Origin of the sequence: Hallerella porci (genome assembly GCF_003148885.1) — a bacterium.
Taxonomy (GTDB): Bacteria; Fibrobacterota; Fibrobacteria; order Fibrobacterales; family Fibrobacteraceae; genus Hallerella; species Hallerella porci.
Map to the genome: position 1 here is coordinate 114,324 of NZ_QGHD01000002.1, position 57,671 is coordinate 171,994.

Below are 57,671 nucleotides of genomic sequence, written 5' to 3' on the forward strand. Positions count from 1 at the left end.
CGCCATCGACAAGTCGTTGCGCATCGCTTCGAGAAAGCGGTCGCGTCGTCCACACATAATAACTGCGCGGAATTTCAAATTTCGGATGCGTCAATTTATAAAGCAAATCCCCGTCGTCGGTAAAAAGCAAAAGTCCGCGACTTTGCAAATCCAAGCGCCCGATATATTTCATCGTGCGATATTCTGGCGGCAAATAATCGTAAACCGTTGAACGTCCTTGCGGATCATGCGCCGAGCAAACGCAGCCCGCGGGCTTGTGAAAAAGAATCACTTTCGTCTTTTTCGGCGGGCGCACTTTACGACCGTCCACGCGGACATCGTCGCCTTCGTTTACAACAAATCCGGGCTCTTCTAAAATTTTTCCGTTGACCGAAACGCGTCCTTGCTTAATGATATCGTCCGAAGCGCGGCGGCTCGCCACCCCGCACAAAGAAAGAAATTTGTTAATTCGCATTTTGCTTCTCCGGATACAAAAGTCCAAATCGCAGTCCCGCTGTGCTAATGCAGAAACTTTCTGCGTGCAATCTTAATAATAAACTGCGCAACCAAAAAAGCCCGCAGATAATCACATCGCTCCGTCCCTTTTCAAGTCCGGGCATGCTGCCGCGCAATTCTTTCGAAACATTGGAAATTTTTGTAATCACTTTTTCCAACTGTTCCAAATTCATTTCAACGCCTTCGATTGTTTTAAAATCAAATTCGGAAAGATTTAAGAAAACCATTGCGAGCGCAGTCGCTGTTCCGCCGACCAAGTAAACCGGCTTTTTCGCATAAGGGCGCAGCGGATTTCCTTTGAGTTCTTCCTTCTCCCATTTTTTGTATTCGGGTCCAGGAATCGCACCCATTTTTTTGAAAAGAAATAATGCGCCCACCGGAATAGAAATCGCTTTTTTCCCGTCCGAAATTTCGGTAGAACCACCGCCGATATCCACGGTGACAATGCCTTCGCCGTGCCATTCTTCGACCGCGCGGAATGTATAAGCGGCTTCTTCTTCGCCCGAAATAATTCTCGGTTTTACCCAAAGTGCTTTTTCGACCGCTGCAATAACTTCGTCACCATTTTCTGCGCGACGCGATGCTTCGGTCATCGCACACGCTTTGATTTCTGCGCCCAGTGCGTGCGCCGTAGAACGAAATTCATTCAAAATTTTCGAAAGCGCATCCAAGCGTTCTTCGGTAATGCGCCCGAAATTAAAAACGTCTTCGCCCAAACGGCAAATTTCCACTTTCTGAATTTTCGGCTGCAAAATTTCTTTGCCATTTTCATCTTTTTCAAAATCGGCGATGAGAAGAATCGTCGAATGACTGCCGATGTCCACCGAAGCGGGGAGAGTTTTTAACGCGTTAGCCATTTAAAAGTCCTTCGCGGATTCGCGTCGCAATTTTTTCTGGATTCATGAAAAATTGCTTTGCCAAAGGAATTGCTTGTTCCACCAATTCAGGCGAATATTTTTGCATCCACAGCGCAACCGTTTTTCCCGAATCGCTGCCGAGTTCTTTTCCCGATTGAATTTCTACCGCCATCTTCAACGCTAAACAAAGCCCGAGTTCAAAAGGCTTCGGCGATTCCTTGCCTTCGAGAAGTTTTTCCACACGAGCGAGCTGCGCCGCCGAACCTAAGGATTCTATTTCTTTTAAATCTTGTTCCGAAATCATAGTGCAAATTTAGTTTTTCGCTTTTTGCTTTTCGGATTTCTATCCACGAAAAAATCCCCAGAACTTGTCCGAGGATTTTTTCAAAGAGAGAAATGAAACTGAAAATTATTTCGCTTTTTTCACGGCTTTCTTCGGAGCAACTTTGCTTGCAACTTTCTTTGCAGCCGGTTTTGCAGCGACTTTTTTGGCCGGAGCTTTCACAGCCTTGACCGCTTTTTTCGGAGCAGCCTTGACAGCGACTTTCTTTGCTGCGGGCTTTGCGACTTTCTTCGCAGGAGCCTTCGCCGCTACAGCTTTCTTCGGAGCTGCTTTTGTAGCCTTTGCTTTCGGCGCAGACTTCGGAGCTGCTTTCACCGCAGATTTTTTAGCAGCCGGAGCTGCTTTTTTGACGGCAACCTTCTTCGGAGCGGCAGCTTTTTTAGCTACGGCTTTTTTTACAGGAGTTTTTGCCATATTTTTTTCCTTTATGTTGATTTGTTGATAACTATAAACATAAAATAACTAGATTTTCACAAAATATCAACAACTTTTTGAAAATAATTTTGATTTTCCCGAAAAATTTTCACAAAATTGCGCACGACTTTGCCGTGCGCTTTGCGTTACCAATCTTTTTCGGGGCGCGCTTTTCCGCGGGCGGGTTTCCACGGTTTTCGTTCGCCGTGCTCTTCGTCAAAATCTTTGAGCAACTGCGAAGCTTCTTGCGGGCTCATTTGTCCCGGTTCATTGGGCGGTTCTTCTCCGCCACGCGAATCGCTCGAATTTTCCGAGTTGCTAGAACCTTCTGCGTTATCCGACTGCGAATTGGAATTATTGGAATTACTGGAATTTCCATTCGACTGACTTGAATTTTCCGAAGAATTTTCGGAATTGTCATTTTGCGAATCGCTTGAGTTTTCCGAATTGCTAGAATTATTTTGATCCGAAGAACTGGAATTTCCCGAACCATTTTCGGAATTCTGCTGATTCTGATTTTGTTCTTGATTTTGGTTCTGATCTTGATTTTTATCTTGATTCTTTTCTCCGTTCGGATTATTTTCTTTATTTTGATTTTTCTGTTCGTTTTTGGATTCGTCAATGCGATCGGCGAGCATTTGCAATTTCGCATCATCCGGATAATACGAAAGTCCTTCTTTGCAAGTAATTTCCGCCGTCGGCAAACGATTTTCAATATATTGAAACGCCGCGTCCGAATAATATTCCGCAGCCGTTTTCGGCGCCTTTGCAGCAAAAGCTACCGCAACAGAAACCGTGAGAAACATCATAATTTTCGCAAGCATTAAATTACCCCCAAATCATTATCCGCATTGGATTGGTCAATTTTACTCTTGGGTTTTCTTCCTGCTTTGATATCGATGACATCTTCAATGCGCTGAATATAAGAATTCAAACTCGTCGCCGTTGAATCGTTCGTCATCGTATTTTCAAGCAAATTTTTCGCCGGCGTATATTGTCCTTCTTTGCACATTTGCATCGCACGCGCGAGCATTTTCTTGGCATTTTCCGAAAGTTCCGGCTGCTTCTGATCATTTTGATTATTCTGATTTTGATCTTTTTGCTTGTCGATTTCTTCTTTCAATTTACGTTGCACAATTTCCACATTGCGCTTTGCCTTTTCATAACTCGGATTCAAATCGATTGCTTTTTTCAAATAGCCAACCGATTCTCGCCATTTTGCAATGCGTTCCGAAGGCTCGCTCGATTTTTCACCGATACGGTAAAATGTATTCGCCAAATTGTATGCCGCTTTGGAAGCGAGCGAAGAATCGGGCATGCGCACAGCGCTTTCGAGTTCTTTCTGCGCCGTTGCGTAATCGCCTAATTGATACGCGCACGTTCCGATGTTATAAAACAAAAGCGGATTCGCGGGCTCATCTTGTCGCGCTTCTTCGTATTTTTTTAGCGCACCCGAATAATCGCCTTTTTGAAAGAGCGCATTGCCATCGTTAATCGGGCGTGCAAACGCTGCCACCGAAATGAAAAGCAAACAAATTAACCATTTCATTTGAAAAATCCTCAACTAAAACGCCCCGCGAGCTGTTTCCGTTTTTTGCCGCGTTCCGAAAGAAGCGCTTCGACCAAAAATAAAATCGCAGCCATCGCTAAGAAAATTTGATAGCGATCTTGATAATTTTCCATTTGATCCGAAGAAGTATCGCGCTTTTCTAAACTTTCAATTTCCGAAAGCACTTTTTGCAGTTGAAATTCGCCGGGACTTGCGTAAAAATATCGCGCGCCCGTGATGCTTGCCACATCTTGCAATGTGCGTTCTTCCAAATGCGTTGTCACGATATTTCCGAAGCGATCTTTGTGATACGAGACGTCGCCATTTTTCGTCGGCTCCGGAATAGGAACGCCTTCTTTCGATCCGATGCCAACGGTGTAAATGCGAATTCCCGCTTCCGCAGCTTCTTTCGCTTTTTCCACCGCTTTTGCATCTTGTTCTTCGCCATCGCTCATAAGCACCATCACCGCATACTTAGACGGTACTTTGGAACGACGAAACATTTGCATACCTTTGTCAATTGCCGCAGCCAAATCCGTTCCCGGCAAAAGCCAACCCGGTTCCAAATCCCGCAGAATTAACTGCACCGTTCCATAATCGAGAGTGAGCGGAACCAAAGTTTGCGCTTCGCCCGAAAACGCAACAAGCCCGACGCGATCTCCCGAAAGCGTATCCAAGAACGCCGAAATTTCATGCCGCGAACGCACCAAACGATTCGGCTTTACATCTTCCGCAAGCATCGAAAGCGACACATCTTGCAAAAGTAAAATGTCCAAACCTTTGCGTTCGATATGTTCCATTTGCCTTCCCCATTGCGGGCGTGCAAGCGCAACAATCAAAAACGCAATGCCCAAAAGAAGCAGTCCTGTTTTCGTCGCACGACGCCACGGCGAAAGCGAAGTCGCAATTTTCGGAAGCATTGAAATCGACGCAAATTTCGAAGCGAGTTTTTTTCGCCGACGATACGCGTAAACGAATAAAAGCAAAAATAGCGGTAGGGTAAAAAGAGCCCACAAAAAATTCGGTTCTGCAAATCTCATGGAATCCTCACAAATCGCGTATTCGCTAAAACGAGTTCAAGCAAAATGAAAAGTGCACCCGCGAGCAGCCACGGATAAAATTTTTCGGAATAACGAGCGTAAGCAATCGTTTGAATTTCTGTTTTTTCTAACTGATCGATTTCGCTGTAAATTTTTTCCAAATCTTCTTTGCTTTCGGCGCGGTAAAATCTCCCGCCAGTTGTAGCGGCGATTTGCCCGAGAGTTTTTTCGTCCAAACTATTTTCGGGCGGAATCGGTTGTTCGCCCCACGAAATTTCTCCGGTCCACGGATTTTGTTGGAATGCGAGGAAAGTTCCGCTGCGTTTTCCGACGCCGATTGTATAAACTTTGACGCCAAGCGCTTTCGCCACTTCTGCCGCATGCAGCGGAGGCACAATACTTGCGTTGTCAATTCCATCGGTTAATAAAATCACAATTTTCGATTTTGCATCGGATTTTTCAAGCCGCGCAAGCGAAGTCATTAAACCGTCACCAATTGCAGTTCCATTTCCCGAAGCCGTTGAATCATTCACCGACGCTAAAATTTCGAGCAGAGCGCCGTAATCCAACGTGAGAGGCACTAACGTATACGAATTGCCCGCAAAAGCCGAAAGTCCAATGCGATCGCTTTCTCGTTTTTGAATAAATTCCGCCATCACATTTTTCGCATAACCTAACCGCGAATAATCCCAAAACTTCCCGCTCTTCCAAACTTTTTCTGCATTCATGACGCCGAGTTTTGCTTGATCCATCCGCGTTAGCATATCGAGAATACTCATCGAGCCCGAAACGTCTAACGAAAGCATAATGTCTACGCCATCCGTCGAAGTGTATTCGACTTCCGTCGCATTTTGCGGTCGCGCAAGCGCCACAATAAAGCAGCAAAGAGCCAAAAGACGAAGAGCGGGGACAATGTAGCGCGCACGAGCCCGCGAACCTTTCGCCGCTTTTTTCGCAATCGCTAACGCCGGAAATTTAATCGTACTTTTCCGTTTTCGCGAATGCCACCACCAATCCGCAATCAAAAGCGGAACGAGCAGCAAAAGCAAAAATGCTTCGGGATTTTGAAAATGCAAATTAGCGAGATCCATTCGCATTCTCCTTCTTTTCTTCGGGCGAAGGCTTCGTGTCTTCGACTAAACGACTCGCCCAATCCATCCAAAATAATCCGCGGTCATCGCCGATTTTCATCTTGGCAAATTTCACCGGATACGTTTCTTTTTCAAGTTCCACAAGCGACTGCTTATACGCTTCTTCTAAATTCGGCATTTGCGAAACGCGCGATTTTAATTGCGAAAGAGTCGCATCCAAAATGCCTTCGGTCGGGTGCTCGCCCAAAAAACGCCGTTCGACATAACGCCGCACAATAAAACTGAGCGCTGTATAAAATTCCGCTTGATTTCCCGCTGCGAGTAATTGCTTATTCTGCAAATCTTTTAACGCGAGCACCGCTTCTTCGTAAGGCGGAAGCTGCGGCACTTCTTTTTCTTTGCGGAATTTTTTGTGCAAAATCCATCCGAGCGCAATTAAAATGATCGCCGCCAAAACGATGAGTAAAATCGAAAGCCATTTCGGAAGTCGCGGATCATTTAACGGCTCTTCTGCATCCAAAATATCTTCTTCGCTGCCATCGGTCCGCGTGACCACTTTCACCGCCACCGGATCCGTTTTGGTTTCAGCGGTATCTGCTTTGAGAACTGCGCGCACTTCTTGCGGCGCAATCAAAAAATCGCCCGCGACAAATGTATTGAGAGTCGCTTTCCAAATAAATTTTTTCTGCCCTTTTAATCCTTCGACCGGAACTTCTTCGTGCTGCATATCTTTCACTTCGAAGTTCCCTAAATTGCCGACGAAACTCGGCAAATCCACGCGGGCACTTTCGGGAGCAGTCACCGTGATTTCGTAATCAAAACGGTCGCCGACAAAAACCTGCGACGCAGTCGTCGTCGATTTCACCGAGATATTTAACGCAAACGCTGGAATTGTGAGCAGTAAAATTCCGCATACAAGCAAACTCGGCAACTTTCCGCGTCGCAAAAATTCAACCATTTTCATTTTAACTCCGACGTCTTTGCAGCATTCTAAAATATTCGACAAGTGGCGCCACCGTATCGCGAAATTCTTCGCGGACTTGACACTGCACATAATCCACATTCATTTTTTGAAATAAATTTTTCGTCGCTTTCTGCGCCTTTTTCGCTTCGTAGGCAAACGCTTCGCGGAAGGCGGCATCGCCCGTATCGACGAGCATCGTTTCGCCCGTTTCCGGATCTTCAAATTCGACAAGTCCGACTGGCGGAAGTTCCGATTCGCGCGGATCCGTTACCGAAACCGCAAGCATATCGTGACGCTTCCCGAGAATTTTAAAAGCGGTCTCAAATCCCGAATCCAAAAAATCCGACATCACGACGACCATCGCGCGCCGATTCAAAACGCCGCCTACATATTCGAGCGCACGCTGTAAATTCGTCCCATGATGTTCCGGTTTAAAATAAAGAATTTCGCGAATTAAACGCAGCGCATGTTTCTTTCCTTTCGCCGGCGGAATGAAAAGTTCCACTTGATCCGTAAAAATGAGAAGTCCCACTTTATCGTTATTGCGGACAGCGGCAAACGAAAGCAAAGCCGTAATCGCCGCCATCGCTTCGCCTTTCATTTCTTTTCCCGAACCGAATTCCGAACTCGAACTCGCATCGACCATGAGCATTAACGTAAGTTCACGTTCTTCGATGAACTTTTTAATATACGGCGTCCCCATGCGGGCGGAGACATTCCAATCGATGGAGCGCACATCGTCGCCGGGAACATATTCGCGGACTTCACTAAATTCCACGCCGTTCCCTTTGAACGAGCTGTGATACGCGCCCGCCATCATCGAATCGAGAGACCCCCGCACCGAAAGTTCAATGCGGTTCACCGTTTTAAGAATATCTTTCGAAAGCATATTATGGCACTTCGACCGAATCCAAAATTTTCTGCACCACAAGTTCTGCCGAAACTTCTTCGGCTTCTGCTTCGTAGCTCAAAATAATGCGGTGACGCAACACTTCCATCGCGACAGCTTTTACATCTTCGGGAGTCACATAACCGCGGCCTTCGATAAACGCATGCGCTTTCGCTGCTTTCGCAAGTCCAATAGACGCACGCGGAGAAGCTCCCGTCGAAATAAATCCGGCAAGTTCCGCTTTCTTAATTCCCGCAGGATCACGCGTCGCAAGAACCAAATTCACAATGTATTCGCGGATGCGTTCGTCCACGTAAATTTCTTTCACCAATTCCCGCGCATTCAAAATGTCTTGCTTATTCGCAACCGCTTGCGGCACCTTTAATCCCGAACCGCTCACCGCTTCGAGAATTTTCATTTCATCTTCTTTGCCGGGGTAACCCACTTTAACCTTTAACAAGAAACGATCGACTTGCGCTTCGGGCAAAGGATAAGTGCCTTCTTGTTCAATCGGGTTCTGCGTTGCGAGAACCAAAAACGGAGCGTCCAACGGATACGTTTCATCGCCGATGGTAATCATCCGTTCCTGCATCGCTTCGAGAAGTGCGCTCTGCACTTTCGACGGCGCACGGTTAATTTCGTCGGCCAAAACCAAATTGGTAAAAAGCGGGCCTTTCCGCGTTTCGAAGCGGGATTCTTTCGCATTGTAAATAGTCGTACCGAGTAAATCCGCCGGGAGAAGATCCGGAGTAAATTGAATCCGCTTAAAATCCAACGAAACTGCGCTTGCAAAAGCTTGCACCGCAGTCGTCTTCGCAAGTCCCGGAAGACCTTCCAACAAAATATGTCCATCGGCGAGAATTCCTGTGAGAATGCTCTTCACCATATCCTTTTGCCCGATGACCGTGCCTTCTACTTCGCGTAAAAGGTCCACGCAAAAATGGCTCTGATCTTTAATTTTTTCCGAAAGTTCTTGAACGTTTGTCATGTTGACCTCAATCGTCTTCTTGAATGTTTAAAAGTTTTGCAGCGATTTTCCAAAGTTCTTTGTTTTGGAAAGCATCGCGATCACCGCCACCGTAACGCGCCTGCGCAAATTCTTGCAAAAGCGCATCCCAGTTGACAAGTTTTCCGTTGGCGGCAAGTTCCTCTAAATTTTCACTGCCGAATTGTTTTTTCGCCCACTTTTTGCAAAGCGATTCCAAATCCAAAATCCAAGTGCGGCTGTCGGCTTTCGTCACCCGCTTCTTGAGCAAAATAAATTCTTCGGCAAATTCATCTTGTTCGCGCTTTTCTGTTTTCGCGTGCGCTGCAGCCATTTTCCGCTTTCGTTGAATTAGAACAAAGCCCGCGATTAAAATCGCAAGCAGAAACACGCTTAAAATCGTCCACGCAGCCGTATGCGACGGCGTATCCACGCGAAAATGCATTTCTTCTGCCGAAAATTCAAAAGGTCCATTCGCCGAAGGAATTTGAAATTTCAACGCAGGAATCGAAACATTCCCCGTATCGCTCGCGGTAAGCGTATAAACGAACTGCGTATTCGAAATCGAATTTTTCCCTTGCACCACCCGAGAATGTTCTTCGCGGACGCTTAACTGCGAAATTCCCTTCGCATTTGCCGAAGACACGGGCAAAATTAAAACCGAACTTTGCCCCGCTGGCGCTTGCCAGGCGACATTCACTTTATATTCAAAAGTGTCGCCTTGTAAAATCGGCAAAGAAAGGGAATCTGCATGAACCGAAATGTTAATCTGTAAAGGTTCTGCGGCAGCCGCCGAATCCACCGCCATTTGATTTTGCAAAGAATCCGTGATCATCAAAAAAGAATATAAAAATCTCCCCACTCAAAAGCGTCACGAAAAATTCATAAAAAGGTAAAATCAAAAACGCCCGCCAAAGGCGGGCGTTTTCAAACTTTTTTCAAAGCAAAGGATTAGAATCCGAGAGTCGCCGGCTTCACGTACTTACCATTCAGCAACTGACTCATCATCATCTGCAGAATATCACTAAAGTAGCTCGTTGTAGAAAGCGTCATCTGCTTTGCATTAAAGATATTGGTGCAGGCATCAACCCAAGCATCGGCGCCAGCCATACCGGTTAAGCACCAAGCCCCCCACCATTCCATCGGAACTTTAGACATTTCTTTGTCACTGCCCACAGCCAAATTCCAAGAATATTTCACCGCAGGAATCTGAGCCGGATCATTGTTCGAACGCGTTGCGATAAATGTATTCAAAGTATTCAAGATGGTAGCAGCGCGTTCATCTTGGAACCAGTAATAATCCCAAGCCAAACGCCACGGAATACGCACCGATTCCTTGTCAAAGCGCCAATAACTCGCTTGCGCTGAATTATTATTCGGATCCACAGCAACACCAGCGCCATTGCACCAATCAGGGAAAACGCCCGTGCCAGCGGCTTGCACTTGTTGCATAAAGGCATATTCGGCATCCAAAACACCCTTCCAATCATGTGTGGGATCTACAGCAGCAAACAAGCGAAGCGCCACCGGAGAGAAATAGCTCAAGTTGTAAGCCGGATCAGCCCCAGTCCACATCGGCGTATCTCCCGAATAGAGAAGCAAATTTGTCGGGTTGACTTCATAAGTCCAAAGCGCATTGATCAAAGTCAACGCATCTTCTAAATAGGCGGCATTTCCGGTTTGATAATACGCAATCACGAGCGAAGCAGCGATATCCAAGTCCGCATCCGTCGCACTCGCATCATCGCCAATATCCCAGCTAAAGGACGAAGTAAGCCAAGGCATCAAAGCGTGTCCGCTTGCATACGAAGTATTGCGATACGCTTTGCTATAAACCCAAAGACGGTTATATGCATCCATATCGCCTTGGAAAAGCGTAATTAACATACCATAACCGATTCCTTCCGAAACGGTACAGCCGCGCTTATACATATTGGTGCCTTGTGCTTCATCAATTTGGCAACCCGCATAGTTATAAGTTGACCAAATTACACGAGCTGCAGCCAATCCTTGAGCATTATAAGCACCAAAAATTTCCCCAAACTGAGCCCCTAATGTGGGATACTTTGTCGCTTCTTCTTCTTGAGTAGTATAATGGAAACCTTTCCAAGTCGGATACAGCGCATCGGTATACAAAGCATTCGCCGTCGCCGGAAGGCGTGATGTCTTCGCCACAGGAACATTTCCACTCGATCCGCCCGCAGAACTGGTCGGAATTATCACAGAACCCGAAGAGGTCGGATCCACGGGATCTGGGCTCGAAGAGCTGTCGCTCGAGCAAGCGTTCAAGCCGAACATCGCACACAAGGCGACAGTGCAAAGGGGAAGTTTTAACTGCATAAAATCTCCAAAAAGATTGCCGTATCTCAATACGGGAAAAGTCTTCTTAAATATATAATGGAAAATCCCAATTCCCACCCAAAGCAAGGAAAATTTCTGCTTACAAAAAAAGAATGGAATCTGCATCACACAGACTCCATTCTAAATTCCCAAAGAGAATTCTCAATTACTTGAGAACAATCTTCTGGCTGAGATTTGCTTGACCAGCAACACGAACCATGTAGATACCTGCGTCCATGTTAGCGAGGTTCAAAGAAGCGTTTGCCGAGTTGAGAACGCTCTTGAGCATCACTTGGCCTTGGAGGTTGATCACTTCGACCGTTGCACCAGCCTTCACGCCAGAGATAGCGAGAGTGCGACCAGCAACAGAAGCCTTCAATGCAGATGCAGACTTCACAGATTGGATTGCAGAGCCATCGCACTTGCCGAGTTCACCGATTTGAGCAACGTTGAAGTTCGTTGTCTTGCCGTCAGCAGCAGCCATTTTGAACTTGATTGCAGAAGCCTTGCTAAGAACAATAGACTGATCCACTTTATTGCCCCAGCCTGCTTCCTGCTTGAACTGAGCCCAAGGAAGGTCCACAACCGTCACGACCGCAGCAATCTTCAAAGAAGCCTTGTAGTTATTGTATTTGGTAAGAGTACCTTCATCTTCCGGTGCAATTTCAAGTGCCGGAGCAATTCCATCGGACTTGTAACCGAGGCAGATACCACCCCAAGAAGAAATATCAGCACCTTCTTGGTTTCCGCTCACCAAGTTGAAACCAACGCCAACGAACGGATACTTGTAAGGACCACCCATTGTAGCGGAACCGCAAATACCACCGCACATATCAATAATCGGATCCATTGCGTCGTCAGCGTATTGGTTACCTTTATCTGTAGGCCAAGTAATCTTCGAGGTTCCCGGACCATTATCAGCGGTTTCCTTGTTATCGTTGTAATCGTACCAATAACCATAGGTGTCGTCAGTAACATCACCCACACCGGTTTCAACGCGGTAGGAATCAGGTCCACCAACCCAAGTTTCCATACCGAAAGACATAGAAACTGCAGCGAGAATTGCAGAAGCTGCGAGGATTTTCTTGTTCATAGTTTTCTCTCTCTTGTTAATGTGAATGCCCTATGCGGGCGGTTTGCAACTTAATATATCTTTTTTTTGCAAAAAGAAAAGGGATTTTTTTTGGCAGCGGCATTTTTTTTCAAAAAAACGCTTTTTTGCGATAATTTGCACATTTGTTAATTTTATTTTTACAATTCATTTTTCCCAATTATCCCCCATTCTGTGATAAACAGAAACATTTTAAACAAATTTATACAATAAAAGTTTTTCAATTTGCCTTTTCGATGATTATTTTGTAGGCTATGAAACATTTTACCAAATCCCTTTTTATCGCCGGTCTTACCGCATTTTCTTTTTCCAATGCGGCACCGAGTTTTCCTTTTCCGCAAAATCAAGCCTATCCCTACGGCAATACATTTAAATCAGCGGTAACCGACTCCATTCAAAAGCACTTTGATGTTTGGAAAAAAGCGTGGTACACCGAAGCCGGGACTTTCTACGCCAAATACGACGGCGCCTCCGAAAGCGCAAACGCCCAAATGCCTGCGGGCACAGCACGCGTGATTAGTCCCGACGAACACGCCGAAAGCACCGTTTCCGAAGGCATCGCTTACGGTATGTTGTTAATGGTTTATATGTCGAGCACGGCGAGCGATCATCAAGCCGAATTCGATAAATTATGGAAATATTGGAAGTGCTACGGCAAAGGTTCCAACGGAAATGGCTGCAACAGTTGGAACGGCGAAGGGATGGATTGGAAAATCGACAATTACACAGGAAGTGTTGACGGTTCCGGTACGGCAAGCGACGCCGAATTCGATGCAGCCCTCGCCCTGGTCATGGCATCGAAACAGTGGAATAATCCCACTTATTTAGAAGAAGCGAAGAAATTGATTACTTGGACAAAGTCCAACGACTTTAATTCCGACGGCTCAATTCGTCCGGGCAGCAACTGGAATGATGCATTTAACCCAAGTTATTCTGCGGTAGCCGCCTTCCAACTTTTTTACGAAGTGACGAAAGACGCCTTCTGGCAAACCGCTGTCGAAAAAGCCACCGCCGAAGTGCAATTATGCCAAAATGCCGCGACCGGTTTAATGCCGGACTGGTGCGATTGGAGCTCTCACAAACCTACACATACAAGCGCAAATGTCACTAGCGGTTACCTCGGATTTTATAATGATGCGACTCGTACGCCGTGGCGTATGGCTTGGGGCTATTCTTGGTACGGAATCAAAGGCGCCAAAGCGAGCAACGATAAAATCATTTCTTGGTTAGATTCTATTTCTTACGGCTACGCAGGGATGCTTGCGCCGGGTTATAATGTAGACGGTTCTACAGAAACCGACGTCTTTGTTTCTTCGGATTTTACAGGCGGTCTCGGACTTTCGATGCTTTCGGCCGATAATCCGGGTGCTTACTTAGAAGGTTTATATTATACCCTCGCCAACACACAAGGAAAAGAATCGTTGACATCTAGCTCGGGAGAACAATATTTTGCGGCGACATTAAATGTGCTCTATATGCTCCTCCTCACGGGAAATATGCCGAACTTCTATAATATGACGGGTTATACCGCCTTTACGCCGAACCCGGCAGATGTGCAAACTCCGAAAATGCCCGAAGGCACTTTAATTGACACCGCAGAACATCCCGCGATTTCAGGATTCACGCATTGGGGAGTTTATTCCGATAAGCTCGGCCAAACTAAAATGTATCCGGATTCGGGCACTTCGGGAGTTTTCAAACAACTCGATGGCACCAATATGGTCGCAGCCGAAATGTTTATCGGTCCAGAACCGCTCTACACCGGCGCCGCTGATTTGAAATATCCTTTTGCGGGCATCGCTTGCTCTTTTGACGCTAGCCAAGCTTACTATGATTTAAGCGATTTAGCAAATGTGCACATTGTTTATAAGAGCAAAGGTGTTGTCCGATTCTCTCTCTTGGATCAAGAAACCTTAAACCAAGACAAAGAAGGCGGCGAACCGGGCTATTATCTGCCACCGACCGAAGATTGGCGAGTTCTCGATATTGATATTAGCTATAACACAAGCGGTTACTATAAGAATTTTAACACTCTCACTTATCCCGCGTGGACAGGTCTTCAAGGAAATATGGATGCGCCCGATGTTTTGAAAGCAGTTCGCGGTGTCAAATTTGATGCCAAGATGCAAAAATCCGGATTTGCTTCATTTGCTTTGAAAGAAATTGCTTTGCAAGATAAGGACGGCAATATTATCTCAAACTTGAAAGAAATCAATGCCATTCAAGCCCCGAAAAAAGCCGTCGGCAAAGCGCTCCTTAGCCAAAATGGAAAGAGCGTACACTTTGAACAAGTCGGAAACCAAGCAAAGCTCCGCATCTACGACTTGAAAGGCAATTTACTCGCGAGCAAGACTGTGAGCGGAACAGGCGACATCGCATTAGACGCTCTCGCTCCCGCTAGCGGACTTTATGTGTTGCGTCTTTCGACGGCAACTCATTCGCAATTCTTAAAAATTCAAAAATAAATACATCCTGGGTTGGGTAACTTTAGGAGATTCGAAATGAAAAAATTAACCAAGTTCCTTTGCGTCGGCCTCTTGGCATTAGCTTCTACCGCTTTTGCCGATGCGACAAGCGCAAAACCTCTGCGCGTGGGTCCTGTGCAAAATTACGGCGCACTCGGTACCGACGGCGGAAAAATCGTAAGCCTAGTCAACGGCAAAGAAGTAATGCTCCGCGGCGTAAGCCTTTTCTGGTCCGATGCATTAGGCATTCAATACTACAATTCCGAATCGATTTCTTGGGCAGTCAAGAATTTAGGGATTGATGTGTTCCGTTTTGCGATGGGCATTCAATACTACAATTCGCAAGGAAACGCCTCAGAACCGATGGATGCTAGCTATTCTTATGTTGGCGCCCCCGAATCTTATCTCTCTAAATTAGATCAGATGGTGCAAGTGGCAATTGAAAACGATGTTTACATTATCGTGGACTGGCACAGTCACCGCGCCGAAAATGAGCAAGCTTTAGCGGTTGATTTTTTCAATAAGATTGCGCAGAAGTATGCAAATATTCCGAATGTGATTTTTGAAATCTATAATGAACCGGTCAATACAGCGTGGAATACGATTGTCAGCTACGCCAATACCGTTTCTGCAGGAATTCGCAAGTACTCTAAAAACTTGATTTTAGTCGGCACTCCAAGTTGGTCACAGCTCGGCTCTTATGGTGGCGTCACCGCCAACAATGTGGCGTATGTTTTCCACTTTTACGCGGGCACTCATAAAGTCGGTTCCTTTGGTTCACGAATTACCGCCGCCAAAAATGCCGGCAATGCGGTCTTTATTTCGGAATGGGGCACAACGAACGCCGACGGTGATGGAGAACCCGATGCCAGCGCAACTCAAGATTGGTTCCAATTTATGGAAACAAATCATTTGAGCAACTGTAACTGGAGCTTCCGCAATTATACAAGCACTATCGACAACAAAAGCGAAAAATCCGCCATGTTTGACGGCAGCGAGATTTTGAATACTCAAGAAGCTTTGGCGAATGCAAAATACACCACTTCGGGCACGCTTGTCAAAAACTATTTGACATCGCACACTAGTTCTTGGGCAGATTCTTTACTCGCCGGGAAGACTGCAGGTTCTTGCCACTTTGATTCCAAAACAGTCAAGCAAACCGCAGGTTCTGTAACTTTACCAGCCGGTTGCACCTACACTTCGAGCAATGAATCGGCAGTCACCGTTTCGGGCGGAACCGCAACCATTCTCGATGCGGGCTATGCCATCCTCACCGGAAACGATGGTTCTCAATCCATCATCACGGTGGAAGCGGAACCGGAACAAAATTCGGGAATCGTCAGCTTCCTTTGCCGTTACGGCGGAAACTGCTCGCAAGGTCATTCTGTAAAAAATTATACCGGAACAAATCCATTAGAAACAATTCTTACAGTCAGTACAACAACAACCCAAAAAGGAACTTTATCTTTTAAAGCTTTAAATCCAGAAATCGTCAAAGTAAAAACGGGAACTTGCACTATCACCCAATGTTATAGTGCACAAAATAAAACCGTTACTTTTGCAGAATTTACAGGCGTCTATGGTGACGGAAAAATCGTCATTACTGCGCCCGCTGTTACCGGCTACCGCGCACTCAACGAGACCATTACAGTTTCCTATAAGAAAGGCCTCTACAAACTGAGTTCCTATTTCAAAAATTGGACTCTTGCTCTCGGAGCTCTTTCCAGAGAAAAAGTGCTTCCTGATGTTGTCAATCAAACAGTCCCTGTGACCTATACTTATAACGGTCAACCGTCTACTCCGTATTTGACGAAAGTCGGCACCGCAATTCAAGCCGGAACAGAAAATGCAATTGTGCTGATTAACGCCTCTGCCCCCGGCGATGACAATTACGAACCGTTAGATCAAACGATTACTGTCGTCGTCGGCGATAGCACTCTTGCGGTCAACAAAACCGAATTCGATAACGCTCCGATTCTTGCAAAAGCAAAAGTCGCTCCGTTCCGCACTCAAATTCAAGAAAACGGCCTTTTGCTGCAAGTTCCGCAAAGCGGTTTTGTTTCGTGGGCAATTTACACCCCCGCAGGCAAAGTCATCGCAAGCCAAAAGCAAAACCTCTCCGCCGGCTCGCACTTAATCTCGCTCGAAAACCTCCCCACCGGCTCTTATATGATGCGGGTCAAGCAAGGCAGCAACCAGTCTAATTTTCACTGGAATAAGCAATAAAAATTAGAACAGAAAATGAAGAACTGGCGCGGCTTTGCTGCGCCAGTTCTATTTACAACGAATAAAAAATTAGGAACGAAAAAGAACCGCTTTCGCGGTTCTTTTTTACAGTGCTTTAATTTCGTCAATTGTGAGGCCAGTCCGTTATGCGATCGCTTCTAATGGAAAGCCGTCATCGCAGAAGCCTTTGGCGAGGGAACGTGCTGCGCGCCAAAGGCGCGCCTAATTCTCAATTGTTAATTATGCATTGACTTACGCCCATTACGCTGCGGCTCGGTCATAAATGAGCAAGCTCATTTTTGCGACTCTCACCTTGCTATAATTGTTAATTGTGCATTGAAACTAGTGCTCCGCGCGGAAATGCAAGATCTTAGAACTTAGATTTTAGAGCTTAGAGTTCTAAGTTCAAAGCTCTCAGCTCAAAGTTCTTAAGACCCGTACGGCTTCGCCGCGCCAAACTCTACAAATTTCCACATAAAAAAATTCCCAGCTTTTGCTGGGAATTTTTTTCTTTTACTTTTTCTTCGGCTTGTAGTTCACATCGGGTCTCAGTTCTAGTCCGATGGTGACTAACAGCGAAACAATCGGTTCCGTGTGATCTTGCGAAAGGTCGTAAGCCGCAACGCCTGCGTAGCCTTCGTTTTTCACCGTTTCTGCGAGAGCTTTTACCGAAGGAATTCCCATAAAGACGATGGATTCCATATCGCTGACAGCAACTTCGGATTTCGAGGCTTCATCAAAGGTCACCTGATAATCCGGCGTATCAAACTTCGCCATCAATTCTTTATACGAAAGAATGCCTTCGTTACCGCTACCGATACCGGTTTGCGCTTCGCCCAAACCTTTGGCTCCTGTAAAGCTTTTACCATAGAAAAGCACAACCGGAACGAGTTTATCTTTTTCAACGCCCTTACTCGAAAGAGTATTCATCGCTTCTTCAAAAACGGTGACGCTCTGATTCGGCTTTAATTCCGAAGATTCTTCGGTCATTTGATCCGGCACAAAGACGGTAATGTAATCGGCACGGTTCAAGGCTTCGGCGCTATAAGCGTCTGCAGATGATTGCGGATAAGCGGTCACCGCAAGTTCTTTATCGCCCAAAGCTTCCTTCAAAGCATTGACCATTTTGCCAAAAGCTTCGGCATTTTCGGCGGTAAGATTTTGCCAATCCAATTCGGCACCCGCAGCACCATTTTCCGAAATCCAAGAAGCCGCATTGTTTGCAAAAGTCGAAAGCATTTCATCGGAGCCTGCAATTTCTGCTAAAGTTCCTTCTTGTTCCATGCCACCGATCGAAACAATCAGCTTTACCTTATTTTCATTCGAAAGTTTGGCGAGTTCCTTAAAGTTTTCCGCATCGTTTTCATCGGCAAAGGCGAGAGAACCATCCGAAGAAGGCGAAAGCGAAACATAGTGAATATGAGTCACCATATTGTAGCGGATATCTTTTGGCGCAAATTGCGAATATTGGCTCCAATACGGGAAATATCCCACGACTTTATCAGCTGCAGCATTCGCAAGTGCGGCGCAACCGAAGACCAAAGAAAGAGCGATCCATTTTAAGTTCATAAAAGACCTCATTCCGCAATTTCGCGGACAATGCCAGCGGCATCTACGCAATAAGTTTTCGTCGCCGGATAAACTTCTTCCGCTTGAATCGGATTCATCGATTCGGCATCCGAGCAAAGGCGATAAGCCCAGCCGTGCGTTCTACCATAAAATACATACTGCAAGCTAATCGCTTCCCAATCCACCGGAATCGCAGCTAACGCAGCCAAATCCTCAGTAGTCGTTTTGAAGTTGAATTTCAGCAGTTGTTTTTTCTTATCCGCCGGAATTCCGCCTAAAGTAACAGTTGTATCAATCGTAAACTTCTCAAGATTTTCTTGCGTCGTAGCCCCATGAAGTTTTACAACCGAATAAGCAGAATCGTCAATGTCATACGAAACAGGAATCATTTTCGTAGCATCTACGGAATCCTTGATTTCGCCAGAAACATTCGTGATTTTGCCTTCTGCGCTGTAAGTCAGTTTGACATTTAAGACTTCTATTGGCTTTTTGGCAATAAGGTCGGCAACTTTCAAAGCTAAAGTATCCAATTTGAAGGTTGTGTCCACGACAGTCATCGCGGTCCAATCATCTTGCCACAATTCTTCGGAATAACCGGCATATAGCGGATTCGCATAAATTTGATGCAATGTCGCGGTATCGCCAAAGAACATCGCTGTATCCACTGCAAAAGTCAACGAATCGACTGTTGCGGCATCATTCAGCGCCGAAACATAGTCTTGAATCTGCAAGCTGCGAAGTGCCGGATGCAAATTCATATAAGTTTCTGCTTGGAAGTCTTTCGGGTAATTGTCTTCATACGCTTCCGAAGAAGAAACATCCAACGAGGAGCAAGCGGTGAACGCAAAGGTTCCCAAAGCTACTAAAAGAGTTAAAGATTTATTCATCATAGTCGCACCTCTTAGAATGTTACCGTCACGTCGGCCATAATCACATTCTTATCGATCGAAAGTTCATCATGCACTTCTGTCGTTACCGCCGTAGCCGGGTCGGTGACAGAGCGGTTGAATTTCACTTTATCGGTCAAGAGTCCGTATTGAATGGAAAGGTAAGATGCCGGAGCAATTTTGACGCGCGGACCCACGCGGAGAAGCATTTCTTCGGTCTTGGTAATCATCGCCGAAGAACTGATTACGAGCGGGTTACCGTATTCCATCTTGAATTGTTCAAAGCCTGCGAGGAAGCCGATCGGGCCCCAAATTTCGGCAGAAACACCCGCCATAATGCGGTCGGATTTCCGCTTAAAGTAAGCATCTTCTTCGGAATGCGCAAAGGATCCTTGCACGAAGACGCGATTAAAATCGGTGTCAAATTGTTTGAGCACTTGATCCACGCGAACGCCGAGACCCACAGCGTATTGCGTGTACTTGTTATCAATCGCATCTTGATTGTATTGCGAGAAGCGCACATTCACATTCACCGCAGCATTCCAATCGCCATCAAAGGCAACATCAAAGCCTTTGCGGTCAGGGGTTGCAATGCCATACGGAAGAGCCATATCCAAAGAGCCATCCATCAAGAAGAGCGCTTCATTCAAATCCAAACGCTTAATGGTGTTGGCGTTGTAGCCATTGCGATAGGTATGCACATTCTTGTAGTTGTTATACAAGCGGGAATACATATAATCCGATTCACCATTATTGGAAGACAATACATTCGCCTTCGACGAAGATTGAATGTTGCTTGCGTTATACGGATTGGAGTTATAAACTTGGAAGTAGAGATTTTCAAGGCTAGACATGCCAAAGGTCGAAACCAAGCCCGAATAAACCGAATCCGCATAGAGAGCGTTTGCGTTCAAAATCACAGCATTTCCGCGATAAGCCGGAGCCGCTGCCATTTCAGACCAGAACTTTTCATCGTTCTGCAAATAGCGTGCGCGCAATTCCAAGTTGAAGTTTTCGATACTCGTCTTCACATAAGGCGCGATATAGAAGCTCTTGCCGTCGTCATCCGCAAAATCTTCCGAAACGGTCACATTTTCATCTGAAGCGATTTTCTTGACATAAGCAATGGAATCCATCGCTCCACTTGCATTTGGAATGCGTCCTCTTTGAATCACATATTCGTAATTCGTCTTGGTTGCCGAATGATACAAATCCGCATTCCACCAAGACATGGCAAATTCACCCGTTAAACCGAAGGTTACCGGCAAATCGGGGAGAAGTTTCTTGGAATCAAAGCCAAATTCTCCCGAGAAGACTTGGTTTTCGTCCAAGACGACAGAATCCGCAAGATCGACGTCATGGGCTAAGAAGCTCAATTCGCGGTCAAAGACGTAAACATAGTTTGCGCCCACATGAGCACCGTAAGCGTCAACGCCTAAGCGAGCACCGACAAAATAACGATCCGCCCAGTCAAAGTCAAAGAAGGATTCGTCATTTTTCTTCGAGATATTGCGCAAGCGAGCGCCCGTTGCTTGGAACATCACATTGTCCACAGCACCGAGATTTCCGCTGTTATAGACGACATTCAAGCCTTGTAAAAGGCGATTGTTTGTCGTATCCAAGTTGCGCTTTTCCATCGCTTCTGCACGGGCAGCAGCAAAAATTTCTGGTTCTTGCAAAAAGTTCGGCTGCGGCGTGTATAAGGTGTACGGAGAATAACCGACACGCATGTAACCCAAGTTGAAGGAAACGTGCTTATTGAGAATTAAACCATCGTAAGAGAACCAATGTCCGATAATCGGGTTATTGTTCTCTTCGTATGCGCTCTGCCAATCTTTGTGCAAACGAAGTTCAACGCGAGCTTGCGTTTCGGAACTCGGACGTGCGGTAAAGACCAAGTTTGCGGTTGTATAAGCCTGCGTTTCTTGTTCCGGTGAATTCGAGCTAAATTGATCCGACTTTGCCATCGAAGTCAAAACGCCCGCTTTGACGGATCCGTTCACGCGCAAACCGAGAACAGCATCATTCAAAGAATCCAGTTTTTCAAACAAAGACTTTTGTTGTTCTGCAATAGGCTGTTGTGCCGAAGATTCCACTTCGGGCTGCGCAAATGCGGTAGCCGCCGAAAGGAAGAGCACCGAAGAGAAGCCGAGCAAGTTTTTCATATTCAAGTTCTTCATTCTTTAGTCCCTCCCACTAAAATTCCACGTTGATGGAGGCTTCGACAATCGCTTGGCTAAATTCATGTTTGAATTTACCCGATGCATCGGTTGTCACATCGTAGTAAGAAGGCAGGTTGTAAGGCTGTTCAAAATTGCCACTCGCATTATCAGCCACCAAAGCTGCGGTATTGTATTCGTTCTTTACAGAAACTCTTCCGTAATTGATCGAAAGCCAAGCGTCCTTTGCCAAGGTATAATCGAGACCGACCATCCACTGCATTTGCTTGCCGCTCATCAACGGAGCCTTCAAGCCAGTCGAAAGTCCTTCATAGGTATTGTAATCGGTCTTGATGTATTGGAAGCCTGCGGTAAAGCCGAGACGCGGCAAGTATTGCACATACAAACCCGCATTGATAAAGTCACTCTTGAGTTCTGCGGTTCCATCGGTAAGACCTAAATCACCCCAACCATCGGTATCGATTTTACGTTCGGAATGCTTATAGGAGCCCGAAATTTCGAGCGGTTTCTGGAAGCCGAGCATCTTGAACACATCGACCTTTGCGCCACCGCCAAATTCCAAATACTTCGCTTCTTTGTAACCGCTCAACGCAGAAACCTGCATAAAGTAGCTACCCATCGCTTGAACTTCGGCGTAATCTTTCCAGTTGAACTTTAAGTTGCCGCGTCCACCTTGACGGTTCGAAGTCGCAAGACCATTCGGGAGAGAAAGTTGTAGCGCCGGATCGCTCATCTGTTCAATTAAAGCGAGCTGAGCGCGGGTATAAACATTCGACTTCCAAGAGCTCTTGTTGAACGGAGCAATGTTATAGCTCTTGCTCTGTCCGCTGCTCAAAGCGCCGTCGTCCGTTCCCAAGGTGCGAGCGACCGGGGAGAACTTCGGCGAATAGTTATAAAGAGCGTCAAAAGAAGAGTAGAGCGGCGAATTGACGCCATACTTAATCGTTTCGCCATCGATATCGGAATTCAAAATGCGGCGAGCGAAGAATTTCGGCGATTGAGCGAGGTTGTTAAACCAGTTGCTGTCGTTTCGGACGATGTCCATACCGAGAACAACTCCCCAATCCGATTCCATCTTGTAACCCACATTCATGTTGACCAAGAGAGCGGAACCATTCAGAGTTTTCTTTTTTGCGACATCTTGAGAAATGGCATTGCCTTCTTCGTCGACAGCAGGAAGTCCCGTTGTCATATCGATGACCGGAACGCCTTCGTGCTTGTAAGTTTCGTCCGAAGAATAAGCGTATTCTGCCACGAGATCCAAGACTAAGTTCTTATTGCCGAGAATGCCTGCGACATCACCGCCCACGCGACCGCTCACGATTGTCGTCTTTTGCGGATCGATTTCGAACGGGTTAATGTCTTGCATTTCATAAGGATCGCCGACAAAGAGACCTTGGTGACGGTAAGTATAAGAACGGGAATCTTTGTTATCGAAGATATACATCGGAGTCACGCCGACATATAAATTCTTGTCCATCGGAAGGAGTTCCAAGTTACCCGCAATCACCCACTTGTCCATATTCGACGCTTGCGAAGCACCCGCAACCGAATCATTCGGAAGGATGTTGCCTTCTGCAGCGGAAAGGTCGAGGACCGATGTGCGATTTAAGCGAGCGGCCAACGCTTCGACGCGAAGTTCACCCACCGCACTCCCGAAGTAGTGACGGAATTGAACATTCGCACCTTGTAAATTGCGCTGATTGCCGTCCAAAAGTTCCTGCGATTCCGCCATATGACGCTTGCGCGCAAAAATGAGCGGTTCATACAGAATTTCGACATCCGGAGAGAAGAGGGTTAACGGCGTATATTGCTGACGGAAATCACCGACGACCCAGTAGAAGTCTTTGCCGATATTCCCTTCGACATTTAACCAGCCAACCGAAAGAGTCTTCGACGCCGAAGAGAAGTATTCTTGCATGCCAGCGCCCATCCGGAGCATCACATTGGCACGCACATTTTCGAACGGACGGAAATGAAAATCAATATCGGCATTTGCCATTTCATTGCGTTCCGTTTCCGGCATATCACTTGTGCCATTCGGATCTTGATCCGTATCAAAATACGAAGTCTGCGCAATCGCACGAATCTTTCCGCCGATTTCCACCCCGCGTTTGGCGTTGATGGAATCTACTTTGGCGTTTAACTTTTCTTGAGTTTGCCATTCTGTAGCCGCAGGAGCGGTCACAGCAGCAGCCAGGAAAGCGATCAGAAACTTATTCATATTCTTTTTCATTGTTTACGCCCTCCTTAGAACCAGACCTTGGTTTCTGCAGCGACATAATGCGAATGCCAATCGTTGACAGAAATCACTTCGTCGCTATGAGTCATCCACTTGTAGCGCACATGCAAACCGGCGCGGTCTGCAAAGTCCCAGTCAAACCCGATACCGATTGCGGTTTCGAGATAATTGATCGGTGCATAAGCGAAATAAGAAGTGGAAACTTCACTATACATAGAGGAGGTCTTAGAAAGGTTATTGCTTACGCTATAGCTCGTATAAGCATTCTTCGAGCGGAACATTTCAATACCGAGAAGCCCCACCATATGGAAGGTCGGCGTTACCGCAATAGACGGTTCAAATTGGCCGTAGAAGCTCCAGAGAAGCATGTCTTTTTGATCTTCGCTGTAAGCAATCGGAGCAATCGTCGTCGAAATTCCCGAAAGGGCTGCGTAGCCGGTCATCATCACAGTGCGTTCGGTATTGAACCAGTGACCGATATCGTAACCGCCCATCACAGAAACATAAGAGGACCATTTTGCGTGGCTCGGGACTTCACCCTTCGCAATCTGTTCGCCGTTTTCGTAAGCGGTGAAAGATTCCCACATTTCCCAAGTTCCACCGTAGAGGCCGCCGCGTTGACGGCGAAGCTTGATGCCGGTACCCGGTTCGAGAACACCAGTACGAGCGACATAGCCCGAAGCCTTCGGATCCGCATTACCCGAGTCTGCCCAGAAAATCGGTTTGTGCTTTGTCCAAGAATTGGTGCTTTCCCACATGTTACGACCATTCAAGCGGTAGTTGAAAACGATGACATCGTTTCCTTCTTCAACTTGACGATGTTGACCGTATTGGAAGTCGAAATAGCCACGGTTAAAGGTCGGTTCCAATTTGAAGTTCAAGCCCATCATATTCGGTGAATAGCGGAGAGAACCTGCATTCAAGTAAGTTTCATCTTTGCGCCAACCGGTAAAACGCGACGGGTTGCTGAGAGAATACGGAGAATAGAAATCCTTCGGAAGGTAAATTCCTTCGATAGTCATCGGCCAGCCTTCGATGTACTTGCTCTGCGCTTTAATGTAAACGCCGACCTGCGGATTCGCCACAGAAGAAGAATAATCATCACGCGTGTAATTTCCCGATTCCGACTTGTAGAAGTTAAGAGAATCGGTGATGCTCAACGCCACATCGGCCATGAAGTAGAGTTTCGGAGTGATGTTACCCTTAATATCAATAGAAGCAACATGCGTATTCAAAAGCATCGGTTCGTATCCCGCAGTCAACCATTGATCGCGGAATTCGCTTTCGTAAATAATGCCTTTGTCAAAGACGACGCCCATATAGTTCAAACCGAGGGTCATCGTTTCCATCAGTTTGTCTTTGGCGATACGAGCGTGGTAAATGGAACCGCGCATATCGTGCAAACCGTAAGTTTCGAGTTCGCCCGGCTGACCTGCAAAAAGACGCAAACCATCGCGCGTACCCATGTCGGCGTCCATCGGCTGCGACACCATGAACTGCGCCTTCATATTATACGGCAACTGGTAAACGTTTGCAAAGATACCGCCAAAAGAACGGTTCGTCCAGAATGCACGACCGCCTTCTTTCACCGGCTTAAAGACTTTTTCTTTATAGTAAGTACTGACAGTCTTTTCGTCCTCGAAGAGTTCGTACTGCCAAGCAAAACGCGGAGCGGTTTCGCGTTCCCACATGGTGAGAGGCGAAGAATTTGCCCAAATCACACCGCCTGCGGTAATGTAAGCACCAAAGACACCTGCGCGAATATCGGCACCCACATTAAATTCTTCGTCGATTGTCGAAGAATAATAGTCGGTCGAATGATCGTAAAGAACGCGTTCATCGTAAGTCGGCACTGCGGTCGGCTGCGTTGCATACTTGTTGCCGAAAGTTCCCGAAAGATCAAATGGGAATGCGAAGTTCGTCCACAATGTCATGTACGAGTTCGGCATCGCAACGATGTTCGCTTTGAAAATAGCGTCGATCGCTGTGCGCGCTTTATCGCTTCCAAATGCGGGCGCAGTATTGGAATAATGGAAATTCTTGCCGCGGAATGCCATAAAGCCCGAGACCGCCACCGGCAGATCGTCCTTGCCGAGAAGCGTTGATTCCATATTGCTAGAAAGCGTATCCAAAGAGGCGTGAATCGAATCCAACTGCAGCTGGGTCGGGAGAGCCCAAACCGAGGCTGCGCAAGAAGCGATTAAAAAAGAAGAAACTAGTTTACGCATAAAACCCTCTTAAATCGCATTGCGGAAAGGATAGTGAGCCGGACCTTCGTAAGGTTTGCCGTGCTTCTTAATCACGATATCGTCAATCCACACTTTGAAGGATTCGTTTTCATCCTTGCGGACTTCCAAGCGGAATCCTTTGAAGTTTGCCCAACCAAACGGGAGCATGACTTCGCGAGTATTCTTGGCATCCCAATACACACCGGTCATCCCGAAGAGTTTGAGAGGAATGCTGAAGTGTTTCCATTCGGTGGTGATTTCGCCGAGACTCTTGGAGCGGAGCTTTACCTGCATCGATTCGCCGCCGGTCTTCACCCCGTCGTCCACGAGCACGAACAGAGCGTTTTCGCCGCCCTTTTCACCTTTAATCCAAAATTCCAAGACGCCTTCTTCGAGATACGGAGTCAGGTCCACCGAGCCCGCAATACAAATTGCCACACCCGAATAATCGCTCGCGATGAGTTCGATTTCCATCGAGAGAGCGCCTTCCATCGCGTACTTATCCGTGAGGATAGGTTCGGGGTTTTCACGCGGATATTGATAAGTATATCCACCGCCACGAGGAATGGCTTCGCGCATAACGACCGTCACCACATCTTTATCCGGGCGGAACGGCTTTGCCGGTTTCATGATAAAGCGAGATTCATCGCGGTTGCGGTAATCACCGAAACCAGCCGACGCGAAAGACACCAGAAGAAGAGTCGCAAACAGACACTTCAAAATGGGTTTTTGTATTGCATTCATAATTTTTAAAATTCTCCAAAAATCCAGTGAGCTACAATATAAATAGATTTTCGCCATTTCACATTCGGCGTTATGCAAAAAAAGAATTGCATTCTACGATTTTTCGGCGGGAAAGCCCAACTTTTGTGCGGAGATTTTCTTTTGTTAAGAAGAATTTACAAGAATGAACTATTATTAAATTTTCGTTAAATTTCCGTTTTCTGTGATTTTCCTCGCTATTTTTAATTTTCGTTAACATTTTCCCGTTTTTTGACAAAAAATCTAATTTTAGCGCAAATTTGCTTTCACATTCCCAAGGAATGCCCGATGAAAAAACTTTTCCTCCCCGCTCTTTTTGCTGCAGCGTTTATCGCTTGTTCTAGCGATGGTGGCGCCACCCAAGCTTCGCTTTCTTCTGCTTCGACTTCGACGAGTTCAGGAACAGCTGAATTCGTCCCCGTTCCCGTGGATTATTCTGCAGGACGTGCGATGAATGCGCGCTTAGGCAGAGGCATAAACCTCGGCAACTCTTGGGATTCGGGCGATTCGACAGGCGCACCCGATTGGTTTAATTTTGGCTTTGGCGTCGACTTGGATGATGGTTGGGGCAATCCGATTGACGATGGCGATTTTAAACTTCTCAAAGATGCGGGATTTAATTCCATTCGCCTTCCGGTGCGCTGGCAGCAAAATTCGAATATTCTCACTCACGAAATTAACGCTGAACGCATGGCGGGCGTGATTCAAGATGTCAATTTAGCGATTGAAGCAGGACTTGCTGTGATTATGGATTTCCACTGGTATAAAGAAATCGAAGAAGCGGCGAAAATGTATCCGACCGATCCGAGCCTTTGGGCGATGCACAAGGAACATTTCCTCGCGTTGTGGGCGCAAGTCGCATCGGTTTTCAATAATTATCCGGACTCACTTCTCGCCTTTGATATTTACAATGAACCGGCGATGAAAGCGGAATTGATGAACGATTTACTCCTCAGCGCTTACCAAGTTATCCGTGCGGCTGCGCCGAATAAAACGATTATTTTCCAATCAAATCAAATGGCAAAATTCCATCAGATTGGCGAATTGCGCCTCCCGCAAGATGGAAACATCATCTTCTCGGGGCATTATTATGAGCCTTATACATTCTCACACGAAGGCCACGGTTATAAATGCGTCGGCGATAATTCATACGCCAATACCGCCAAGCAAGACTTTACAAAATACGTCGCCCTCGCGACGCAATACTATCCCGATGTCAACGGCGGACACATTCCGATGAATATGGGCGAATTTGGCATTGCCGCAGGAAGCCGTAGCAGCTGCGGTTCCGATGGTCCAAGTGATTTGAGATGGGCGTTGTGGAATAAAAAGACTGTCGCCGCTGCCGAAGAAGCGGGATTTAGTTGGCATTATTGGGGCTTTACGAAAGTCGGCGGCTTCGAAGCTTACGACCGCGAGAATGCAAAATGGTATCCGGGAGCGCGCGAAGCGTTCTTCCAAAATTAACGAATCATCGGAAAATTTTCGGCGGAAAAAAATTGGCGAATGGCGAAGTCTTCGGATTTCGCCATTTCTTGTGCGAGTTCTGCAAAGGGACGCCGCGAATGAAAAAGTTCGCGGTAAATTTTTTCGATTTGAATGATGCGCTCTTCGGGAAATTCTTGCGGGAAACGGCGCAGCGCGTGCAAATTGACCCCAGCAAAACGCAGCGGATTTCCGAGTGCTTTGACATACGGCGGCACATCGCGATCGACTTTGAGAGCTGCCCCGACGAAACTGTATGCGCCGATGCGGCAATTTTGCGAAACTCCCGCAGTCCCGCCGAGATTTGCGTAATCGCCGATTTGAACATGTCCCGCGAGCTGCACACCGTTTGAAATGACAACGCCTTTTCCGATTTGACAATCATGCGCCACATGCGAATAAGCCATGATGAGAGTATCGTCGCCGACGAGAGTTTTCCCGGTAGAAGCCGTGCCGCGGTGTAATGTTGCATATTCGCGGATAATGCAACGCTTCCCGATTTCGAGAACGGTTTCTTCGCCGTTAAATTTTAAATCTTGCGGAATTTGTCCTAAAATTGCGCCGTCAAAAATCTGCGATTCCGCTCCGATTTTTACATGAGAAAGCACGCGCACGCGGGATTCTAAAATCACATTTTCCCCGATTTCGGCAAAGTCTTCGACGATGCACCACGGGCCAATGCAGGCACTGGCTGCGACTTTGGCGTTCTGGCTCACATAAGCGGAAGGATGAATCATAAGTTTGCCAAATAATAAATATATTTTCCGCGTTATGCTCAGCATTTGTGTTATCGGAGTCCTTTCGGCGCTTTACGCTGCCCTCTTTTTGATTTTTTCTTTAGGGCTTATCCGCGCAAAAAAAGGCGAGAAAAATCCCGAGAAACTGTGGACTGTTTCGGTGATTGTCCCGCTACGCAACGAAGAAGAACATGCGAAGCGCACATTAGAAGCATTGAATGCGCAAGATTATACGGGCACATGGGAAGTCATCTGCGTCAACGATCGCTCTACCGATAATACCGCAAAAATTCTCGAAGAATTTGCCGCGACTCATCCGAAGTTTTCGGTGGTGCATGTTCCGATGGATGCGCCATTTTTAGAAAGTCCGAAGAAGCGCGCCCTTGAAACGGGATTTCATGCTGCGAAATATGAAATTTTGATGACGATGGACGCCGATTGTATTCCGCCCAAAGGTTGGATTCGTTCGATGGCGGGACGCTTCCGCGGAAACATCGCCATTGTGCAAGGGCCAAAGAAAAATTCAGGTTCGCCGGGAATTGTCCACGCTTTTCAGAAATTGGAAACTCTCGGTTATACATCGATTGAAGCAGCGGGTTTTAGCTTGGGAACGCCGATGGTCGCTAGCGCAGCGGCTCTCGCTTACAAGAAAGATTTATTCTTCCAAGTCGGCGGCTTCGGCGATTTGGTGCATCTTTCATCGGGCGATGATGATATGCTCGTGCACAAAATGATCCGCGAACCGAATGTCGGATTCTGCTATAACTTGGACAAAGACGCCGTCGTCGAAACCGCTCCGGTCGATACCTTCAAAGGTTTGCTCAATCAGCGGGCGCGTTGGTCGAGCAATGGCACAAGTTACACGAATCATTTTTACACTCTCTTTCTCACGCTGATTTATACGTTTTATGTTTGGCTTTTTGTGTCGCCGTGGTTAGCATTCCTTTTTGATTTTCCGTGGACATGGTTCGTAATTCCCTTTGCGATTAAAGTCGCTGTGGATACTCTCTTTTTAACAATCAGCGCCATTCGCCTTGGCGAAAAGAAATTATTGTGTGCGCTCCCGATGACAGAACTTTTGCAAATTCCCATTATCACGGTCGCCGTTCCTCTTGGCATTTTCAAATTATTTAAGTGGAAATGAAACAAGCCCGAAGGCGGAGCATCGCTTCGCGGTGCGTCTCATTTCTAATTCCTAACGATTTGTAGCGGCGACCAAAATATTTATTTTGCCCATCATTTCTAGCGGCATTAAAAAGGAGAAATGAAAAAAACGTGGACGTTTTATTTAATTCTTCGTTCCTATTTTTTTCACGGCAAATTCTTTCGCTTCTTCGGCGGTTTGGATTTTGCCTTGCAGTTGCAATTCAAATTCTTCTTTGATGATTTCGCCAAAAAGGCGGCCGGGTTTGAGACCCATTTGAATTAAATCGCTGCCGCGGAGAAGTGGCTCGGGCGCATTTTCGAAAACGCCGAGAGCGCGAGCGCGTTCTTCAAAAATTTGTGACGCTTCTTGCGATTTGACATCGCTTAAAAGCGGTGAAGATTGCAGATAAAGATGCGCGAGATTTAAGCCGCCGAGTTTGACGGAAGCGCGACGCAAAAATTCGGCGTTAAAATTTTCTTCGGGATTTTCGGCGCTAGAAATCATCTGCGGAATAAATGCAAAAAGAATCGGCGATTTCTTTAACAGTTGCACTTCATTTGTAATGCGCGAAAGGAATGCGGTCACCGCTTGACCATTTTCTGCGCCCGAAAGTAATGCGGTAAACGCCAAAATTTCTTGTTGCATTAAATCCGAAAGCCGCGGCAATTTTTCTGAAATGCGATCCAATAATTCGCCGAGTTTTTCGTCGGAATTTTCAGAACCGAGCCCGCGAATTTCGGGAAAGAAACGTTCTAAATTCATTTCACGGAATGCTTTGAGCCCAAGACTCGGACGTCCCGGTTTTAAAAGCCACTTTTTAAATTCTTCAAAAATGCGCTCCGAAGAAAGGTCGGCGAGTGAAAGCCCGCGGCAAAGTGCTGCGGTTTCGGGAGCAAGTGTAAGAGAAAATCGCGATGCAAATTGAACGCCCCGCAAAACCCGCAGAGAATCTTCGGCAAAGGCATCGGAAACATGGCGCAAAATTTTCTTTTCTAAATCTTCTTTGCCCGAATACGGATCCGAAAGTTCCAAATTCGGAAGCGAAAGTCCCATCGCATTCACCGTAAAATCGCGGCGACGCGCGGCTTCTTGAAAAGACAAATGCAAATGCGTTTGCACCAAAAATCCACGGTGGCCTTCGCCCACTTTGCTTTCGGTCCGCGGAAAAGAAAAATCGAGTTCGAGCCCGCGGGTCATTAAATGCACCACGCCGAAAGCTTTCCCGACTAAATTCGGTTTTCCAAAATCCCGCAAAATTTTTAGCAAAGTTTCTTGTTCAATGTCGTAAACTTCGACGTCGAAATCCCGAGAAGAACGCCCGAGAATGGCATCGCGCACAAATCCGCCGACGAGATAACAGCGACCGCCCGCAGCGCAAATCCGTTCTGCAATTTGCATGAGGCGTGCGGGAATATCTTTTTTAATTTGTTCAAAATTCATTCGGCAACCGGCTATTCTTCAACATTTTCTGCGGGAATTTTTTCGGTTTCCGTTGAATCATTTTGGAGAACGGGAGACGTCACCACAGAATCTTTCGCCGAATCTTTTGTAGCATTGATTTTTACCGAATCCGTTTTTGCGGAATCTTTTTTGGAATCCGCATACATTTCGTAAATGCTCTTTTTGAATTTATTCGTGAGCGAATCCGACTTTGCATATTCTTCTTGTTCCGCTTGGCATTGGCGCAATTCTTCGGCTGTCCACGCACGTTGATCGGGCGACATCGCCGTGTGATTTAGGCGATATTCAATTTCGGCGCAAACGGGTTTCTGACGCTGCGATGCGCAGCCCACAAAAAATAATGCGATGAGAAGAACAGAAAAAATTTTCATGTTAATGAATTACCAGCAATTTTCCTTTTTTGGTTTTGCTGCCTTTTTTAATGAGATAATGATAAACTCCCGGAGCGATGCGAACGCCGCGTTTATCTTCGCCATTCCAAACGAGACGACCGCCGTCAAGATCGTTCCCGGCGAATGAACGCACCAAATGCATTCCCGAATTGTAAACCGAAATGACCGCGGACTCGGCGACATTTTCAAACGTAATCATTTGTCCTAAATCCAAACGCACAGGATTCGGATAAACTTTTACCGCGGGGCCTTCGGATGTCATGAAACTTTCGGTTTCCCGCAAATCGGTGCGCGCATAACGGGTGAGGCCGTTGCGGTGCACAAACCAAACTTCGCCGCGTTTTCCATCGACGGTGACATCGTAAATGATATCGTTTAAAAGTCCATTCCGCGTCACGAATTTTGTCGCTTTCATCGTATCGGGACTTGTCGATTTTTTCTGAATTAAATAAGCGCCGCTGCCGATGGTTCCAATCCAAAGACGATCGTTTGCGTCAATTGCGAGAGAAGATAAACTGCCTTGTTCATACGAAGATGTGCGATGCGGAGCCTGCACCGAATCCATGCCCGCTTCCCAATAGGCAAAATCCGAATACGTAATTCCCCACAAGCGTCCCGACTTTTCTAATTCCAAATCGAGAAGCGCATAATGCCCCGGCGTCGGAATCGTTTCTTTCGAAAGAATTTCAATTTCGCCGCCATTTTTCGAAACCGGTTTTAAGGTGAACACATCTAAAGCGCCCAAACCTTCGACGCCTTCGGAACTTCCGGCGCCCGAGAAGAGCGTCCATTCGGTGCTATCGTCCGACCACGCCGCCCGTAAAGGCCCCGCAAAATTTCCGCTGCCGACTCCATTGGCGCAGCTCACATTTCCCGATTCATCGACGTAAGCGATGCCGTAGCCCGAACGTCCCCAATAATTCACAAGCCAGCCGATACTATCCGGCGATGCGGTAACGCCTCCGGGCACAATGTAATTCGGCAAATATTTTTCGACGCAGCTAGCCGTTTTCTTATTCACATCTTCTTCTAAACCGCCGCCGTTGCTATTGTAAAGTCGCCAGCCGTAACCCCAAATGGCGGCCAATGTTTTTTTGTCCGCTAAAGACGCGACATTTTTGAGAAGTCGATTCGTCGGTTCGCTAACGCCGTAATAGGGCAAATCCATCGGCGACGGACTTGCGGTCCAATTTTCACCATCGCTCCAACCAAATTCGCCCCATTCCGAATAAACGGTAACGCCGCCGTTTTCGTCCACATAAGGAATTACCGTGTAAGGATGCGTAAGCGGAAACTTGGACCATTCCGAAACATTTTCTAAATCACCGTCATAAATCCACGCGGAATCTTTCCCGACGAGATACGCAACGCTTTCGTCTTCGACGATTTGCTGAATTTTAGAAGAATCTTTTTGCCAAAGTTGCGGGAATTTTTTGTTCGAAAGAGTATCGCCCAAGGCGACGAGAATTTTTTGTGTTTCGGTAAATTCTGCGGATAATTTTTTCCCCGAGAAATGCAGCCGACGAATGGCTGTTTTCGAAGTGTCGCTGCTTTCAAAAGTCGCCGCTAATTTCCAAGAAGACGGATCTGCGAGAAGCACATCTTGATTCATCGCGTCCCATTTCATCTTCCGCACATAAACTTCGTTTCCGAGGGCGACAAAAAGAGAATCGCCGTGCACGAGAAGCGCCGACGGAGACTGCGATTTAAGAGAAACATTTCCAATCCGCGAAACCGTCATCAAAGAACGTCCGCGCGTATAATCGTAAAATGCGATTTTATCTTGAAAGCCCAAAATAAGATTCGGGTCAGAAGCCGCAAAAAGTCCGGGAACTAAAACGGAACCCGTCGAAACAAATGAACGATTTTGCACTTCGAATCGGCCATTTCCCGCATAGCGCGAAATAATTCCTTTAGAAGAAACCGCAAAAATTTCATGGCTTTCGGTTAGCGTAACGCCGTAAATTTCCGAAGATTCCAATCCATCTTCGGACGAATAAACCTCGGAACTGCCATTCGTATAAATAAAACGCACACCGCCATCGGTCGCCATGATAAGCGTCCGATTCGCGATAATCGCTTCGTAAAATTCAGTCGTTCGAGAAAAGGCATTCCACGGACTCACGGCGAATGCACTGGACAAAAATAAAATCAAAAAGGAAATGCAAATTTTCACACATTAAAATTACCAAAATAATTGAGCCGAAAACAAAAACAAAAACCTAGACACACAAAAATTAAATTGGTTACGGTAAATCAGCCCATCTATTTGACTTTAAGATGAATTGCCGCAGTTATTCTCAGGACTTTTTGACCAAATTTTCCGTTTTTCGTCGAATCATATCGACAGATAAAAGAAGTCTTTTGCTCACTGCGGCCCTCGTGCACCCCGAAATATCCGACAATTCTGCAATGGAAAAACCTTTGAGGTAATGCAATTCCACCAAAGTTCCATATTGTGGCGGAATTTTTTCCAGCAAGAAATTCAAGTGTTTCGCAGTTTGTTCCCGCTTCCGTTCGCGCTTGACCAACGAATGAAAATAATGATAAAAATGTTTGCAGCCTTCTTCGGCTCGCATCAAACGGCGGAGTTCGTCATTGCATTCATTTTCTGCAACTCGCATTAACCAAGCCCACGGATTTTCTAAAAGACAAACTTGATGAAAATGCGTATGCAAACGAATGTAAATATTTTGCATCACATCGTGTAGCAACTCTTTTTTTCGAATTTTACTAAAACACAATTTGTAAATTTGAAACTGATGTTTATTCCAAAGTCTAAGCACGTCGGTATTTTGAAGCGGTCTCTGAATATGGACCATGTTTGCTTCCCTTCCGTTTCGGTATCTACGACAAACGACTGGCGAAAAAATAATTTTCGGAAAGGAGTGCTTTTTTGATTTCTCGCAAAAAAAATAATTTACATACTTCTTGGATACTCTTCATTTTCTGCTTCTTCGTTTGTGCCGAAGCGTCGGATTTTGAATCGATAAATCTCAACGGCATGACGCCTCCGCAGGTAGAAATTATTTATCCCGAAGAAAGCACTCACGCGGGTTCTATCGTTTCGGTGCAAATTACAATTCCCGAAGGTTGGCATGTCAACGCAAACATCACCGCCGATCAATTTTTAAAGCCTTCGACTTTGCAGATACAAGCCCGCGGCATTGAATTTGCCGAGCCGATTTGGCCTGCGCCCATCAAAGAATACAGCGAAGCGCTCGATTTTGAAAATTTGGTTTTCAAAGGAAAATTCTCCGTCGAAATTCCCATCGAAAAAATTTCTCCCGATTACGATACGAGCACGACGAATGTCGATTTTGGTTATCAAGCTTGCAGCAACATTTGCTTAGCGCCGCAGAGCGTTCACGCTTCTCTCGAAATCAAATCGCTTCAAAGCAAACTTTCCGAATCTGCCCCGTTAAAAAAAAACTCTGAATCCGAAAATTCTTCCTCCGAAAATGCCGTAGCATTTTTGCTTGTGTTGGCTTTTCTCGGCGGGCTGATTTTGAATTTAATGCCCTGCGTTTTGCCAGTTCTCTTTTTAAAACTTTTCAGCTTGGTGAAAAATTCTGGAGAAACGCGTTCGCGGTTGTGGGCGCTCACCCTTGCGCTCGTCGCAGGAATTCTCGTTTCGTTCTGGACCCTAGCGGGAATCGTCGCCTTAATCAAAGCGGGCAGCGGAAACGCTGGCTGGGGATTTCAATTTCAAAATCCAGGATTTATCGCATTCATGGTCATTCTCCTTTCGGCATTTGCGATGAATCTTTTCGGTGCATTTGAAATTTTCCTTCCGGGAAAAACTCTCACCCAAATGGATTCTGCTACAAAGAAAGAAGGACTTGCCGGTGCATTTTTCAGCGGCGTTTTAATGGTGCTTTTGAGCACGCCGTGTTCTGCGCCATTTCTCGGGACTGCGATGGGATTTGCATTTTCGCAAAGCACGCCGATTCTCATTCTCTTTTTCACCGTGGCAGCGCTCGGACTTGCTTCGCCGTATTTAGCCGTCGCCATTTTTCCGAATGTACGAAAAATTTTTCCGAAGCCCGGAAATTGGATGGTGAAATTTCAAAAATTCCTCGGGCTCTTTTTACTCGGGACTGCGATTTGGCTCGTTTGGGTCGCCTTTAAAATGCTCGGCGGAACAGGCGCAATTATCCTCAGTCTTTTTGGAATTTGCTCGATGATTCTTTCGATTCTCTTCGGTAAATTCGCTCGGCCAGATAAACCGTTTCTCCGCGAACCGATTGCACTTTTGCTTATCGCTGCATTCTTTTTTGCTTCTTGGTTTGCCGCTGGGAAGCCCGCTGTCGATTCCGTCGTCGCCGAAAAATTGCGCGCTTCAGCAGAGAAAAATTTAGATGCCGATGGTTGGTACCGTTACTCGCCCGAAATATTCCAAGCATTAGCCGCCGAACAAAAACCGATTTTCATCGACGTCACCGCCGACTGGTGCCTCACTTGCAAAACCAATGAAGCCGTCGTTTTAAATAGTGATGAAGTGCAGAAAATTTTCGTCGAAACCAAAGCGATTCGCGTCCGCGCCGATTACACATTAGAATCGCCCGAAGTGACGCAACTTTTGCAAAAATTGCATCGCAGCGGCGTCCCCGCTTACGCAGTTTACAAACCGCAAACCGATTCGTGGACCGTCCTCTCGGAAATTCTTTCGGCAGATGCCATTCGCGAGGCGCTTACGAAATAAAATTTTTCGGTTTGGGTCAAATTAACATAGATTTATGACTATGAAAGTCGCACTTCTTACCAACGAATTTCCTCCCGACATCTATGGCGGTGCCGGCATCCATGTTCAATTTCTTTCCCGCGAACTCCGCGCCCATTGCGAAATCGAAGCCCGCGCATTCGGTTCGCAGAATGATTTTGAAAAGAATCTGCATGCGCTCGGTTTTGCGCCGAAGCTCGATTCCAAGCCGAAAGACGCCCGCATGGGAAAAATTTTAAACCCGCTGGACATCAATTTGCAATGGATGAGCAGCCTCGAAGGCATCGACATTGTGCATTGTCACACTTGGTACAGTCACTTTGGAGGCGTTCTCGCTAGCCGTTTATTTGAATGTCCGCTTGTGCTAACGACGCATTCGCTCGAACCGCATCGTCCGTGGAAAGCAGAACAGCTCGGCAATGGCGGTTACCAAATGAGTTCTTGGATTGAACGCACCGCTTACGAAGCTGCCGACGGCGTCATCGCTGTTTCGAATGAAATGAAGCGCGATGTGATGGAACTTTACAAAGTCCCCGCAGACCGCGTCCAAGTCATTTACAACGGAATCGATCCTGACTTTTACAAGCCGACTTTTGAGCCCGAAGTCTTGGACAAATACGGCATCGACAAAAATAAACCGTTTATTCTCTTCGTCGGGCGCATTACCCGCCAGAAAGGAATTTCGCAACTGATCAGCGCAATTCCGCATTTGAAAAAAGATGTGCAAGTTGTTCTCTGCGCTGGTGCCCCCGATACTCCGGAACTCGCCGCAGAATGCGAAGCAAAAATCAATGCGTTAAAGCAAACCCGCGACGGCATTTTCTGGATTCAAGAAATGATGCAGCACAAAGAATTGCGCGTGCTTTACACCTACGCAACCGCTTTCGTCACGCCTTCGCTCTATGAACCGTTTGGCATTATCAATTTGGAAGCGATGAGTTGCGGAACGCCAGTCGTCGGCAGCGCAGTCGGAGGCATCCCCGAAATCATCGTCGACGGGAAAACCGGATTCTTGGTTCCGCTCGAACCGACTTCGTCCACCAATTTTGAGCCGAAAAATCCGGACGAATTCCAGCACGCACTCGCCGACAAATTAAATGTTCTCTTGGACAATCCCGAGATGGCAAAGAAATTTGGCGAAGCGAGTCGTCAACGCGCAATTGACGTTTTCAGTTGGAAAAGCATCGCCAAGCAAACTTTCAATTTTTACGAATCCGTTATCGCTCGTTACAAAGCCGAAGGCGCTCGTAAATAATTTTCAAAATATCTGCGAAAAAGCCGCTGCATCCGCAGTGGCTTTTCTTTTGCACCCCGTTTATTTTAATTCACTCCCGGACCTTCAATGCGACTGTGACCGTTTCCAGTCGGGATAATTTCAAAGTGATTCGTGATTTCTTCTTGGACGCGGTTCACGTGCGAAATGACACCGATTAACTTTTCGTTGCTTTCGCCCAAATTCCGAAGCACTTCAATCGCACGCTGCAATTTGCGTTCGTCCAAAGAGCCGAAACCTTCGTCTAAGAAGAGCGTATCAATGCGGACACGCTGACTTGCAAGCGACGAAAGTCCAAGCGCAAGAGAAAGGCTCACGAGGAAAGTTTCTCCGCCCGAAAGATTTGCTGCAAAGCGACGCTCTCCACATTCCGAATCGTAAAGCAAAATGTTTAACGAATTGTTTTCGGTTTCAATCGTATAACGCGGATCTAAACTCTTCAAGTGTTTATTCGCCGCCTGCACCAAACGCGACAAAGTCAGCTGTTGCACATAAGCGACAAAAGTTTTTCCATCGGCGCTACCGATAAGCGAATTCATCGTATTCCAAAGGAATGTCACCTCTTCTTGCTTCGCTTTCTTTTCTGACAAATCCCTAGACTTTTTCTTTTCGCTTTGGTTCACCGCAAATTTCTGCGATTTTTCAGTATAATTTTTATTCAAATCATCCAATTCTTTTTGCAGCACTTCAATTTTTGAAGTTGCGGTTTGAAGAGTCGTGTGACCTGTATCGCGAGAACGTAATTCATTCAAATTCGTTTCTGCTTGATTCAACTGACCTTTTGCTGTCGCCAAATCCGCAGCCACTTTTTCATATTGCTGCACCATTTGCTGCTTTTCCAAATCCGGAATTAACGCATGACGCAAATCTTCTTCCGACGCAAAACTGTGTTTGCGGAGTTGTGCTGCAAGATCCGTTTCGGCGTGCGATTTATCGCGTTCCGTCAAATTCAACTGTTCCACAATCGTCTGCAACTGCGCCTGCGCTGCGGCAAGTGCATTTTCAGCTTCAGTGGATTGCGTATTCGCTTGCGTCCGATTTTTCTCCGCCGTATCAATTTTCGTTTGATATTCTTTGCGATCTTCCGCCACATCCCGCGAACCAAAAAGCTTTCCGCGTTCTGCCGATTTATCTTGCAAAGCATTTTTTAAGCCCAGCAAATCTTTGTTCAAAAGATCCAAATCTTGTTGCGCTTTTTCAATTTGTTCTTGCAATAATTTTTCTTGTTCGTCAAGAATTTGCAACTGATTTTCATCGCTAGCAATTCTATCCTTGCAAGATTTCCAATTGGACGCCCACTTTTTAATCCGTTCCAAAACAACTTGCGGGCTATTCAAATCCGACTCCGAAAAACCGTAAATTTTCAATTTTTCAAAAACGATATTCATCAATTCCGAAACGTCACCCGTTTTCGTTTGCACATCTTTTTCTGCATCTGCGACGAGATCTTTTGCACGTTTCAATTCGTAATCTGCCGTTTTCACGCTTTCTTGCGCTGCTTCAAAATCTTTCTGCAAATGATTCAAACGATTTGCGGTCGCAGAAATTTCAGTTGCCGAGGCAATCGCCCCTTCATGATTATCGTGATAAGTGCTGCCGCAGACTGGGCACGCTTCGCCTTCGTGCAAAGACGATTGAATTAACGATGCAATTTTGTTGATATCTTTTGAAAGATTTTTTTCGCGTTCCGCAGCAATTTGAGTAAATTTGAGCTCTTGTTGCTTCAAATCTTTTTCCGCATTCACGCAACGCGTTTTCATCTTCGCAAGCGAATCTTGTGATTTTCCCAAAGCAATTTTCGCATCGTCCAAACGATTTAACCGATCCGAAATAATCGATTGTTCGCTCTCCAATGTTGAATGCACCGAATTCGTTTTTTCATAATTGCGACAATCCGCTAATTTTTTTTCTAAAGTAGCGCGTTTCTCTTTATATGTTTCCCCAGTTTGGTACAAATTTTTGATGTCTTTTTCTTTTGAAGAAATCGCCGTTTTCTTTTCTTCAAAAGATGCTTTCAACTGGCGAATTTCCGCATCCAAAGACGAAACACTATCGCGAAGAGCATTCCGATTTTTATCTTCGCTGCGTAAATTTTCTTCTTCTTGAGTCCGCTTGTCTAAATCATTTTTTGCCGTTTCACAGGCTTGCTTTTTTTGCGGCATTTGCTCTTGCAATGCTTTTTTCTGCTTCATTTTTTCCGCAAAATCTTTCCGCAAATTTTCCACAACTTTTAACGGCGCGACTAGTGTCTGCGCTTCATCGCTCCGCTGAACGCGTCTCCGATCGCCGTCTAATTGGCGATTTTTTTCGCCTAAAAGCGCAGCCTCTTTCCGCAAATTTTGACAATTCTTTTCGGCTTTTTCAATGTCTTCCAATGTCCGCTTGTATTCTTCATTTTTCTTTAATTCCGCAGACTTGGTTACCTTTGTTTTTTCCGCTTCGCCGAGCCACGCTTCCAAATCGCGCGCCTCGTTGTCAGGCATCAACTGAATGCCATTCAAATTTTCTTGGATGCTATCTAATTTTCCTTGTTCTTCTTTATTGCGAGCAAAAACCGCCTTCGAAATTTTCCGATAAATTTCTTGTCCCGAAAGTTTTTCAAGAATCGCCGCTTTTTCTTCGCGCTTACTTTTGAGGAAATTATCAAAGCCGCCCTGCGGAAGCATTACCGCCCGCATAAATTGATCAAAATTTAAGCCGACAATTTCTTCAATTTTTTTCTGCACTTCTTTTGTTTTCGAAACTTCATCGTGGGCAATGTATTCGCCATCTTTTTCAAACAACAATTTGACTTCCGGCGATTGCATTTTTCCGTCAGGTTTATTTCCTGCGCGATGCACTTTCCAAATCGCTTTGTAACGATTCCCCGCCGATTCAAATTCCACTTCCGAAAAGGATTCTCCCGTTCCAAGCGTCATCACGAGTTCGGGTCCATTATCCAACTTCGTCTTGTCCGCAACGCTGTCTTGGCGCGGTGTCTTTCCATAAAGCGCAAGAGAAATCGCATCCAAAATTGAAGTTTTTCCCGAGCCCGTCGGGCCCGCAATGGCAAAAAGATGATTGCGCAAAAACGCGGGATCGTCAAATCGTAACGTCCATTCTCCCGCAAGAGAATTCACATTTTTAAAATGCAATGTTATAATTTTCATTCCTGAGCCCCTCCTTCTTGCACAAGTTTTAAAATTTCTTGGAACGCACCTTCCAAACGTGCTCTCATCTTGTCATCAAATTTTTTTGTTGATTTTTCTTCTTCGCGTAAACGGCGATCAAAAATTTCGGTCGGCGAATGTTCCGAAAGATCGCAGTCATCTGCGGCAATCGTCTGCGAACCGTCCACGCGATTTGCATATTCCGCTTTGACAAATTCCAAAGTCGTCTTTTCAAAATCGGAAGAAAGCATGTCACGCAAATTCCCCACCGAGCCTGTGCCCGTGAAACGCACGCGGACAAATGCCTTAGGCGTTTCCAAATTTGCCTTTGCAATTTTCGCACGAATTTCATTCAAATTTTCGCCCGAAATCGTCACCATTTTGCGGAATTGCGGAACGCTAATCGGACGAATTTTCGGCGGATTATTTTCTTCGAAATCGACGAGAAGCACAACGCTTTCGCGGTTCGCTTCATCAAATCCCATCGGCAGCGGAGAACCCGAATAACGGATGCGATCTTCGCCCGCTACTTTCTGCGCCCGATGAATATGGCCGAGTGCGACATAATCAAATGCCGGCGGGAAAATTTCGACATTGACATTTTCCAAATTGCCGACGACAGTGTATTCGGTATCCGCAGCATTTTCTGAAAGAATTGAACCCGCCGCATAAAGATGCGCCATCGCAATAATCGGAAGTGACTTTCCGACATTTTCTTGCAACTGTCGCGCCAGATTTTTCAATTTTTCAAAATGCGCTTTCGTGCCCGCGCGGACAAATTCTTCGTCCGTTGCCGCTTTGGCATTTTCCAAACTCGCCTGTAACGCTTTATCGCGCAAATACGGAGCCGCACAAAGAATCACTTGCGGATTTTCTGCATTCGGAAGCGCAAAAACTTCGTTCGCAAAATGATTTTCTACATCCGGCGAAGCGATGACGCGCACATGCAACAATTCCAAAACCGAGCGTGCGACATTTAAAGTTGATGGCGAATCGTGATTCCCTGCGGTAATCACGACATTTTTACAGCACGTGCCATTGAGCTGCGTCAAAAAAGAAAAGTAAAGTTCTTGCGCAGCATTACTCGGCGAACCTGTATCAAAGATATCGCCCGAAACGAGAAGTGCATCCACTTCGTTCGTAACAATTGTTTCTTTTAACCACGAAAGAAAGGCTCTGTATTCTTCTTGCCGCGAACGATCGTGCAAAGAATTCCCCAAATGCCAATCCGATGTATGCAAAATTCGAAAACCAGTATGACTCATACCACAAATTTAGATTGATTTATTTGTCAATTTTGACAAAAATCATTTTTTTTCTCGGAATTATTCCAACCGATTTTTCAAATAATGCGGCGCGGTTTTCTTGACAAAAAATACCGCAGAAACGAGAAGCAAAGCAGCGCAAAACAAGAACATCGTCGAATACGAAAACGCTTCGGCCAAAGGGCCGCCGACCAAAATGCCGATGCCAATTCCCAAATCCCAGCCCGTCAAATAAGTGCTCGTCGCCGTTCCGCGCTGATCGTGCCGCGCCAAATTCACGCACATCGTTTGGTATCCCGGAAACACGAGCCCAAGGCCTGCGCCGATTAAAAACGCCGCCGTTAAAAAGACGATTTGATTTGGAATGAGCGAAAAAAGAAAATACGCAGCCGTTACCGACGAAAGTCCAATGGCGACAAGACGCGTCAAATAACCGCGATCGATAAGCTTTCCCGTGAGAAGTCTAGAAGTAATGAGCCCGATGGCGATTAACGCATAAAAAAATCCCGAGCCCGAAAGATGATTTTGTTCTGCGTAAAGGGCGACATAATTTGTCAACGGTCCATACGCAAAGCCGATAAAAAGCATATTCACAAATTGCGGAATCGCCCGCGTTAAAAAGAAACGATCGAGAGAAATCGGCGCAGTATCTTTCTTAATCGGCTTCGCTTTCGTCCGAATCGGGAAAATTAAAATAAGTCCGATTACACATAAAATAACCGAAAGTGCAATAACCGGATTTGCGCCATACGCTTCGTATAAAAACATTCCCGTCATCGGTCCCGTTGCAAAAGCGAGATTTGTCGTCACACCAAAATAGCCGATGCCTTCGCCGCGGCGACTCGAAGGCAACACATCGATAACAATCGTGCTGCCCGCTGTACTTGCGATACCGAAACCGACGCCGTGTAAAAATCGGATAACGCCGAGCACAAAAAGAGTTCCCGCTGCCGCATACCCGATAAACATCGCCGAAAAGACCAAATACATCAACAAATACAAAGGCTTCCGCGGAAAACTATCCACGAGAAATCCCGCAAACGGACGACAAAAAAGCGCACCAATCGTATAAAGCGAAATGATCACTCCTGAAATCGCCGCCCCAGCTTGAAATTTTTCAAAAATATAAAGCGGAAGAATCGGCAAAAGTTCGTAAAACGAAAAAAATAAAAGAAAATTTGTAATACCGACTAGAACAAATTCCCGAGACCAAAGCTTTTCCATACCCGCAAATTTAGCAAAATTGACCGCACAAATAAAATTTTTACTAAAATAAAAATCGCAGCTAATTTTTAATTTTTCTGAAAAATCAATAGTTCCTATATAAATAACAAGTCTTTTCAAGCTTTTTCCCCGTAGAATTTCCCCGTTGATATTCCTCACGCAATGGCTATCGCAGAAAACTTCTTTTCCGCAAAGCCTTTTTCAGAGATTACATTTAGTTTATGCATCTCAAACAATTTTTCACAGAAATTCCGACATCAAAACTTTCGCATTCTTCGAGTCCCGATGAAAAGGTGAAAAAACTAACCGAAGCCGCTGCGCTCAAAGCAGCGATGGTGAGCGCTACATTATCCGCGCCCGGCGGCGTTGTCGGGATGCTCGCTTCCCTTCCCGATTTAGCGGCGATTTGGCGCATCCAAGCGCAACTTGTCGCAGACATTGCTGCGACCTACGGCAAGCTCGGTTACCTTACAAAGCAATCTCTCGTCTGGTGCCTTTGTAAACAATCCGGCGTTCAAATTGCCCGCGATGTCGCGATGCGCGTCGGCACTCATTTTCTCTTGAAAAAAAGCAAACTCAAATTGCTTTCTCGGACTCTTCCTGTCGTTGGCGCAATCAGCAGCGGTGCGTATGCCGCATACGATACTTATAGCGTTTCCAAAATCGCCAAAGCTTACTTTGAAAATTCCGAATTTCAAAATGTCGAAGACGATGATGTCCGCTATGCCCAAGCTGAATCGGCGGAAAATGACGAAAATTTAAATGCTTAAATTGCAGATTTTTTTTGCAATTTGCGCGAAAAATCGGCATTTTCAGCGGGAAAATTCCTTTATTTTTTGGGAAACGCTCCCGAAAACGCCCGTTTTTCATCCTTACTTTCACTTTAAACCTTGAGAGCTGGTCAGAAATTTTCTATTTTATGCGCCAGTTTACATTCCTAATCATTTCACGGAAAGAATATGAACGAAATTCACAAACATCGTAACATTGGTATCTCGGCTCACATCGACTCGGGAAAGACCACCCTTACAGAACGCATTCTGTACTTCACCAAGAAAATTCACGCAATCCACGAAGTTCGTGGTAAAGACGGCGTGGGTGCCACCATGGACTCCATGGAACTGGAAAAGGAACGCGGCATCACGATTCAGTCCGCAGCGACCTTTGTGAACTGGAAAAACACCACTATTAACATTATTGATACACCGGGGCACGTGGACTTCACAATCGAAGTGGAACGCGCACTCCGCGTTCTCGATGGTGCTATTCTCGTTTTGACCGGCGTGGAAGGCGTGCAATCTCAGTCGATTACCGTTGACCGCCAGATGAAGCGTTATCACGTTCCTCGCGTCGCTTTCGTGAACAAGTGTGACCGCTCGGGCGCAAATCCGCTCCGCGTTGCTGTGATGCTCAAGGAAAAGCTCAACCACAATCCGTGCGTTATGCAGATTCCTATCGGACTTGAAGACAAGCTCCGCGGCGTCGTCGACCTAATCAAGATGAAGGCTTACTATTTCGAAGGCCCGAACGGCGACGATTTGATCGAAAAAGAAATTCCGGAAGAATTGAAAGAACAAGCTCAAGAATACCGCGAAAAGCTCGTGGACTGCTGCTCTGACTTCAACGACGAAGTCATGGAAAAGGCTCTCGAAGGCGACTACAACGATATTCCGGCCGAACTTCTCAAGGCTACAATCCGCAAGGCAACGATCGAACTCAAGATGACTCCGGTCTTCATGGGTTCTGCACACAAGAACATCGGTATTCAGCCGCTCCTCGATGGCGTTTCCGAATACCTCCCGGACCCGACCGAAGTTGAAAACATCGCTCTCGATGTGGACAACGGCGAAAAAGAAGTCGTTCTCAAGTCCGAAGATGACAAGCCGCTCGTTTGCTACGCGTTCAAGCTTGAAAACGGTCAGTATGGTCAGTTGACTTACATCCGTATTTATCAAGGTAAGATTACGAAGGGCGATTCCATTTACAATATGGCAACCGGTAAGAAGGTTTCCGTGGGTCGTCTCCGCCGTATGCACTCCAACCAGCCGATCGATATCGAATCTGCAGGTTCGGGCGACATCGTAGCCCTCTTTGGTATTGACTGCGCTTCGGGTACCACCTTTACCGATGGCTCGATTCACTACAACATGACTTCGATGCACGTGCCGAATCCGGTGATTGAACTTGCTATCGAAGCCAAGAGCCGCGATGACCTCGAAGCGATGTCCAAGGCTCTCAACCGCTTCACCAAGGAAGACCCGACGTTCCAAGTTTACGTGGACAAAGAAAGTGGCCAGACCATCATCAAGGGTATGGGCGAACTTCACCTCGATGTTTACATTGAACGTATGAAGCGCGAATATAAAGTCGACGTGGAAAAGGGTAAACCGCAGGTGGCTTACCGCGAAACCATTACTCGTTCTGCAAAGTTCGATTACACGCACAAGAAGCAGACAGGTGGTTCGGGTCAGTTCGCAAAGGTCGTCGGCGAAATGCGTCCGATGGCAGTCGAAGGCGATGCCGAAAATACATACAAATTCATCAACAGTGTCGTCGGCGGACGTATTCCGAAGGAATTCATTCCGTCTTGCGATAAGGGATTCCAGAGCTGCATGGAAGCAGGTTCGCTCATCGGCTTCCCGGTCGTCGGCATTGAAATGGACCTTCAAGATGGTGCCTACCACGAAGTTGACTCTTCGGATATGGCGTTCCAGATTTGCGCTCGTATGGCATTCCGTCAGGCTTTCGAAAAGGCTGGCGCTCAAATCCTCGAACCGATTATGAAAGTGGAAATCACGACTCCGACCGAATTCCAGGGTAGCGTCGTCGGCAACATTTCTCAACGCCGCGGCAACATCATGGGCACGACCGAAGAACGTGACGAAACCATCATCGAAGCAGAAGTACCGCTTTCCGAAATGTTCGGTTACATGACGGACCTCCGCTCCATGACTCAGGGTAAAGCTGAATTCACCATGGAATTCAAGAAGTACGCCCCGGTTCCGCGCAACATTCAGGACGAACTCATCAAGAAGTACGGCGACAAGGCGAAGAACGCTCAACGCTAATCTTCTCGAACCGAGAATTCAAAAAGCGAGCTCAAACGAGCTCGCTTTTTTTGTTCAGAATTGAAAGCAAGTCATTTTTATTGCGCACAAAATTGCGCATTAGAATGTTCCAAGTTGGTTTAATCCCTCGAACAATTTTTGTTGCATCTCTTCAAAAAACAGTTTACCTTTATAGATGTAGGACGCGCCCCGACGGCTTTGGTTTAGCGAAGGGATGCTGGAGCAAACCGCAGCCGCAGGGTAAGGCGGTCAGGGCGCGTTCCTAATTTCTCTCTTGAATGTTTTTCATTGATCATCCTCCTTGAGCGCAGGGCGTAAGCCCTGCGTCTCTTTTTTTTTCGCAGAATTGATTTGCAAAAAAATCCCACAAAAAAAGAGCCCGCTAAATTTAGCGAACTCTTTTATACTCACGGCGGGAATCGAACCCACGACCCACTGCTTAGAAGGCAGTTGCTCTATCCAACTGAGCTACGCGAGCAGAACTGGTGAAATTCACCGAGTGCGTCAAATATAGGAAATTGAAAAATTTTCATCAAGCAAAAAGATTCAATCGGAATTTAGAAAAGCATTCCCACTACATTTCTGCATTTTTCAAACAAAAGGCTGACAAAAAATCCATCGAGAAATTGCATTTTTTTTGCTTTTTTGAGAATGGACAAATCTATATTATAAGAAGAAACTATTTGAAAGGTAGATCATGACATTAAACGAAGCTCTCGCCATTGCCGAAAAAGCCCACGCAGGTCTCAAAGATAAAGCGGGCGGTCCATACATTGACTTTCTCAAAAGTGTGGCGGAACATTTGAAAAATAAAGGCGAATCCGAAGAGGTGCAAGCTCTTGCTGTTTTGCAAGATATTCTCACGCCGGCGACGAAACTCTCCGAAGAAGATGTCCTTAAAATGGGCGTCCCTGCCGAGATGATTGCACGCATCAAGAAGATGACCTATCACAAGAATCAAGGTTGGATTGACGAATACAGCTGCAAATTGATGGCTCAAGGCGTCCCCGCCGAAGAATCTACTTACGAAGCCCGCGAAAAAGAATTCGTCCACTTCGTCAAGACTTTGAAAGACGATCCCATTGCAGCGAAAGCAAAAGCCGCCATTTTGAGCGTCCTTCAAGAAGACAAGTACATTCATCGCCAAGAACGTCGCGAACTCAAGACGCAATTCCGTCTGAAGAAGTATAAAGCAGCGATTGCGGCACTCGAAGAATAAATTTCAAGGCAGGACGATTCCTGCCTTTTTTGTTATTCTGTTGTCGTTTGAGCGTTCATTTGTTACATTTACCGCGCTAGCCTTTCGAGGCTCACAACCCTAATAAGGAACATTACCATGGCAAATAAAGTCTATAACTTCAGCGCAGGTCCTTCGGTCCTGCCGGAACAGGCCCTCAAAGAAGCATCTGCTGCCTGCATCGATTACGCAAACAGTGGCATCAGTATTCTTTCGATGAGCCACCGTTCAAAGCCGATTGGAGACATGTTCGCAGAAACCGAACAATTTCTCCGCGACTTGATGGGCATTCCTGAAAACTACGATATCGTGTTCCTCGGCGGTGGTTGTTCTCTCTTGTTCTGCATGGTTCCGATGAATCTTCTCGGACAAAATGAAACGGCTGACTATACCGATACCGGCGTGTGGGCGGGCAAAGCTTTGAAAGAAGCAAAGCAATTCGGCAATGTGAATGTCGCTTGCTCCACCAAGGCCGACGTTTACAATCACATTGACAAGAATTTGCAGATGAGCGATAACGCAAAATATCTGCACATCACCGGCAACAACACCATTTACGGAACCGAATGGCACAACTTCCCGAAGCCCAAATCGGGTTATCTCGTTTGCGATATGAGCTCGGACTTTCTCGCTCGTAAAGTGAACGTTTCGGACTTCGGTATGATTTACGGCGGCGCTCAAAAGAACATTAGCTGCGCTGGCGTTACCGTTTCGATTATCCGCAAAGGTCTTCTCGGCACCGTGGATCGCAAGATTCCGACAATGCTCAATTTCCAGACGCATATCGATGGCGCAAATATGTTCAACACGCCTCCGGTATTTGCAGTCTACGTGATGAACCGCACTCTCAAATGGTTGAAGGATATCGGCGGTATCGATGCCATTGAAAAAATCAACCGCGAAAAAGCAGCTCTTCTCTACGGTGCATTGGACGCTTCGAAGGTGTTCGTCGGCACGGCTGCAAAAGAAGACCGCTCGATGATGAACGTTCCGTTCGTCTTCAACAAAGAAGTGGTCTCTGCCGAAAAGAACGACGAATTGGCAAAGGAATTCTTGGATTTTGCAAAGGCTCGTGGTTTGCAACAGCTCAAGGGTCACCGTTCTGTCGGCGGCTTCCGCGCTTCGATTTACAATGCAATGCCTATCGAAGGCGTGCAGGCTTTGGTCGATTGCCTCGGCGATTTCGAAAAGAAAGTCTTGGGATAATTCCCGCGGTTTTCACAAAAAAAGCTCGCAGCGATGCGAGCTTTTTTGTTTTGCATTTGATGCAGAAAATTTCAGCGCGAGGCTCAAACTTTCTGCGTTTTCATTAGAAATTAGTCGCCGTCAATGCAGCGGACAGAATAACCGTTTTCTGCGTGCGGCGCTAATTCGCGGACCATGTTATCGCCCATGCGGCCTAAGACCCAAATCCAAATCGTCGCATTGCGTCCATTTTGCGAACTCCAGAATGCCGTGTATTCGCCCATTTCTACATAGCGATGCCCGCGGCCCAAAATTTCACGACGACCAGAACCGAATGCGGTAAATCCATATTCATCTGTTCCGCCGCCACCTTGCCAACCCGAGCGCGCTTTTAACTTCGACGCAAATGCTTCGCATTTTTGCACGCCGTCGTAGCAGCCCGTTAAACCGGTGAGCATATCTTGCCATTCGCGATCACGCGGCAAATGGAATCCTTTCGGGCAAGCTTTGCGCGCACCTTCTAACGAATAAAGACGACCGCTGCGCATGCAGTAATTGTCTTTGTCATCGTAGCACCAAGATTCTCCGGGGATGTTATAATTCATATTTTGCGCAAGCCATGTTCTGCCGTCAATTTTAATCGTCCGGTAAACTTGACCATCGCGGACATCGGTAACAAATCCCGAATTTTGCTTCACTTCTTGGAAATGTTCTTGCTCTTTAATGCGGAAAGCGGCGAGCTGATCGCGCTGATGTCTTTCGGAGCGTTCTTTATTTGCGACCCAATATTTTTGAGCTGCGGGATTTTTGAATTTGACGCGCAAATCGCGCAACGCATACAATTCATCGTCACAAGCCAAATCGACACCTTTAATATCGACGATCAATTCTTCTTTGCCAAATTTCTGCGGTTTCATCACATACGAAATCCACGCTTCTTTCGTCTTATTGCAGACTCCGTAAAAGCGTTTATTTTCGACGGTATCCGCAGCCACTTTCATCACGCCCGAGACGACGAAATCGACATTGTCGCCTTTCACAGCAAACGATACCGGTTGCTTTTCACCGTAATATTCGTATTGCATAAAGCGAATTTGCCCGACGACGGGAACGCTTTCGTATTCGCCTTGCCCTTCTGCATGGAATATCGCATCCCATGTTTTCGGTTGAACCGCAAAGACATTGGCGCACAATAAAACCAAACCAAACATTCCTGCCAAAATTTTCATTTAGCTTTCCCCTTGTAAAAGTTTTGCCGCTTCCTTGGCAAAGTAAGTCCAAATCATTTTTGCCCCCGCCCGTTTAATTCCCATCAAACTTTCGAGGATGACGCGATTGCGATCTAGCCAACCATTTTCTGCAGCGGCACAAAGCATCGCATATTCTCCGCTCACTTGATATGCGGCGACTGGAACTTCCGAAAAGTCTGCGACTTCGCGAAGAACGTCCAAATAATAACACGCTGGTTTTACCATCACAATGTCTGCGCCTTCGTTAATATCCAAGGCGACTTCGCGGATGGCTTCCCGACGATTAGCGGGATCCATTTGATATGTTTTTTTATCGCCCGCTTTCGGTGCCGAATCAAGCGCATCGCGGAATGGTCCGTAAAATGCCGACGCATACTTTGCACTGTAAGCCATAATCGAAGTGTTCGTAAATCCTGCGGCATCGAGCGCACTACGAATCGCACCAATTCTTCCGTCCATCATATCGGACGGGCAAACAAAATCGGCACCCGCTTTCGCATGACAAACCGCCATTTTGCAAAGAACGTCAACGGTTTCATCATTTAAGATTTCGCCGTTTTCTGCAACGATTCCATCGTGTCCATCGATGTTAAACGGATCGAGCGCGGCATCGGTCATCACGACGACATCCGGAAATTTTTCTTTAATCGCACGAACGCAAGTCGGCACAAGTCCATTCGGATTATAACTTTCGCTGCCTTTGTGATCTTTCTTTTCTTCGGCGATACTGGGGAACGGCGCAATCGCTTTGACGCCAAGCGCTACACATTCTTCAATTTCTTTCAAAAGAACGTCCACGGTTTTGCGGGTCATTCCCGGCATCGACGGAATCGGTTCTTCTTTATTTTCGCCTTCCATGATGAAAACGGGATAAACAAAATCCTTCACCGAAATTTCCGTTTCACGCACGAGAGCGCGGACAGTTGCGCTCTTGCGATTTCTCCGCGGACGTTGATTCAAATCCAAAGTAAATTCATTCATTTTTTCACCTGACTGTTAACGCATTTTTCCCGAACGGAGAACGTCCATCATATCAAACGGACGCGCGTTTCCTTCTTTCAATTTTTCGGCTAAGAAATTCACCGCATCCACCGAACCTTCGGCGTAAATTTTACGGCCGCAGACATTGTGTTGGAATTCAAAATGAACGGTGCCATCTTCGCTATCGAGAGAATAAGTGTGGAACGCATGACCCGAAAGATATTCCGCGGGCACATGCATCCGTTCCATCGAATCTTTATCATTCCGCACTTTTTCAATTTTACTTTCGTCGATGTCAAATCCCATTTTGGCAAAAGACTGCGCCACCGCTTTTGCGGTTCCGCTCGTATCGGCTTTTGTCTTTTGATGACTTTCGACAATCGAAAGTTTATAGCCCGAGAATGCCGTCGGGAAAGTTTCGGCAAGCCATTCGATCATCGCTTGGAATGCGACAATTTGCTTCGCCATATTCGGCGCAATAACGCTCGGATGATTTGCATCGGCGACGAGTTTTTTCAACGCTTCGCGGTCGCCGCCCGTCGTTCCCATCACAAAAGGAATTTTGTGCGCCACATAAAATTTTGCATTATCATTCACTGCGCTCGGATGCGTAAAATCGACCGCGATAAGACCCGGATATTTTTCGAGCACTTCGCCAATACGCGCTTCGCGATTCGACGGTTTTAAAAGCTGAATTTTTTTGCCTGCAACTTCGGATTCATTTTCGACGATGATTTCACCGGTGAGCGAAAACGGAACCAATTCAAGTCCGCGCTTCACACAAGTTTCGGCGACGATTTTTCCCATATTTCCTGGGATTCCATTCACCATGACCAAAGTTGCCATAAGACACTCCTTGCTATACAGCTTTTATTCCGCGACAAAGATAGAAAATTTAGCACCCGCTTTTCGTAAGTCTTTTCGAAAACAAAAAAGAACCGCATCGCTGCGGCTCTTTTCCTTGAAAAAAAACGATTAAGCGTTTTTCTTAAAATCCACATAAGCGCTGAGCACATCGCGGAAAACTTCGTCCGGAGTGTTATCGCCCACGATGTGGCTGATGATTTTGGAATCGTACTTTTCCAAAACTTTTGCAGTAGAATCTTTGTAAACATTCAAACGATTCTTAATCACATTTTCGTCGGCGTCATCTTTGCGGCCTTCGATTTTTGCGCGATTCAAAAGACGTGCAACGATTGTCGCTTCATCCTTAATATCGAGAACAAAAATGTGCTTCACATCGACGATAGACTTGATGAGATCTACCTGCGCAACCGTACGAGGAATACCGTCCAAAAGGAGAGTATCCTTTTCCGGATTCAACTTATTCGTGTTCACCAAACCTTCGACATAACGTTCGAAAATTTTCACAGTCGCTTCGTCCGGAACGAGAAGGCCTTTGCTCGAATAAGAAGCAAGGAGCTTGCCCGATTCGCTCGACGGAGCAATGCCGCGGAAAATATCGCCAGTCGAAAGATGCTTGAGCGAAGTCGTAGCCGCGAGTTTTGCGCCGACAGTTCCTTTTCCAGAACCCGGAGCACCGAAAATCAAAACAGCAGAAATTGCCATAAGAGAATCCTCATAAAAGAATTGTTTTGCGCTGCAAATATAGAAAGAATTTTTCCATCTTTTCGTAGCGGATTCAATCCTTTTCCTTTATTCATATGCCAGTTCAAAAATTTTCAAAATATCTTCGTAAGCGAGCGGTTTATAACCGATTAAAGAACGCGTTTTATTTCGCGAACAATCTAACGCCAATTTTTCTAAAGATTCTTTTTTCACGCCGAGCATTTTTAAATTCGTCGGCATTCCAATCGACGCATAAAATTTTTCTTGCAAATCAATTGCGCATTCGACAGTCTTTTCGGGATGTTCAAAATCGATGTCTAAATTCCACACATTTTTTGCGTATTGCAAGAATCGATTTACATTGGATTTGTAAACATAACGCGCCCAACTGCACCAAAGCGCCGCAAGTCCTGCGCCGTGAGAAATTTTCGGATACATTCCAGAAACTTCATGTTCCAACTGATGCACGACTAATTGAAATTCGCGACCGCAGCCGGTGAGTCCATTATGCGCGAGCGAAGACGCCCACATCATATTTGCGCGAGCCGTATAATCGTTTGGATTTTTCAAACAATCCTTCCCCGCTTTCATCACACTTTTGATAACCGCTTCCGCAATAGAATCCGTTAAATAGGTTTCTTCGCCCGGACAAAAATAACGTTCAATCGTGTGCATCGCAATATCGACAATGCCGCAAGCCGTTTGATACGCATTCACGCTAAAAGTCAATTCCGGATTTTCAATCGCAAAATTCATGCGATTAAAACTCGAACTATATCCGCGTTTTTCTCCGGTTTCTGCATTCGTAATCACGCACGAATTGGACATTTCCGAACCCGCAGCCGCAAGTGTTAAAATCGCCCCTTTCGGAATCGTCTTTTTCGGTTCTGCTTTTCGGAGCGAAAAATCCCACACATCGATTTCGGGATTCGCAGCGCCATTCGCAATATCTTTTGACGAATCCATCACCGAGCCGCCGCCCACTGCCAAAATAAAATCGACTCCTTCGCGCAAACACAAATCAATTCCTTTTCGCACTAACGAAAGTTCGGGATTTGCAATGACGCCGCCGAGTTCTACAAACGCAATTTTTTCATCGTTCAAACATTTTTTGACGCGGTCCAAAAGCCCGCTTTCTTTCGCCGACTTTCCGCCATAATGAATCAACACTTTTTTCGGCGAAAATTCCTTCACTAATTTTCCAACCCGCAATTCTTCGCCAGCACCAAAATAAACTTTCGTGGGCGTTTCATAAATAAAATTCTTCATAAAAAACCTCCGCCAAAATATAATCACTATTTCAATTCACAATGGACAATGCAAAATGAACAATGATGAGAAATTCTCACTCCTAATTTTTCCTGTATTCTTTCGGGCTTTGCGCAAATGCTTTTTTGAATGTTTCGGCGAAATAACTTGCGCCCGAAAAGCCGACGCTAAACGCGATATTTTCAATGGAATCGTCTGATGTTTTTAAAAGTTCACATGCTTTGCTTAAACGATAGGCGGTTAAAAATTCGTTGGGGGTTTGATGAAAAAATTGATTAAACAATTTGCAGCATTTGCTTTGTCCCACGCAGCCTGCTTTCGCAATTTCGTTAAGCGTTAATTTGTCACTAAAATTTTGTTGAATGAACCCGACGATATTTTTTAGAATCGTTAAATCGCCCGATTGTTTTTTGGGCTTTTCATTTTCTTTCATCAAGAGTTTGAAAAGGCTTGCCCACATCATCGCAAATAAAGATTGAATTTCAAGCGGAGCTGTTTTTGAATTTTTGGCTTGATACATCAATTTTAAATTTTCAATCACTTTTTGATGAATCGGATTTTGTTTTTCCAATTTTAAAAAAGCGGCGTTTTGATTTTTCACAAGCGGCATCACAAAATCTTTTTCTACGGCTACTGACGAACAAAGTAATATTGGATGAATGACAGCAAAAATAAATTCACATTCTTGTTCGTCGGAATATCCAAAATGCAATTGCCTCGAATTTACAAAAGCACCTTCGCCCGGATTCATCGGAATAATTTTTCCGTTCACATTGTAATTCATAAATCCCGACAACACGACAACGATTTCAATCGAATCGTGCCAATGGCTTGGGGCCGAAAAATTGGGGTAGGTCGAAAGATGCGCTTTGTTCACCAAAATTGGATAATCTTCAAAATCATAATGGATTTTTTCAGAGCGGTCATCGTTTAAATCTAGTTCCACTGGCATAGCCACCTCGCGCAGGATTGTTATAGAAATAGATAGAAAATTGATTTTAATCTGTAAATTTTAATTGTATAATTATACTCGTAAAACAAAAGGATATTTTTATGATAGACAATATCACACGCCGCGATTCTGGCATGGCTTACTTTGCAGACGAAAGCGTTACCGCGCAACAACTCGTCGCCAAAAAATGCATTCGAAAGTATAATCAAATGATGCCTTTTGATTTAGAAGGTTTAAAATGCTTAGACGAAGCAGGCATTAAACATTCGGGCTCGCTTTACTTTGAACCTCCGTTTCATTACGAATACGGAACTCACATTCAAGTGGGCGATAACTTTTACGCAAACGCTTTTTGCGTGATGCTCGATGTCGGAAAAATTACGATTGGCGATAATGTATTCTTCGGACCGTCGGTTTCTGTGTATACCGCAGGCCACCCCATTCACCCTGTAAGCAGAAGATCGATGTATGAATACGGCATTCCTGTAGAAATCGGAAACGATGTCTGGGTGGGCGGAAATTCTGTCATTTTGCCAGGCGTAAAAATCGGAAACAATGTCGTCATCGGCGCCGGAAGTGTCGTCACGAAAAACATTCCCGATAATGTCATCGCCGCCGGAAACCCGTGCAAAGTCATCCGCAAAATCACCGAAGAAGATCGGAAGTTCTATTTCAAAGACAAGGTTTTTGACGATGAAATTTGGGACAAAGTTAAAAACACAAAGTGATTTTACAAGTAAATTAGTTTCACTTGTTTTGCCGATAACTTTTCAGCAATTCATGCTTGCCTTAGTCAGTGCAAGCGATGCTTTAATGCTTGGAAAGTTATCGCAAAATGCTTTGTCAGCGGTAGCTCTTGCCTCGCAAATCAGCTTTGTGCAAAGCTTATTTCTTGCGGCTTTAACGATTGGACTTTCGATTTTACTCGCGCAATATTGGGGCAAAAAAGATACCGAAGCGGTTTCGAAAATTTTTTGCTACGGGCTTAAAATTTCTGCGATACTTTCCCTTTTATTTTCCATCGTCGCATTTATTTTCCCCGCGGAATTGATGCAAATTTTCACAAACGAAAAAGATTTGATTTTCGATGGTGCAAAGTATTTAAAAGTCGTTTCGTTCTCGTATTTTTTGACAGGGATTTCGCAAATCTTTTTATGCCTTTTTAAAAATTGCGAAAGGGCGTTTCAAAGCAGTTTGATTAGTTCTGTCGGCGTTGTGGCAAATATTATTTTCAATGCGATTTTTATTTTCGGATTATTTTCATTCCCTGCGCTTGGAATTGCGGGAGCCGCACTAGCGACGGTTTGCGCAAAAATAATCGAACTCACTTGGTGCATTTTAGATTTCAAATTCAAAAGTCAAATCAATTTCCAAATCAAACATTTAATTCGAAACGATATCATTTTTGTTCGCGATTTTTGGAAATATACATTCCCCGTTTTAGGAAACGAAATCGTTTGGGGCGTAGGCTTTACGATGTATTCTGTCATCATGGGGCACTTGGGAAGCGACGCCGTTGCCGCAAACTCGATTACAAACATTGCGAAAAATTTAATCGCTTGTTTTTGTATTGGGCTCGGAAGCGGTGGCGGCATTTTAGTCGGCATTGAACTTGGAAAAGGTAATTTAGAACATGCAAAATTATGCGGGGAAAAGTTGTGCCACTTGGCGATTTTCCTCGGGACGATTTCTGGAATTTTATTTATCCCGCTTTCGTTTTTAATTACTTCATTTGCCAATTTATCGGAAACGGCAAATGAATATTTGAAATGGATGCTTTTGATGTGTTCGTATTACATGCTTGGAAAATCCATCAACAGCACAACGATTGCGGGCATTTTCTGCGCGGGCGGTGATTCCAAATTCGGATTTGTCTGCGACTCAATCACCATGTGGTGCGTGACTGTTCCACTCGGATTTTTTGCCGCGTTTGTCTTAAAGCTCCCCGTCCTCGCTGTATTTTTTATTGTGAACTTAGACGAAATCGTGAAACTGCCCGCCGTATATTTGCATTACAAAAAATACAGGTGGGTGAAAAATATTACGCGGTGAGACTTAAAACATGAAAGAACTTTCGCGCCTTAGGCGAAAACTTTTTATGATTATGAAAATCCTAAATATCTACATGACTAAAGAATGCAATGTGTAGTCAATTACTTTCCTCTACCCAATCGGTAAATCAATTCCATAATCCACAGTATTTTCACGCAATTCAAAAACAAGTTGCATTTGACTATCTTGAGTTTTACAGATTCGATTTTGATAATCGCTTCGAATTGAAATTTGCTCAATTTCTTCGCGACGTTTTTTAGATAATTCTAAAAATTCCGATTCTTGTTCAATTCCTAAAAAACGGCGATTCAAAAGGTTAGCTGCAATCCCTGTTGTACTTGATCCTGAAAAAGGATCTAAAATCCAAGCATTTTCTTTCGTTGAAGCTTGAATTATTCTAGCTAAAAGCGGTAATGGTTTTTGCGTCGGATGTTTCCCACAAGATTTTTCCCAACGCCCAATCGCAGGCATTTGCCAAACATCTCGCATTTGCGTGCCGCCATTTATTTTTTTCATCAACTCATAATTAAAATAATGCGGGACTTTTTTGTTTTTTCGAGCCCAAAGAATAAATTCTGTCGAATGCGTAAAAAATTTGCAACTCAAATTAGGCGG

47 protein-coding genes and 1 tRNA gene (2 of these 48 cut by a window edge) are annotated in these 57,671 nt (G+C 45.7%); 12 read left to right on the top strand and 36 right to left on the bottom strand.

The window, feature by feature from the left end:
- The 14 genes from B0H50_RS02215 to B0H50_RS02280 form a co-directional block, all read right to left on the bottom strand.
- Positions 1-454, bottom strand: partial view of a pseudouridine synthase gene (locus B0H50_RS02215; RefSeq protein WP_106197551.1) — the 5' portion only. It extends 278 nt beyond the left edge of the window; the window shows 454 of its 732 coding nt (coding positions 1-454); its start codon is at positions 452-454; the stop codon falls past the left edge of the window.
- Positions 444-1,352 carry a Ppx/GppA phosphatase family protein gene (locus tag B0H50_RS02220; protein WP_106197550.1) on the bottom strand — a complete coding sequence of 303 codons (909 nt, stop codon included), beginning with the start codon at positions 1,350-1,352 and terminating at the stop codon, positions 444-446. The genes B0H50_RS02215 and B0H50_RS02220 overlap by 11 nt, the downstream gene beginning before the upstream one ends.
- Positions 1,345-1,656, bottom strand: coding sequence for a hypothetical protein (locus B0H50_RS02225; RefSeq protein WP_106197549.1), 312 nt, complete (start codon positions 1,654-1,656; stop codon positions 1,345-1,347). Before B0H50_RS02225 ends, B0H50_RS02220 begins: the two co-directional genes overlap by 8 nt.
- Positions 1,657-1,761: 105 nt before the next feature.
- The gene (locus tag B0H50_RS02230) at positions 1,762-2,109 is read right to left on the bottom strand and encodes a hypothetical protein (protein ID WP_173314924.1); all 348 of its coding nucleotides are present in this window, start codon (positions 2,107-2,109) and stop codon (positions 1,762-1,764) included.
- A gap of 146 nt (positions 2,110-2,255) precedes the next feature.
- The gene (locus B0H50_RS02235; RefSeq protein ID WP_109587174.1) at positions 2,256-2,933 is read right to left on the bottom strand and encodes a hypothetical protein; all 678 of its coding nucleotides are present in this window, start codon (positions 2,931-2,933) and stop codon (positions 2,256-2,258) included.
- On the bottom strand, positions 2,933-3,658 hold the full coding sequence (locus B0H50_RS02240) for a tetratricopeptide repeat protein (RefSeq protein ID WP_233244469.1): 726 nt from the start codon (positions 3,656-3,658) through the stop codon (positions 2,933-2,935). The genes B0H50_RS02235 and B0H50_RS02240 overlap by 1 nt, the downstream gene beginning before the upstream one ends.
- An 11-nt stretch (positions 3,659-3,669) precedes the next feature.
- Positions 3,670-4,698, bottom strand: coding sequence for a vWA domain-containing protein (locus B0H50_RS02245; protein ID WP_109587175.1), 1,029 nt, complete (start codon positions 4,696-4,698; stop codon positions 3,670-3,672).
- A complete protein-coding gene (locus B0H50_RS02250) occupies positions 4,695-5,789 on the bottom strand; it encodes a vWA domain-containing protein (RefSeq protein ID WP_106197545.1) in 1,095 nt (364 codons plus the stop codon). The genes B0H50_RS02245 and B0H50_RS02250 overlap by 4 nt, the downstream gene beginning before the upstream one ends.
- Positions 5,776-6,753 carry a hypothetical protein gene (locus B0H50_RS02255; RefSeq protein WP_233244470.1) on the bottom strand — a complete coding sequence of 326 codons (978 nt, stop codon included), beginning with the start codon at positions 6,751-6,753 and terminating at the stop codon, positions 5,776-5,778. Before B0H50_RS02255 ends, B0H50_RS02250 begins: the two co-directional genes overlap by 14 nt.
- Before the next feature lies 1 nt (position 6,754).
- Positions 6,755-7,642, bottom strand: coding sequence for a DUF58 domain-containing protein (locus B0H50_RS02260; protein ID WP_106197544.1), 888 nt, complete (start codon positions 7,640-7,642; stop codon positions 6,755-6,757).
- Position 7,643: 1 nt separating this feature from the next.
- Complete coding sequence (locus B0H50_RS02265) at positions 7,644-8,630, bottom strand: AAA family ATPase (protein ID WP_106197543.1); 987 nt, start codon at positions 8,628-8,630, stop codon at positions 7,644-7,646.
- 7 nt (positions 8,631-8,637) lie between these two features.
- Entirely contained in the window at positions 8,638-9,462 is an 825-nt protein-coding gene (locus B0H50_RS02270; RefSeq protein WP_106197542.1) for a BatD family protein, read from the bottom strand.
- Between the two features lie 116 nt (positions 9,463-9,578).
- A complete protein-coding gene (locus tag B0H50_RS02275; RefSeq protein ID WP_158256412.1) occupies positions 9,579-10,967 on the bottom strand; it encodes a glycosyl hydrolase family 8 in 1,389 nt (462 codons plus the stop codon).
- Positions 10,968-11,133: 166 nt separating this feature from the next.
- Entirely contained in the window at positions 11,134-11,769 is a 636-nt protein-coding gene (locus B0H50_RS02280; RefSeq protein WP_158275870.1) for a T9SS type A sorting domain-containing protein, read from the bottom strand.
- Between the two features lie 563 nt (positions 11,770-12,332).
- Here B0H50_RS02280 and B0H50_RS02285 point away from each other — a divergent pair.
- Both B0H50_RS02285 and B0H50_RS02290 read left to right on the top strand, forming a co-directional pair.
- Positions 12,333-14,543 (top strand): glycosyl hydrolase family 8, encoded by a 2,211-nt coding sequence (locus B0H50_RS02285; protein ID WP_109587177.1) that lies wholly within the window; start codon positions 12,333-12,335, stop codon positions 14,541-14,543.
- Between the two features lie 36 nt (positions 14,544-14,579).
- Entirely contained in the window at positions 14,580-16,769 is a 2,190-nt protein-coding gene (locus tag B0H50_RS02290) for a glycoside hydrolase family 5 protein (RefSeq protein ID WP_109587178.1), read from the top strand.
- A gap of 513 nt (positions 16,770-17,282) precedes the next feature.
- Here B0H50_RS02290 and B0H50_RS02295 read toward each other — a convergent pair.
- From B0H50_RS02295 to B0H50_RS02320, 6 genes are read right to left on the bottom strand one after another with little or no spacing between them, the layout of a single operon-like run.
- A complete protein-coding gene (locus B0H50_RS02295) occupies positions 17,283-18,338 on the bottom strand; it encodes a glycoside hydrolase family 18 protein (protein ID WP_106197537.1) in 1,056 nt (351 codons plus the stop codon).
- A gap of 8 nt (positions 18,339-18,346) precedes the next feature.
- Complete coding sequence (locus tag B0H50_RS02300) at positions 18,347-19,228, bottom strand: hypothetical protein (protein ID WP_106197536.1); 882 nt, start codon at positions 19,226-19,228, stop codon at positions 18,347-18,349.
- Positions 19,229-19,239: 11 nt separating this feature from the next.
- Entirely contained in the window at positions 19,240-21,405 is a 2,166-nt protein-coding gene (locus B0H50_RS02305) for a hypothetical protein (protein WP_106197535.1), read from the bottom strand.
- A 16-nt stretch (positions 21,406-21,421) separates the two neighbouring features.
- Complete coding sequence (locus B0H50_RS02310; protein WP_233244472.1) at positions 21,422-23,629, bottom strand: hypothetical protein; 2,208 nt, start codon at positions 23,627-23,629, stop codon at positions 21,422-21,424.
- Between the two features lie 26 nt (positions 23,630-23,655).
- Entirely contained in the window at positions 23,656-25,875 is a 2,220-nt protein-coding gene (locus B0H50_RS02315; RefSeq protein WP_106197533.1) for a hypothetical protein, read from the bottom strand.
- Positions 25,876-25,884: 9 nt separating this feature from the next.
- Positions 25,885-26,619: a CIA30 family protein gene (locus B0H50_RS02320; protein WP_233244474.1), complete on the bottom strand. Its 735-nt coding sequence runs from the start codon at positions 26,617-26,619 to the stop codon at positions 25,885-25,887.
- 306 nt (positions 26,620-26,925) lie between these two features.
- On the opposite strand from B0H50_RS02320, the gene B0H50_RS02325 reads away from it, so the two are divergent.
- Entirely contained in the window at positions 26,926-28,104 is a 1,179-nt protein-coding gene (locus B0H50_RS02325) for a glycoside hydrolase family 5 protein (protein ID WP_109587179.1), read from the top strand.
- On the opposite strand, the gene lpxA is transcribed toward B0H50_RS02325, so the two are convergent.
- Positions 28,101-28,859 carry an acyl-ACP--UDP-N-acetylglucosamine O-acyltransferase gene (lpxA, locus tag B0H50_RS02330; protein WP_158256411.1) on the bottom strand — a complete coding sequence of 253 codons (759 nt, stop codon included), beginning with the start codon at positions 28,857-28,859 and terminating at the stop codon, positions 28,101-28,103. The genes B0H50_RS02325 and lpxA overlap by 4 nt on opposite strands.
- A 34-nt stretch (positions 28,860-28,893) precedes the next feature.
- On the opposite strand from lpxA, the gene B0H50_RS02335 reads away from it, so the two are divergent.
- Positions 28,894-30,003, top strand: a complete 1,110-nt coding sequence (locus B0H50_RS02335) for a glycosyltransferase (protein WP_109587180.1) — start codon at positions 28,894-28,896, stop codon at positions 30,001-30,003.
- Positions 30,004-30,147: 144 nt separating this feature from the next.
- Here the strand turns inward: B0H50_RS02335 and B0H50_RS02340 are convergent, their stop codons facing one another.
- The 4 genes from B0H50_RS02340 to B0H50_RS02355 form a co-directional block, all read right to left on the bottom strand.
- Positions 30,148-31,446 (bottom strand): CCA tRNA nucleotidyltransferase, encoded by a 1,299-nt coding sequence (locus tag B0H50_RS02340; protein ID WP_233244476.1) that lies wholly within the window; start codon positions 31,444-31,446, stop codon positions 30,148-30,150.
- 11 nt (positions 31,447-31,457) lie between these two features.
- Positions 31,458-31,838: a hypothetical protein gene (locus tag B0H50_RS02345; RefSeq protein ID WP_106197529.1), complete on the bottom strand. Its 381-nt coding sequence runs from the start codon at positions 31,836-31,838 to the stop codon at positions 31,458-31,460.
- A 1-nt stretch (position 31,839) separates the two neighbouring features.
- Positions 31,840-34,035: a hypothetical protein gene (locus tag B0H50_RS02350; RefSeq protein WP_106197528.1), complete on the bottom strand. Its 2,196-nt coding sequence runs from the start codon at positions 34,033-34,035 to the stop codon at positions 31,840-31,842.
- A 124-nt stretch (positions 34,036-34,159) separates the two neighbouring features.
- Positions 34,160-34,681, bottom strand: a complete 522-nt coding sequence (locus tag B0H50_RS02355) for an RNA polymerase sigma factor (RefSeq protein ID WP_106197527.1) — start codon at positions 34,679-34,681, stop codon at positions 34,160-34,162.
- A gap of 74 nt (positions 34,682-34,755) precedes the next feature.
- On the opposite strand from B0H50_RS02355, the gene B0H50_RS02360 reads away from it, so the two are divergent.
- Both B0H50_RS02360 and glgA read left to right on the top strand, forming a co-directional pair.
- Positions 34,756-36,564 carry a protein-disulfide reductase DsbD family protein gene (locus tag B0H50_RS02360; protein ID WP_146193657.1) on the top strand — a complete coding sequence of 603 codons (1,809 nt, stop codon included), beginning with the start codon at positions 34,756-34,758 and terminating at the stop codon, positions 36,562-36,564.
- Positions 36,565-36,604: 40 nt separating this feature from the next.
- On the top strand, positions 36,605-37,837 hold the full coding sequence (gene glgA / locus B0H50_RS02365) for a glycogen synthase (RefSeq protein ID WP_106197525.1): 1,233 nt from the start codon (positions 36,605-36,607) through the stop codon (positions 37,835-37,837).
- 65 nt (positions 37,838-37,902) lie between these two features.
- On the opposite strand, the gene B0H50_RS02370 is transcribed toward glgA, so the two are convergent.
- Genes B0H50_RS02370 through B0H50_RS02380 form a run of 3 tightly spaced genes read right to left on the bottom strand, consistent with a single transcriptional unit; the run spans position 37,903 to position 43,493 of the window.
- On the bottom strand, positions 37,903-41,004 hold the full coding sequence (locus tag B0H50_RS02370; protein ID WP_109587182.1) for an AAA family ATPase: 3,102 nt from the start codon (positions 41,002-41,004) through the stop codon (positions 37,903-37,905).
- Positions 41,001-42,269: an exonuclease SbcCD subunit D C-terminal domain-containing protein gene (locus tag B0H50_RS02375; RefSeq protein WP_106197523.1), complete on the bottom strand. Its 1,269-nt coding sequence runs from the start codon at positions 42,267-42,269 to the stop codon at positions 41,001-41,003. Before B0H50_RS02375 ends, B0H50_RS02370 begins: the two co-directional genes overlap by 4 nt.
- A 60-nt stretch (positions 42,270-42,329) precedes the next feature.
- Positions 42,330-43,493, bottom strand: coding sequence for an MFS transporter (locus tag B0H50_RS02380; protein ID WP_106197655.1), 1,164 nt, complete (start codon positions 43,491-43,493; stop codon positions 42,330-42,332).
- A 221-nt stretch (positions 43,494-43,714) separates the two neighbouring features.
- On the opposite strand from B0H50_RS02380, the gene B0H50_RS02385 reads away from it, so the two are divergent.
- Together B0H50_RS02385 and fusA are read left to right on the top strand one after the other, a co-directional pair.
- Positions 43,715-44,263 carry a DUF697 domain-containing protein gene (locus B0H50_RS02385; RefSeq protein ID WP_109587183.1) on the top strand — a complete coding sequence of 183 codons (549 nt, stop codon included), beginning with the start codon at positions 43,715-43,717 and terminating at the stop codon, positions 44,261-44,263.
- Positions 44,264-44,452: 189 nt separating this feature from the next.
- Complete coding sequence (gene fusA / locus B0H50_RS02390) at positions 44,453-46,561, top strand: elongation factor G (protein WP_106197521.1); 2,109 nt, start codon at positions 44,453-44,455, stop codon at positions 46,559-46,561.
- Between the two features lie 404 nt (positions 46,562-46,965).
- Here the strand turns inward: fusA and B0H50_RS02395 are convergent.
- Positions 46,966-47,039, bottom strand: a tRNA-Arg gene (locus tag B0H50_RS02395).
- A gap of 219 nt (positions 47,040-47,258) precedes the next feature.
- On the opposite strand from B0H50_RS02395, the gene B0H50_RS02400 reads away from it, so the two are divergent.
- Entirely contained in the window at positions 47,259-47,780 is a 522-nt protein-coding gene (locus B0H50_RS02400; protein WP_233244478.1) for an HD domain-containing protein, read from the top strand.
- A gap of 117 nt (positions 47,781-47,897) precedes the next feature.
- A complete protein-coding gene (serC, locus tag B0H50_RS02405; RefSeq protein WP_106197519.1) occupies positions 47,898-49,004 on the top strand; it encodes a 3-phosphoserine/phosphohydroxythreonine transaminase in 1,107 nt (368 codons plus the stop codon).
- A gap of 110 nt (positions 49,005-49,114) precedes the next feature.
- On the opposite strand, the gene B0H50_RS02410 is transcribed toward serC, so the two are convergent.
- From B0H50_RS02410 to B0H50_RS02435, 6 genes are all read right to left on the bottom strand, one after another.
- Positions 49,115-50,212 (bottom strand): fibrobacter succinogenes major paralogous domain-containing protein, encoded by a 1,098-nt coding sequence (locus B0H50_RS02410; protein ID WP_106197518.1) that lies wholly within the window; start codon positions 50,210-50,212, stop codon positions 49,115-49,117.
- On the bottom strand, positions 50,213-51,214 hold the full coding sequence (gene hemB / locus B0H50_RS02415; RefSeq protein WP_109587184.1) for a porphobilinogen synthase: 1,002 nt from the start codon (positions 51,212-51,214) through the stop codon (positions 50,213-50,215).
- A 15-nt stretch (positions 51,215-51,229) separates the two neighbouring features.
- The gene (gene dapB / locus B0H50_RS02420; RefSeq protein WP_106197516.1) at positions 51,230-52,060 is read right to left on the bottom strand and encodes a dihydrodipicolinate reductase; all 831 of its coding nucleotides are present in this window, start codon (positions 52,058-52,060) and stop codon (positions 51,230-51,232) included.
- A gap of 129 nt (positions 52,061-52,189) precedes the next feature.
- Positions 52,190-52,783 carry an adenylate kinase family protein gene (locus B0H50_RS02425; RefSeq protein WP_106197515.1) on the bottom strand — a complete coding sequence of 198 codons (594 nt, stop codon included), beginning with the start codon at positions 52,781-52,783 and terminating at the stop codon, positions 52,190-52,192.
- Positions 52,784-52,870: 87 nt separating this feature from the next.
- Positions 52,871-54,052 (bottom strand): iron-containing alcohol dehydrogenase, encoded by a 1,182-nt coding sequence (locus B0H50_RS02430; RefSeq protein WP_106197514.1) that lies wholly within the window; start codon positions 54,050-54,052, stop codon positions 52,871-52,873.
- An 82-nt stretch (positions 54,053-54,134) separates the two neighbouring features.
- On the bottom strand, positions 54,135-55,004 hold the full coding sequence (locus B0H50_RS02435; RefSeq protein ID WP_106197513.1) for an AraC family transcriptional regulator: 870 nt from the start codon (positions 55,002-55,004) through the stop codon (positions 54,135-54,137).
- A 101-nt stretch (positions 55,005-55,105) separates the two neighbouring features.
- On the opposite strand from B0H50_RS02435, the gene B0H50_RS02440 reads away from it, so the two are divergent.
- Positions 55,106-55,732, top strand: a complete 627-nt coding sequence (locus B0H50_RS02440) for a sugar O-acetyltransferase (protein WP_109587185.1) — start codon at positions 55,106-55,108, stop codon at positions 55,730-55,732.
- Positions 55,698-57,056 carry an MATE family efflux transporter gene (locus B0H50_RS02445; RefSeq protein ID WP_106197511.1) on the top strand — a complete coding sequence of 453 codons (1,359 nt, stop codon included), beginning with the start codon at positions 55,698-55,700 and terminating at the stop codon, positions 57,054-57,056. The genes B0H50_RS02440 and B0H50_RS02445 overlap by 35 nt, the downstream gene beginning before the upstream one ends.
- Positions 57,057-57,167: 111 nt before the next feature.
- On the opposite strand, the gene B0H50_RS02455 is transcribed toward B0H50_RS02445, so the two are convergent.
- Positions 57,168-57,671 carry the 3' portion of a DNA-methyltransferase gene (locus B0H50_RS02455; protein WP_106197510.1) on the bottom strand. 378 nt of this gene lie beyond the right edge of the window, so the window shows 504 of its 882 coding nt (coding positions 379-882); its start codon lies off the right edge, out of view — the gene reads right to left on this strand; its stop codon occupies positions 57,168-57,170.

Coding starts and splice junctions, on each gene's coding strand:
- B0H50_RS02245 (WP_109587175.1), bottom strand. CDS start 4,698: ATGAGATTTGCAGAACCGAATTTTTTGTGGGCTCTTTTTACCCTACCG.
- B0H50_RS02335 (WP_109587180.1), top strand. CDS start 28,894: ATGCTCAGCATTTGTGTTATCGGAGTCCTTTCGGCGCTTTACGCTGCC.
- B0H50_RS02275 (WP_158256412.1), bottom strand. CDS start 10,967: ATGCAGTTAAAACTTCCCCTTTGCACTGTCGCCTTGTGTGCGATGTTC.
- B0H50_RS02255 (WP_233244470.1), bottom strand. CDS start 6,753: ATGAAAATGGTTGAATTTTTGCGACGCGGAAAGTTGCCGAGTTTGCTT.
- B0H50_RS02380 (WP_106197655.1), bottom strand. CDS start 43,493: ATGGAAAAGCTTTGGTCTCGGGAATTTGTTCTAGTCGGTATTACAAAT.
- B0H50_RS02250 (WP_106197545.1), bottom strand. CDS start 5,789: ATGGATCTCGCTAATTTGCATTTTCAAAATCCCGAAGCATTTTTGCTT.
- B0H50_RS02240 (WP_233244469.1), bottom strand. CDS start 3,658: ATGAAATGGTTAATTTGTTTGCTTTTCATTTCGGTGGCAGCGTTTGCA.
- B0H50_RS02290 (WP_109587178.1), top strand. CDS start 14,580: ATGAAAAAATTAACCAAGTTCCTTTGCGTCGGCCTCTTGGCATTAGCT.
- B0H50_RS02270 (WP_106197542.1), bottom strand. CDS start 9,462: ATGATCACGGATTCTTTGCAAAATCAAATGGCGGTGGATTCGGCGGCT.
- B0H50_RS02265 (WP_106197543.1), bottom strand. CDS start 8,630: ATGACAAACGTTCAAGAACTTTCGGAAAAAATTAAAGATCAGAGCCAT.
- hemB (WP_109587184.1), bottom strand. CDS start 51,214: ATGAATGAATTTACTTTGGATTTGAATCAACGTCCGCGGAGAAATCGC.
- B0H50_RS02280 (WP_158275870.1), bottom strand. CDS start 11,769: ATGGGTGGTCCTTACAAGTATCCGTTCGTTGGCGTTGGTTTCAACTTG.
- B0H50_RS02355 (WP_106197527.1), bottom strand. CDS start 34,681: ATGGTCCATATTCAGAGACCGCTTCAAAATACCGACGTGCTTAGACTT.
- B0H50_RS02370 (WP_109587182.1), bottom strand. CDS start 41,004: ATGAAAATTATAACATTGCATTTTAAAAATGTGAATTCTCTTGCGGGA.
- B0H50_RS02220 (WP_106197550.1), bottom strand. CDS start 1,352: ATGGCTAACGCGTTAAAAACTCTCCCCGCTTCGGTGGACATCGGCAGT.
- serC (WP_106197519.1), top strand. CDS start 47,898: ATGGCAAATAAAGTCTATAACTTCAGCGCAGGTCCTTCGGTCCTGCCG.
- B0H50_RS02300 (WP_106197536.1), bottom strand. CDS start 19,228: ATGATGAATAAATCTTTAACTCTTTTAGTAGCTTTGGGAACCTTTGCG.
- B0H50_RS02315 (WP_106197533.1), bottom strand. CDS start 25,875: ATGCGTAAACTAGTTTCTTCTTTTTTAATCGCTTCTTGCGCAGCCTCG.
- B0H50_RS02445 (WP_106197511.1), top strand. CDS start 55,698: ATGAAATTTGGGACAAAGTTAAAAACACAAAGTGATTTTACAAGTAAA.
- B0H50_RS02410 (WP_106197518.1), bottom strand. CDS start 50,212: ATGAAAATTTTGGCAGGAATGTTTGGTTTGGTTTTATTGTGCGCCAAT.
- B0H50_RS02385 (WP_109587183.1), top strand. CDS start 43,715: ATGCATCTCAAACAATTTTTCACAGAAATTCCGACATCAAAACTTTCG.
- dapB (WP_106197516.1), bottom strand. CDS start 52,060: ATGGCAACTTTGGTCATGGTGAATGGAATCCCAGGAAATATGGGAAAA.
- B0H50_RS02400 (WP_233244478.1), top strand. CDS start 47,259: ATGACATTAAACGAAGCTCTCGCCATTGCCGAAAAAGCCCACGCAGGT.
- fusA (WP_106197521.1), top strand. CDS start 44,453: ATGAACGAAATTCACAAACATCGTAACATTGGTATCTCGGCTCACATC.
- B0H50_RS02375 (WP_106197523.1), bottom strand. CDS start 42,269: ATGAGTCATACTGGTTTTCGAATTTTGCATACATCGGATTGGCATTTG.
- B0H50_RS02260 (WP_106197544.1), bottom strand. CDS start 7,642: ATGCTTTCGAAAGATATTCTTAAAACGGTGAACCGCATTGAACTTTCG.
- B0H50_RS02305 (WP_106197535.1), bottom strand. CDS start 21,405: ATGAAGAACTTGAATATGAAAAACTTGCTCGGCTTCTCTTCGGTGCTC.
- B0H50_RS02285 (WP_109587177.1), top strand. CDS start 12,333: ATGAAACATTTTACCAAATCCCTTTTTATCGCCGGTCTTACCGCATTT.
- B0H50_RS02325 (WP_109587179.1), top strand. CDS start 26,926: ATGAAAAAACTTTTCCTCCCCGCTCTTTTTGCTGCAGCGTTTATCGCT.
- B0H50_RS02430 (WP_106197514.1), bottom strand. CDS start 54,052: ATGAAGAATTTTATTTATGAAACGCCCACGAAAGTTTATTTTGGTGCT.
- B0H50_RS02235 (WP_109587174.1), bottom strand. CDS start 2,933: ATGCTTGCGAAAATTATGATGTTTCTCACGGTTTCTGTTGCGGTAGCT.
- B0H50_RS02225 (WP_106197549.1), bottom strand. CDS start 1,656: ATGATTTCGGAACAAGATTTAAAAGAAATAGAATCCTTAGGTTCGGCG.
- B0H50_RS02310 (WP_233244472.1), bottom strand. CDS start 23,629: ATGAATAAGTTTCTGATCGCTTTCCTGGCTGCTGCTGTGACCGCTCCT.
- B0H50_RS02340 (WP_233244476.1), bottom strand. CDS start 31,446: ATGAATTTTGAACAAATTAAAAAAGATATTCCCGCACGCCTCATGCAA.
- B0H50_RS02435 (WP_106197513.1), bottom strand. CDS start 55,004: ATGCCAGTGGAACTAGATTTAAACGATGACCGCTCTGAAAAAATCCAT.
- B0H50_RS02230 (WP_173314924.1), bottom strand. CDS start 2,109: ATGGCAAAAACTCCTGTAAAAAAAGCCGTAGCTAAAAAAGCTGCCGCT.
- B0H50_RS02295 (WP_106197537.1), bottom strand. CDS start 18,338: ATGAACTTAAAATGGATCGCTCTTTCTTTGGTCTTCGGTTGCGCCGCA.
- B0H50_RS02320 (WP_233244474.1), bottom strand. CDS start 26,619: ATGAATGCAATACAAAAACCCATTTTGAAGTGTCTGTTTGCGACTCTT.
- lpxA (WP_158256411.1), bottom strand. CDS start 28,859: ATGATTCATCCTTCCGCTTATGTGAGCCAGAACGCCAAAGTCGCAGCC.
- glgA (WP_106197525.1), top strand. CDS start 36,605: ATGAAAGTCGCACTTCTTACCAACGAATTTCCTCCCGACATCTATGGC.
- B0H50_RS02440 (WP_109587185.1), top strand. CDS start 55,106: ATGATAGACAATATCACACGCCGCGATTCTGGCATGGCTTACTTTGCA.
- B0H50_RS02425 (WP_106197515.1), bottom strand. CDS start 52,783: ATGGCAATTTCTGCTGTTTTGATTTTCGGTGCTCCGGGTTCTGGAAAA.
- B0H50_RS02345 (WP_106197529.1), bottom strand. CDS start 31,838: ATGAAAATTTTTTCTGTTCTTCTCATCGCATTATTTTTTGTGGGCTGC.